At 66.5% G+C, this 57,671-nt stretch carries 48 protein-coding genes (2 of these 48 running past the window's edge); 24 read left to right on the top strand and 24 right to left on the bottom strand.

Annotated features, from left to right (window positions below):
• Nucleotides 1-335, bottom strand: the 5' portion of a protein-coding gene (locus N0B71_RS07920) for a DUF3301 domain-containing protein (RefSeq protein WP_442964670.1). It extends 130 nt beyond the left edge of the window; only the first 335 of its 465 coding nucleotides appear in the window; the start codon lies at nt 333-335; its stop codon lies beyond the left edge, outside the window.
• A 147-nt stretch (nt 336-482) separates the two neighbouring features.
• Between N0B71_RS07920 and pdxY the strand changes: the two genes are divergently transcribed.
• Nucleotides 483-1,352: a pyridoxal kinase PdxY gene (gene pdxY / locus N0B71_RS07915; RefSeq protein ID WP_259758204.1), complete on the top strand. Its 870-nt coding sequence runs from the start codon at nt 483-485 to the stop codon at nt 1,350-1,352.
• A gap of 299 nt (nt 1,353-1,651) precedes the next feature.
• Here the strand turns inward: pdxY and N0B71_RS07910 are convergent, their stop codons facing one another.
• From N0B71_RS07910 to N0B71_RS07885, 6 genes are all read right to left on the bottom strand, one after another.
• Nucleotides 1,652-2,236, bottom strand: a complete 585-nt coding sequence (locus tag N0B71_RS07910) for a YqaA family protein (protein WP_024766834.1) — start codon at nt 2,234-2,236, stop codon at nt 1,652-1,654.
• 4 nt (nt 2,237-2,240) lie between these two features.
• Nucleotides 2,241-3,944, bottom strand: coding sequence for a YbaL family putative K(+) efflux transporter (gene ybaL / locus N0B71_RS07905; RefSeq protein WP_259758203.1), 1,704 nt, complete (start codon nt 3,942-3,944; stop codon nt 2,241-2,243).
• A gap of 209 nt (nt 3,945-4,153) precedes the next feature.
• Nucleotides 4,154-4,633: an acyl-CoA thioesterase gene (locus N0B71_RS07900; RefSeq protein WP_017521492.1), complete on the bottom strand. Its 480-nt coding sequence runs from the start codon at nt 4,631-4,633 to the stop codon at nt 4,154-4,156.
• 204 nt (nt 4,634-4,837) lie between these two features.
• Complete coding sequence (locus N0B71_RS07895) at nt 4,838-5,596, bottom strand: SDR family NAD(P)-dependent oxidoreductase (RefSeq protein ID WP_259758201.1); 759 nt, start codon at nt 5,594-5,596, stop codon at nt 4,838-4,840.
• Nucleotides 5,597-5,945: 349 nt separating this feature from the next.
• On the bottom strand, nt 5,946-7,313 hold the full coding sequence (locus N0B71_RS07890; RefSeq protein ID WP_259758200.1) for a glutamine synthetase family protein: 1,368 nt from the start codon (nt 7,311-7,313) through the stop codon (nt 5,946-5,948).
• 147 nt (nt 7,314-7,460) lie between these two features.
• The gene (locus tag N0B71_RS07885) at nt 7,461-8,855 is read right to left on the bottom strand and encodes an aspartate aminotransferase family protein (RefSeq protein WP_259758199.1); all 1,395 of its coding nucleotides are present in this window, start codon (nt 8,853-8,855) and stop codon (nt 7,461-7,463) included.
• Nucleotides 8,856-8,982: 127 nt separating this feature from the next.
• Between N0B71_RS07885 and N0B71_RS07880 the strand changes: the two genes are divergently transcribed.
• From N0B71_RS07880 to lepB, 3 genes are all read left to right on the top strand, one after another.
• Nucleotides 8,983-9,771 (top strand): SDR family NAD(P)-dependent oxidoreductase, encoded by a 789-nt coding sequence (locus N0B71_RS07880; protein ID WP_259758198.1) that lies wholly within the window; start codon nt 8,983-8,985, stop codon nt 9,769-9,771.
• Nucleotides 9,772-9,845: 74 nt separating this feature from the next.
• Entirely contained in the window at nt 9,846-10,511 is a 666-nt protein-coding gene (locus tag N0B71_RS07875) for a GntR family transcriptional regulator (protein WP_311197215.1), read from the top strand.
• Nucleotides 10,512-10,630: 119 nt separating this feature from the next.
• Entirely contained in the window at nt 10,631-11,194 is a 564-nt protein-coding gene (lepB, locus tag N0B71_RS07870; protein ID WP_259758197.1) for a signal peptidase I, read from the top strand.
• 28 nt (nt 11,195-11,222) lie between these two features.
• Here lepB and N0B71_RS07865 read toward each other — a convergent pair whose 3' ends face one another.
• The 3 genes from N0B71_RS07865 to N0B71_RS07855 all read right to left on the bottom strand — a co-directional run bounded on the left by N0B71_RS07865 (nt 11,223) and on the right by N0B71_RS07855 (nt 13,016).
• Nucleotides 11,223-11,435, bottom strand: a complete 213-nt coding sequence (locus tag N0B71_RS07865) for a YgdI/YgdR family lipoprotein (protein WP_017521498.1) — start codon at nt 11,433-11,435, stop codon at nt 11,223-11,225.
• Nucleotides 11,436-11,538: 103 nt separating this feature from the next.
• Complete coding sequence (locus tag N0B71_RS07860) at nt 11,539-11,940, bottom strand: SMI1/KNR4 family protein (RefSeq protein ID WP_184595010.1); 402 nt, start codon at nt 11,938-11,940, stop codon at nt 11,539-11,541.
• Nucleotides 11,941-12,131: 191 nt separating this feature from the next.
• A complete protein-coding gene (locus N0B71_RS07855; protein WP_259758196.1) occupies nt 12,132-13,016 on the bottom strand; it encodes a Tim44 domain-containing protein in 885 nt (294 codons plus the stop codon).
• Between the two features lie 258 nt (nt 13,017-13,274).
• Between N0B71_RS07855 and N0B71_RS07850 the strand changes: the two genes are divergently transcribed.
• Nucleotides 13,275-15,032, top strand: coding sequence for a cation:proton antiporter (locus tag N0B71_RS07850; RefSeq protein WP_259758195.1), 1,758 nt, complete (start codon nt 13,275-13,277; stop codon nt 15,030-15,032).
• 11 nt (nt 15,033-15,043) lie between these two features.
• On the opposite strand, the gene N0B71_RS07845 is transcribed toward N0B71_RS07850, so the two are convergent.
• Both N0B71_RS07845 and N0B71_RS07840 read right to left on the bottom strand, forming a co-directional pair.
• A complete protein-coding gene (locus N0B71_RS07845) occupies nt 15,044-15,814 on the bottom strand; it encodes an ABC transporter ATP-binding protein (protein ID WP_259758194.1) in 771 nt (256 codons plus the stop codon).
• 8 nt (nt 15,815-15,822) lie between these two features.
• Nucleotides 15,823-16,578, bottom strand: a complete 756-nt coding sequence (locus N0B71_RS07840; protein ID WP_259758193.1) for an ABC transporter permease — start codon at nt 16,576-16,578, stop codon at nt 15,823-15,825.
• 121 nt (nt 16,579-16,699) lie between these two features.
• Here N0B71_RS07840 and N0B71_RS07835 point away from each other — a divergent pair, with 121 nt between their 5' ends.
• From N0B71_RS07835 to N0B71_RS07820, 4 genes are read left to right on the top strand one after another with little or no spacing between them, the layout of a single operon-like run.
• On the top strand, nt 16,700-17,437 hold the full coding sequence (locus N0B71_RS07835; RefSeq protein WP_259758192.1) for a sulfotransferase: 738 nt from the start codon (nt 16,700-16,702) through the stop codon (nt 17,435-17,437).
• Nucleotides 17,438-17,452: 15 nt separating this feature from the next.
• A complete protein-coding gene (locus N0B71_RS07830; RefSeq protein ID WP_259758191.1) occupies nt 17,453-18,376 on the top strand; it encodes a glycosyltransferase in 924 nt (307 codons plus the stop codon).
• Nucleotides 18,373-20,196 carry a class I SAM-dependent methyltransferase gene (locus N0B71_RS07825; RefSeq protein ID WP_259758190.1) on the top strand — a complete coding sequence of 608 codons (1,824 nt, stop codon included), beginning with the start codon at nt 18,373-18,375 and terminating at the stop codon, nt 20,194-20,196. Before N0B71_RS07830 ends, N0B71_RS07825 begins: the two co-directional genes overlap by 4 nt.
• A 3-nt stretch (nt 20,197-20,199) precedes the next feature.
• Nucleotides 20,200-21,357 carry an acyltransferase family protein gene (locus N0B71_RS07820; RefSeq protein ID WP_259758189.1) on the top strand — a complete coding sequence of 386 codons (1,158 nt, stop codon included), beginning with the start codon at nt 20,200-20,202 and terminating at the stop codon, nt 21,355-21,357.
• Between the two features lie 6 nt (nt 21,358-21,363).
• Here N0B71_RS07820 and N0B71_RS07815 read toward each other — a convergent pair whose 3' ends face one another.
• Nucleotides 21,364-22,155, bottom strand: a complete 792-nt coding sequence (locus tag N0B71_RS07815; protein WP_259758188.1) for a 2OG-Fe(II) oxygenase — start codon at nt 22,153-22,155, stop codon at nt 21,364-21,366.
• An 18-nt stretch (nt 22,156-22,173) separates the two neighbouring features.
• On the opposite strand from N0B71_RS07815, the gene N0B71_RS07810 reads away from it, so the two are divergent.
• A complete protein-coding gene (locus N0B71_RS07810; RefSeq protein ID WP_259758187.1) occupies nt 22,174-24,066 on the top strand; it encodes a sulfatase family protein in 1,893 nt (630 codons plus the stop codon).
• A 165-nt stretch (nt 24,067-24,231) separates the two neighbouring features.
• On the opposite strand, the gene uvrD is transcribed toward N0B71_RS07810, so the two are convergent.
• A complete protein-coding gene (gene uvrD / locus N0B71_RS07805; protein ID WP_259758186.1) occupies nt 24,232-26,412 on the bottom strand; it encodes a DNA helicase II in 2,181 nt (726 codons plus the stop codon).
• A gap of 177 nt (nt 26,413-26,589) precedes the next feature.
• Here uvrD and N0B71_RS07800 point away from each other — a divergent pair, with 177 nt between their 5' ends.
• Nucleotides 26,590-29,433, top strand: a complete 2,844-nt coding sequence (locus N0B71_RS07800) for an EAL domain-containing protein (RefSeq protein ID WP_259758185.1) — start codon at nt 26,590-26,592, stop codon at nt 29,431-29,433.
• Between the two features lie 35 nt (nt 29,434-29,468).
• Here N0B71_RS07800 and N0B71_RS07795 read toward each other — a convergent pair whose 3' ends face one another.
• Together N0B71_RS07795 and nirK are read right to left on the bottom strand one after the other, a co-directional pair.
• Nucleotides 29,469-30,281 (bottom strand): formylglycine-generating enzyme family protein, encoded by an 813-nt coding sequence (locus tag N0B71_RS07795; protein ID WP_259758184.1) that lies wholly within the window; start codon nt 30,279-30,281, stop codon nt 29,469-29,471.
• 59 nt (nt 30,282-30,340) lie between these two features.
• Nucleotides 30,341-31,396, bottom strand: coding sequence for a copper-containing nitrite reductase (gene nirK, locus N0B71_RS07790; RefSeq protein ID WP_259759505.1), 1,056 nt, complete (start codon nt 31,394-31,396; stop codon nt 30,341-30,343).
• Nucleotides 31,397-31,737: 341 nt separating this feature from the next.
• Between nirK and N0B71_RS07785 the strand changes: the two genes are divergently transcribed.
• A complete protein-coding gene (locus tag N0B71_RS07785) occupies nt 31,738-33,915 on the top strand; it encodes an outer membrane assembly lipoprotein YfiO (protein WP_259758183.1) in 2,178 nt (725 codons plus the stop codon).
• Between the two features lie 5 nt (nt 33,916-33,920).
• Complete coding sequence (locus N0B71_RS07780; RefSeq protein WP_259758182.1) at nt 33,921-34,628, top strand: DUF3142 domain-containing protein; 708 nt, start codon at nt 33,921-33,923, stop codon at nt 34,626-34,628.
• Nucleotides 34,629-34,932: 304 nt separating this feature from the next.
• Here the strand turns inward: N0B71_RS07780 and trhP are convergent, their stop codons facing one another.
• Both trhP and zwf read right to left on the bottom strand, forming a co-directional pair.
• Entirely contained in the window at nt 34,933-36,333 is a 1,401-nt protein-coding gene (trhP, locus tag N0B71_RS07775) for a prephenate-dependent tRNA uridine(34) hydroxylase TrhP (RefSeq protein WP_259758181.1), read from the bottom strand.
• A 229-nt stretch (nt 36,334-36,562) separates the two neighbouring features.
• Nucleotides 36,563-38,038: a glucose-6-phosphate dehydrogenase gene (zwf, locus tag N0B71_RS07770; RefSeq protein ID WP_259758180.1), complete on the bottom strand. Its 1,476-nt coding sequence runs from the start codon at nt 38,036-38,038 to the stop codon at nt 36,563-36,565.
• A gap of 90 nt (nt 38,039-38,128) precedes the next feature.
• Between zwf and hexR the strand changes: the two genes are divergently transcribed.
• Both hexR and N0B71_RS07760 read left to right on the top strand, forming a co-directional pair.
• Entirely contained in the window at nt 38,129-39,013 is an 885-nt protein-coding gene (gene hexR, locus N0B71_RS07765) for a transcriptional regulator HexR (RefSeq protein WP_259758179.1), read from the top strand.
• Between the two features lie 245 nt (nt 39,014-39,258).
• Nucleotides 39,259-39,474: a PA3496 family putative envelope integrity protein gene (locus N0B71_RS07760; protein WP_259758178.1), complete on the top strand. Its 216-nt coding sequence runs from the start codon at nt 39,259-39,261 to the stop codon at nt 39,472-39,474.
• On the opposite strand, the gene N0B71_RS07755 is transcribed toward N0B71_RS07760, so the two are convergent.
• Nucleotides 39,428-40,363: a LysR family transcriptional regulator gene (locus tag N0B71_RS07755; protein WP_259758177.1), complete on the bottom strand. Its 936-nt coding sequence runs from the start codon at nt 40,361-40,363 to the stop codon at nt 39,428-39,430. The two genes, N0B71_RS07760 and N0B71_RS07755, sit on opposite strands and share 47 nt — an antisense overlap.
• A 228-nt stretch (nt 40,364-40,591) precedes the next feature.
• On the opposite strand from N0B71_RS07755, the gene N0B71_RS07750 reads away from it, so the two are divergent.
• From N0B71_RS07750 to N0B71_RS07740, 3 genes are all read left to right on the top strand, one after another.
• On the top strand, nt 40,592-42,007 hold the full coding sequence (locus tag N0B71_RS07750; RefSeq protein ID WP_017521524.1) for an acetyl-CoA carboxylase biotin carboxylase subunit: 1,416 nt from the start codon (nt 40,592-40,594) through the stop codon (nt 42,005-42,007).
• A gap of 11 nt (nt 42,008-42,018) precedes the next feature.
• Entirely contained in the window at nt 42,019-43,833 is a 1,815-nt protein-coding gene (gene oadA, locus N0B71_RS07745) for a sodium-extruding oxaloacetate decarboxylase subunit alpha (protein WP_259758176.1), read from the top strand.
• A gap of 157 nt (nt 43,834-43,990) precedes the next feature.
• Nucleotides 43,991-44,614, top strand: coding sequence for a c-type cytochrome (locus tag N0B71_RS07740; protein ID WP_259758175.1), 624 nt, complete (start codon nt 43,991-43,993; stop codon nt 44,612-44,614).
• Between the two features lie 78 nt (nt 44,615-44,692).
• Here the strand turns inward: N0B71_RS07740 and N0B71_RS07735 are convergent, their stop codons facing one another.
• Nucleotides 44,693-44,980, bottom strand: coding sequence for a hypothetical protein (locus N0B71_RS07735; protein ID WP_259758173.1), 288 nt, complete (start codon nt 44,978-44,980; stop codon nt 44,693-44,695).
• 289 nt (nt 44,981-45,269) lie between these two features.
• Here N0B71_RS07735 and N0B71_RS07730 point away from each other — a divergent pair, with 289 nt between their 5' ends.
• Nucleotides 45,270-45,611 carry a zinc ribbon domain-containing protein YjdM gene (locus N0B71_RS07730; protein WP_138213617.1) on the top strand — a complete coding sequence of 114 codons (342 nt, stop codon included), beginning with the start codon at nt 45,270-45,272 and terminating at the stop codon, nt 45,609-45,611.
• 259 nt (nt 45,612-45,870) lie between these two features.
• Here the strand turns inward: N0B71_RS07730 and N0B71_RS07725 are convergent, their stop codons facing one another.
• From N0B71_RS07725 to N0B71_RS07715, 3 genes are all read right to left on the bottom strand, one after another.
• Nucleotides 45,871-46,710, bottom strand: a complete 840-nt coding sequence (locus tag N0B71_RS07725; protein WP_259758171.1) for an acyl-CoA thioesterase — start codon at nt 46,708-46,710, stop codon at nt 45,871-45,873.
• Between the two features lie 78 nt (nt 46,711-46,788).
• The gene (locus N0B71_RS07720; RefSeq protein ID WP_259758170.1) at nt 46,789-47,817 is read right to left on the bottom strand and encodes a DUF2914 domain-containing protein; all 1,029 of its coding nucleotides are present in this window, start codon (nt 47,815-47,817) and stop codon (nt 46,789-46,791) included.
• A gap of 363 nt (nt 47,818-48,180) precedes the next feature.
• The gene (locus N0B71_RS07715; protein ID WP_259758169.1) at nt 48,181-49,089 is read right to left on the bottom strand and encodes a LysR substrate-binding domain-containing protein; all 909 of its coding nucleotides are present in this window, start codon (nt 49,087-49,089) and stop codon (nt 48,181-48,183) included.
• 344 nt (nt 49,090-49,433) lie between these two features.
• On the opposite strand from N0B71_RS07715, the gene N0B71_RS07710 reads away from it, so the two are divergent.
• The 5 genes from N0B71_RS07710 to N0B71_RS07690 all read left to right on the top strand — a co-directional run bounded on the left by N0B71_RS07710 (nt 49,434) and on the right by N0B71_RS07690 (nt 56,295).
• Nucleotides 49,434-50,927 carry an aldehyde dehydrogenase gene (locus N0B71_RS07710; RefSeq protein ID WP_259758168.1) on the top strand — a complete coding sequence of 498 codons (1,494 nt, stop codon included), beginning with the start codon at nt 49,434-49,436 and terminating at the stop codon, nt 50,925-50,927.
• Nucleotides 50,928-51,099: 172 nt separating this feature from the next.
• Nucleotides 51,100-52,482 carry an aspartate aminotransferase family protein gene (locus tag N0B71_RS07705; RefSeq protein ID WP_259758167.1) on the top strand — a complete coding sequence of 461 codons (1,383 nt, stop codon included), beginning with the start codon at nt 51,100-51,102 and terminating at the stop codon, nt 52,480-52,482.
• A gap of 205 nt (nt 52,483-52,687) precedes the next feature.
• Nucleotides 52,688-53,728 carry an ABC transporter substrate-binding protein gene (locus N0B71_RS07700; protein ID WP_442964669.1) on the top strand — a complete coding sequence of 347 codons (1,041 nt, stop codon included), beginning with the start codon at nt 52,688-52,690 and terminating at the stop codon, nt 53,726-53,728.
• Between the two features lie 66 nt (nt 53,729-53,794).
• Nucleotides 53,795-55,186: a purine-cytosine permease family protein gene (locus tag N0B71_RS07695; RefSeq protein ID WP_259758165.1), complete on the top strand. Its 1,392-nt coding sequence runs from the start codon at nt 53,795-53,797 to the stop codon at nt 55,184-55,186.
• Complete coding sequence (locus N0B71_RS07690; RefSeq protein ID WP_259758164.1) at nt 55,183-56,295, top strand: class II histone deacetylase; 1,113 nt, start codon at nt 55,183-55,185, stop codon at nt 56,293-56,295. The genes N0B71_RS07695 and N0B71_RS07690 overlap by 4 nt, the downstream gene beginning before the upstream one ends.
• A gap of 429 nt (nt 56,296-56,724) precedes the next feature.
• Here N0B71_RS07690 and fdhA read toward each other — a convergent pair whose 3' ends face one another.
• Nucleotides 56,725-57,671 carry the 3' portion of a formaldehyde dehydrogenase, glutathione-independent gene (gene fdhA / locus N0B71_RS07685; protein ID WP_259758163.1) on the bottom strand. It continues 253 nt past the right edge of the window, so 947 of the gene's 1,200 nt are visible here — the last part of the coding sequence; the start codon falls outside the window, past its right edge; its stop codon occupies nt 56,725-56,727.

Genomic DNA, 57,671 nt, shown 5'->3' with positions numbered 1-57,671 from the left:
GCCGCCGGGTGGAAGGTGGCGACCGGCGATACCGGTGCGCGTGGCTCGGGCTCCATGCGGAAGGGCGCCAGCTCGATGCGGCCCAGGTGCTGGCCGAACATGGCGATGGTGCCGGCGTAGCGCTCCTGTCCGGTGGCGGTGAACTCAAAGGCGTATTCGCGGGCCAGGCGCAGGTGGCCCCGGCCGTCGCGCTGGAAGCGGAAACGCTGCAGGGCCATGGCGTCATCCAGCAGCTCCACGCCCTGGCGCGCGCAGTGCTGCTTGGCCAGCGCCAGCGCACGCTCGCGGATGCCATGGGCGCGCCACCACCAGGCGGCGCCCGCGACAACCAGCATGAAGATGAAAAGATTGCCCAGGTCCACGTCAGCTTCCTCGGAAACGGCGCACCAGCTTACTCACTCCGCCGCCGGGCGGCGAGGGCCGGATGTTCACAGCCTGTGAATTGCGCCCCATACTGCCCCATTCTGTAGCAGGACACCGTTATGCCGCGCACTCCCCACGTTCTCGCCATCCAGTCCCACGTCGTCTTCGGCCACGCCGGCAACAGCGCCGCCGAGTTTCCCATGCGCCGCGTCGGGGTGAACGTCTGGCCGCTGAACACCGTGCAGTTCTCCAACCATACCCAGTATGGCCACTGGACGGGCCAGGTGCTGCCGCCGGAACAGATTCCCGCCCTGGTGGATGGCATCGCCGCGATCGGCGAGCTGGGCAACTGCGATGCGGTGCTCTCGGGCTACCTGGGCAGCGCGGCGCAGGGCCGCTCGATCCTCGAGGTGGTGCGCCGCATCCGTGAGGTGAACCCGCGTGCCGTGTACCTGTGCGACCCGGTGATGGGGCACCCGGAGAAGGGCTGCATCGTCGCTCCGGAAGTCGGCGAGTTCCTGCTCCACGAAGCCGCCGCCGTGGCCGACTACCTGTGCCCGAACCAGTTGGAACTGGACAGCTTCTGCGACCGCCAGCCGACCTCCCTGGACGACTGCGCGCAGATGGCCCGTGGCCTGCTGGCGCGCGGCCCGAAGGCCATCCTGGTCAAGCACCTGAACTACCCGGGCAAGCCGGCGGACGCCTTCGAGATGCTGCTGGTGACCCAGGACGAAACCTGGCACCTGCGCCGACCGCTGCTGGCCTTCCCGCGCCAGCCGGTGGGCGTGGGCGACCTGACCTCCGGGCTGTTCCTCGCCCGCCTGCTGCTGGGCGACGACCTGCGCAGCGCCTTCGAGTTCTGCGCCGCCGCCGTGCACGAAGTGCTGCTGGAAACCCAGGCGTGCGGCAGCTACGAGCTGGAACTGGTGCGCGCCCAGGACCGCATCGCCCACCCGCGGGTGAAGTTCGAGGCGGTGAAGCTGGGGTGAGCTGAGCCGCGCGTTGGTGCTCCCTTTAAGGAGCGCGCCATGCGCGCGATCGCGGGCATGGCCCGCTCCTACAGGGGACAGTCCTGAGCTGCAGAACAGCCAGAAGCTCGCCGGCTGACTCTGTGGAGCTGCCTGACGCCAAACGACTCCCTCTCCCTTCAGGGAGAGGGCGGGGGAGAGGGCAAGCCCTTGCGCCGGAACCTGACCTGTAGGAGCGAGCTTGCTCGCGAACGGCCTAGCGCCAGAGCTGCCGGCTGATCTGTTCGCGAGCAAGCTCGCTCCTACGAAGAGCCCTTGGCTCAGAGCATGTACTTGCCCAGCAGCAATCCGCCCACCACCATCGCGGTGAGCAGGCCGAAGGCCAGGCCCAGGCGCTTCTCGATGGCCTCGCGCAGCGCCGGGCCCGCCCAGAACAGCAGGGCGCAGGTGGCGGCGAAGCGCAGGGTGCGCGCCACCACGCTTAGCGCGATGAACAGCACCAGGTCGAGCTGCGTCACGCCGCTGGTGAGGGTGATCAGCTTGTACGGCAACGGCGTGAACCCGCCCCCCAGCAGCACCATCAGCCAGCCCAGTTCGTTGTAGCGCTCGGCGACCTCGGCAAAGTTCTCCTGCAGGCCGTAGAAGGCCAGGATCGCCTGCCCCACCGTCTCGAACAGCAGCAGGCCGATGAAGTAGCCGGCGATGCCGCCCAGCACCGAGCTGACGATGCAGATCGCCGCATAGCGCCAGGCCTTGGCGCGGTTGGCCAGCACCATGGGCACCAGCAGCGCGTCCGGCGGGATGGGAAAGAACGAACTCTCGGCGAAGGTCACCCCGCCCAGCGCCAGCTCCGCCCGCGGATGCCCCGCCAGGCGCATGGTCCAGTCGTACAGCCGGCGCAGCATGGCGTCAGGCCGACTGCGGCAGGTGGTCGTCGCTGGCCGCCGGCGCGGCGTCCTGGCGCTCCACGCGCAGGGCCATGCCGCGGGCGATTTCCCGTTCGCCCATGATCACCAGGTTGGCGCCGTTCTGTTCCAGGTAGTCCACCTCGGCATCGAAGTGGGCGCGGGCGATGATGTCCAGGTTCGGGTTGATCGCCCGTGCGTGGCTGGCGATGGTCCCCGCCTCGAAGCCGTTGGGGATGGCGATCAGCAGCCAGCGCGCCGAGGTGATGTTGGCCTGGGCCAGCACCTCGGGATTGGCGGCGTTGCCCACCACCACGCAGAGGCCATGCTCGCGCAGTTCGGTGGCTTTTTCGCGCTTGTCCTCGATCACCACCAGCGGGACCTTGTCCTGGCGCAGGCGCTCGCTGACCAGCGCGCCGACGCGGCCGTGGCCGATGAGGATCGCGTGGTTCTCTTCCAGTACCGGCGGCGGCAGGTCCTGGGCTTCCACCTGGACCACGCCGGGCTCGCCCTCGGCCTTCTGCTCCTGGCGTGCCTGCAGGCGGTCGATGGCGATGAACAGCAGCGGGTTGACCAGGATCGACAGGATCGCCCCTGCCAGCACCAGGTCGCGGCCGGCTTCGGGCAGCAGGTTCAGGGTCACGCCCAGGCCGACCAGGATGAAGGAGAACTCGCCGATCTGCGCCAGGCTGGCGGCAATGGTCAGTGCGGTGCTGTTGGGATGGCCGAACATGCGCACGATGATGTACGCCGCCACCGACTTGCCGAAGACGATCACCAGGAAGGTCGCCAGCACCGGCAGCGGCTCGTGGATCAGGATGGCCGGGTTGAACAGCATGCCGACCGAGACGAAGAACAGCACGGCGAAGGCGTCGCGCAGCGGCAGCGAGTTCTCGGCGGCTTCGTGGCTGAGTTCGGACTCGTTGAGGATCATCCCGGCGAAGAATGCGCCCAGGGCGAAGGACACGCCGAAGACCACCGCCGAGCCGTAGGCGATGCCCAGGGCGATGGCCAGCACGGCCAGGGTGAACAGCTCACGCGAGCCGGTCTTGGCCACGCGCTCCAGGGCCCAGGGCACGATGCGCCGGCCGCCGAGGATCATCACCGCGACGAAGGCGGCGACCTTGCCCAGGGTCAGCAGGATCGGCATCAGCAGGCCGCCCTCATTGCCGTCGGAGGTGCCGCCCAGGGAGCCGGCCAGCGCCGGCAGCAGCACCAGGGTGAGGACCATGGCCAGGTCCTCGACGATCAGCCAGCCGATGGCGATGCGCCCGCGCTTGGTGTCGATCAGCTGGCGCTGCTCCAGCGCGCGCAGCAATACCACGGTGCTGGCCACCGACAGCGCGAGGCCGAACACCAGGCCGCCGCCGAAGTTCCAGCCCATCATCCAGGCCAGGCCCAGGCCGAGCAGGGTGGCGACGCCGATCTGCACCACCGCACCGGGGATGGCGATGGCTTTCACCGAGAGCAGGTCTTTAAGCGAGAAGTGCAGGCCGACGCCGAACATCAGCAGGATCACGCCCAGTTCGGCGATCTCCGTGGACAGCGCCTGGTCGGCGACGTAGCCGGGGGTGAAGGGGCCGGCCAGCACGCCGGCGAGCAGGTAGCCCACCAGTGGCGAGATACGCAGGCGGTTGGCCAGGGCGCCGAGGACGAAGGCCAGCACGAAGCCGACGGCGAGGGTGGTCAGTAGCGGGGTGTGATGCATGGTCTGGGCTCCGGGCACTCAGGGAGCGACCGGACTGCGCATCAGCACCGGGTCGCTCGACGGTGGGTCACGGGGGCAAACCCGCGTATGAAAAGTCTAGGCGTAGTAATGAATTCCTACCTTGCTTTCACGCAAGGGTAACCTGTTGACGCATTAGGAAATTTCCGCGACACGCGGGATTTCTTTTCAGGAAATGTCGTGAACGTCCGTCATTCGTGGCGAAGCTCGGCGTAGCGCTGTTCCAGCTCCTGGCGAATTTGCCGACGCTGCTGGGCCTGGGCGAAACGACGCTTCTCGTCCTTGGTCTGCGGCACCAGCTGCGGCACTTCGATCGGCTTGCGCTCGTCATCCAGCGCCACCATGGTGAAGAAGCAGCTGTTGGTGTGGCGCACGGATTTTTCCCGGATGTTCTCGGTGACCACCTTCACGCCGATCTCCATGGAGGTGCGGCCGGTGTAGTTCACCGAGGCGAGGAAGGTGACCAGCTCGCCGACATGGATCGGCTGGCGGAAGATCACCTGGTCCACCGACAGGGTCACCACGTAGTAGCCGGCGTAACGGCTGGCGCAGGCGTAGGCGACTTCGTCGAGGTACTTGAGCAGGGTGCCACCGTGGACATTGCCGGAGAAGTTGGCCATGTCGGGGGTCATCAGGACGGTCATGCTGAGCTGGTGGTTGCCAGGTTCCATGGAATTCTCTTCGGAATCATCTTGGGAAAAGGAAAGGGCCTTACTCTGGACAACCGGAGCGGGGCTGGCGACACAGTTTTTTCTATACCGCCGATTGGCGGCCGGCACCAGTGGGCCCTCCGCCAGCGGTCTATCCGCCGTGCGATCAACGCCCCGCAACGCAAACGGGCGACCCTGGGTCGCCCGTTTGCGTGGTTGGCCGGCTCAGCGCCCGGCGGAGAGGCCGAAGTCGATGGCCAGGTCCGCGCCGGTGATGGCTTCGGATTCCGGCTTGCACAGGTACCAGACCAGCTCGGCGACTTCCTCGGGGCGAATGAAGCGCGCCACCTTGCCCTGTGGATAATCTCTCAGCAGCGCCAGCTTGTAGGCCGCGGGGTTGCCCTGGCCGTAGCGCTCGGCCTGGTAGTCGAGCATCGGTGTGGCGATGTCCGCCGGGGAGATGGCGTTGACCCGCACGCCGGATTCGGCCAGCTCCAGCGCCAGGGTGCGGGTGAGCATGGTCAGCGCCGCCTTGCTCGCGCAGTAGGCCGCGGAGCCACGATAGGCCTGGCGGCCGGAATCGCTGGAGATGTTGACGATGCAGCCGTGGTTTTCCTTCAGGTAGGGCGTCGCCGCCTGGCACATGTAGAAGGCGGCCTTGAGGTTCACGCCCATGACCAGGTCGAAGTCGTCTTCGTTGAAGTCTTCCACCGGGCCTTCGCGCCAGACGCCGGCGGCGTTCACCAGGGCGTCGAGGCGGCCGGTGCGGGCGAGGATGTCGGAGATCAGGCTGTGGCAGTTGTCGGCGCGTCGCAGGTCGCCAACGGCGGTGGCATCCAGCGGCACCTGGGCGTTGAGCGCATGCAGGCCAGCTTTGTCCACGTCGGTTGCGGCGATGCGCCAGTGGCTTTGGGCGAAACGTTTGGCGATGGCTTTTCCGAGGCCACCGGCGGCGCCGGTGATCAGTACGACGGGAGTGCTCATTGTCTACGGGTTCTCCCTGCCTGAGAGAGCACGGCGGCCGGCAGGCAGTACCGGCGGCGCCGCGTTGATCACGAAGCGCGTCTGCGCCCCGTGCAATTACAGACCAAGAAAAGACCAGATTCTTCAGTCTGACAGGGTAAATTTTTCGTAAGGCTGTCGTGTGTCAGTGGGTGAGTTGAACAGGTCGAGTCAGCGGCAAGATCAAAAGCCCCTCACCCTAACCCTCTCCCGGAGGGAGAGGGGACTCAATGGCGCGTGATGAGACTGCGCTATCAGCCGGCACGGACGGCCCCCTCTCCCTGAGGGAGAGGGCTGGGGTGAGGGGGCAGCCCAGGCGCTGAGCCACCCATTACGCGTGATGCAGGTACCAGCGCCAGTCCTGCTCGCCCACTTCGCCCATGAACTGGCGGTACTCCTCCCACTTGATCGCCAGGAACACCTTGAGGAAGTCCTCGCCCAGCGCCTCGCGGGCCCAGCTGGAAGCCTCCAGCGCGCGCAGCGCGGTGAGCCAGTCGGTGGGGAGGAATTCGGTGGCCTGCTCGTAGCCGTTGCCGACGATGGGCGCGCCGGGGTCGATCTGCTCGCGGATGCCCTCGTGGATCGCCGCGAGGATCGCCGCCGCCGCCAGGTACGGGTTGGCGTCGGCGCCGCAGATGCGGTGCTCGATGTGCCGGCTTTTCGCCGGGCCGCCGGGTACGCGGAACGACACGGTGCGGTTGTTCACGCCCCAGCTCTTGGCCAGCGGTGCATAGCTGTTGGCCTGGAAGCGGCGGAAGGAGTTGGCGTTGGGGCAGAAGATCGCCAGGGAATCGAGCAACCGCGCCATCATGCCGCCGATGGAGTGGCGCAGCAGCGGAGTGCCGTGAATGTCTTCGCTGGCGTAGAGGTTGTTGCCCTGCGCATCGGCCAGGCTGACGTGCAGGTGCATGCCGGAGCCGGCGCGGTCGCCGAACGGCTTGGCCATGAAGCAGGCCTGCAGCCCGTGCTTGTTCGCCACGCCCTTCACCAGGCGCTTGTAGCGCACGCCTTCGTCGATGGCCTGCATCACGTCGAAGCGGTGCTCCAGGGTCAGCTCGACCTGGCCCGGCGCGTACTCGGAAATCGCCGTGCGCACCGGCAGGCCCTGGACTTCGCAGGCGGCGCAGAGATCGTCGAGGAACGGCTGCAATTGCTCCAGCTCGTAGACGCCATAGACCTGCGGCGCCTCCGGGCGGATGCCGTTCATCTGCAGCGCCGGCTGCGGGCGACCGTGGGCGTCGCGCTGCTTGTCCAGCAGGTAGAACTCCAGCTCCACCGCCATCACCGGGTGGAAGCCGTCGGCCTTGAGCCGGTCGACCACGCGCGACAGCGCCTGGCGCGGGTCGGCCGGCGTGGCGGGCAGGCCCTGGGTCGGGTGCATGCTCACCTGCAACTGGCCGGTGGGGCTGGCGCGCCAGGGCTGCAGGGTCAGGCTGCCGGGCAGCGGGTAGGTCCAGCAGTCGGCGTCGGCTACTTCCCAGACCAGCCCGGTGCCTTCGACGTCCTCGCCCTGCACGGTCAGCGCGAGGATCGAGCTGGGCAGCGGGCGACCATTGTCGTAGATCGCCAGCAGCTCGTCGCGGTGCAGCAGCTTGCCGCGCGGGATGCCGTTGGCGTCGATGATGAACAGTTCGATGCTGCGCACCTCCGGGTGCGCGGCGAGGAAGGCTTCGGCTTCCTTTCGATCGGCGAATTGCATGGTGGTCCTCGGTGGCGCGGTGCGCCGGAGTATGTGCTCTTCGTAGGAGCGAGCTTGCTCGCGAACCAGCTCCGCTGCGGACCCGCAGGAGAACGTTCGCGAGCAAGAACTGGGCGTCCCCCTCGCTCCTACAGGGTCAGGTGTCGATCAGGCCTCACGCGCGCCAGGAATCGCCAGCAGCTCTGTGATGCCGGCATCGAGGGTCTCGATCAGGCGGTCGACGTCGGCGGCGGTGGTGTCCGGGCAGCACAGGGTCATGTTGTGGAACGGTGTGATGAGGATGCCGCGGTTGATCAGGTACAGGTGCAGGGCCATCTGCAGCTCGTCGTGGAAGGCCGCTTCGGCCTCGGCGCCGGTGCGCGGCGAGACGGGGCAGAACTGGAACTCGCTGCGCGCGCCCAGCTCGGTCACCGACCACTTCAGCCCGTGCTTGGCGATCAGCCGGCGGAAGCCGTCGGCCAGGCGCTTGGCCAGCGGCAGCATGTGGTCGTAGGCCGCCTGGGTCATCACCTGCTCCAGGTTGGCGCGCATGCAGTGCATGGCCAGGGCGTTGGCCGAGAGCGTGGTGCCCATGCCGCTGTGGCCGTGGCCATGGCTGTCTTCCTGGGCGGTCTTGCGCGAGGCGGCCATGCGTTCGGCCATCTCCGCGCTGCAGCCGAAGATGCCGCAGGGCACGCCGCCGGCGATCGGCTTGCCGACCACGAAGAAGTCCGGGTCGAGGTTCCACAGCTTCGTGCAGCCGCCGATGTTGGTGGAGATGGTGTGGGTTTCATCGATGATCAGCAACGAGCCGTACTTGCGGGTCAGCTCGCGGCACTTCTGCATGAAGCCCGGATCGGGCAGAACCATGCCGATGTTGGTCATCGCCGGCTCGCACAGCAGGGCGCAGACGTCGCCCTGGGCCAGCGCGGCTTCCAGCGCGGCCACGTCGTTGAAGGGGATGGAGCGGCTGTGCTGGGTCAGGTCGTAGGCCTGGCCGACCAGGCCGGAGCGGTGCACGGTTTCGCCGTCGCGGTAGCGCACCATCACGTCGTCCACGGTGCCGTGGTAGCAGCCGTCGAATACCAGCAGCGTCTTGCGCCGGGTCACCGCGCGAGCCCAGCGCAGCACGTAGCGGTTGGAGTCGGTGGCGGTGGCGGTCACCTGCCAGTACGGCAGGCCGAAGCGCGCGGCGAGCAGTTCGCCGCAGACCACGGCGTCTTCGCCCGGCAGCATGGTGGTCAGGCCGCGCGCGCCCTGCTCGGCGAGGGCGCGGGCGATCGGCGCGGGGGAGTGGCCGAACATGCTGCCGGTGTCGCCCAGGCAGAAGTCCACGTAGTCATGGCCGTCGACGTCATAGAAGCGGGCGCCCTGGGCGCGCTCGACGAACAGCGGGCAGGGCGTGGACCAGTCGGCCATCCAGTGCATCGGCACGCCGGCGTACAGCGACTGGTGCGCACGCTTGGCGAGGGCGACGGATTTGGGGTTCTGTTCCAGGAAGCGCTGGCGCTCGCGGGCCGTGAAGAGATCCACGGCCTGTTGGGCGATTCCGCTGGCGGTCATGTTGCACACCTCGTGTGTTTTTTCGCACATCTTCCATTTGTGATCACAAAAAAGTCAATACAGGCTGTTAGCTGCCTGATAATCTGGATCACAGTGAATTCTGTGATCACAGAGTGTGAGCGAATCCATGAATGACATCACGAGCACCACTGCCTGGGCCGGCCAGGTCGCCCTGGTCAGCGGCGCCGGCAGCGAGTCCGGCATCGGTTTCGCCAGCGCTCGCCGCCTCGCCCGGCACGGCGCCAAGCTGCTGTTGACGGCCAGCAGCGAGCGCGTCCTGCAGCGGGCGCAGGCGCTGTGCGCCGAAGGCTACGAGGCGCGCGCGCTGCCGGCCGACCTCACCTGCGAAGCCGATGTGGCCACGCTGGCCGACTGGGCGCAGGCGCAATGGGGAAGGGTCGACGTGCTGGTGAACAACGCCGGCATGGCCATGCAGGGCAGCCCGGAACCCTTCGCCGAGCTGGCGGCGATGGACCTGGCGACCTGGAACCTGTCGCTGGCGCGTAACCTGACCAGCGCCTTCCTGCTGACCCGCGCGCTGTTGCCGGGCATGTTGGAGCGCGGCTACGGGCGCATCGTCAACGTCAGTTCCACCACCGGCGTGCGCGCCAGCAATCCGGGCGAGTCCGCCTACAGCGCGGCCAAGGCCGGGATGCTCGGCATGAGCATGGGCCTGGCGCTGGAAGTGGCGCGCCGCGGGGTGACGGTCAACAGCGTGGCGCCGGGCTGGATCGCCACCGGTTCCAGCAGCGAGGAAGAAATCCAGGCCGGCCGGCGTACGCCGCTCGGCCGATCCGGGCGACCGGAGGAGGTGGCCGCGGCCATCGCCTTCCTGGCCTCGCCCGACGCCAGCTACATCACCGGCGAAGTGCTGGTGGTGGACGGCGGCAACTGTCTGATCGAAAACAAGGGATAAGCACGATGCAACACGACTGCAGCCTCACCTTCGCCCAACTGCCGGCGCCGCCGGCCGGCCGGGAGTAATGCGCGATGGCCGACAACCTTCAGGAACAGCTGTACCAGAATCTGCGCCAGGCCCTCTTGAGCGGGCGCTTCCAGCCCGGCGAGCGGCTGAAGATCCGCGACCTGGCCGATGAATGGGGCACCAGCCCGATGCCCGTCCGCGCCGCCCTGCAACGGCTGGTGGCCGAGGGGGCGCTGGAAGGCGAGCCGCAGCGCTCGCTGCGGGTGCCGGTGATGACCCGCGAGCGCTATCTGCAGATCCTGCAGGTGCGGCAATCCCTGGAGGGACTGGCGGTGGAGGATGCGGCCCGGCACCTCAAGCCCGCCGACCTGGCGCTGCTGCGCGATTGCACCGAACGCATGGAAGCCGCCCTGAAGGCGCGGGATGTCCAGGGCTACCTGGAGGCCAACAGCCTGTTCCACTTGACCCTCTACCGCGCCTGCGGCAACCCCACGCTGCTGCGCATGATCGAGGCGCTCTGGTTGCAGGTCGGGCCGTTCTTCAACCGCCTGTTCACCGAGGCCGACCTCTCGCTGCGCCTGAACGACTTCCACGAAGACGCCCTGCAGGCGCTGGAACGCGGCGATGGCGCGGGCGCGCGCAAGGCCATCGAGCAGGACCTGGGCTACTGCGGCCAGTACCTGCTCAATCTGCTGGAGCTGGAAAGCGGCGGGCGGTTGGGCGTGCGCTGATCGCGGAACATCGACCGGCGGATTCGGAAACGTCGCATCCTTGCTTCGGATGCGTCTGATTGGAACACCGGTTGGGGCGCGCGAGATTCGTCGGCCCGTTCCTGTACCGAGATGCTCCCGTGAAAACCCCTTTCTGGCGGACCATGGCCGTTGCGGCCTGCCTGCTGGTCGGCCTGTACATCCTCAACCCGTTCGGCGTGCCGAGCCAGGACCCGCGTCTGCGGCTGCTGGGCGGTTCGACCTTCTCCATCAAGTCGTCGTCGATGACGCCCGGCCTGCAGCCGGGCGACTACATCCTGGTCAACTCGGCGACCTACGCCTTCGGCGAGCCGGCCGATGGCGAGGTGGTGGTGTTCCGCCCGCCGGACGACCCGGCGCAGATCTACATCAAGCGCATAGCCGGCCGCCCCGGTGATCGCGTGCGGATCACCGGCGGAAAGCTGTTCGTGAATGACCGGGAAGTGACCCAGCCCTACCTGGATGCGCGGCAGAACCAGCGCGAGGACTCACGCCAGGTTCCGGAGCGCGTCATCCCCGAGGGCCAGTACTTCATGCTCGGCGACAACCGCGACAACTCCCAGGACAGCCGCTACTTCGGCTACGTGCCCAGGGCGAACCTGATCGGCCGCGCCGCGTACGTCTGGTATGCCAGGGACTCGGGGCGCATCGGCCCGTTGCACTAAGGGCCAGGCGCGCCACGGCAGGCGCTCTTCACGGCGTCTTGATGAAGCGGACGTTGTCCTTCTTGATCAGGATCGTTTCGCCGTTGAGCTGCTCGAATTCGTAATAGTCATTGTATTTATCGTAGTCGGAGTGATCCTTCACCAGGATTTCGCTGCCGTCCTGCAGCGTCACCACGGCCTTGTCGGCGCATCCGGCGAGGCCGAGCAGCAACAGGCAGGTGAACAAGGCTTTCAACTTCATAGTTTCTCCACGGGGCATCGTACCCGCCCGGGCAGCAAGGGCTGGAGGTACGCTGGGTTGCCTGTGTGACCATGGAAGTTTCAGGAAATTCCGACACCCCCCCTCAAGTATCGAGCCATACGTCGCGTGCCCAGGTCCACACCGAGTCCCAGGTTTCCTCGGTGAGTTCGCCGTCGGCCCAGAGCACCACCTCGCCGTCCTCGGCGACCGCATAGTAGTCGTCACCATCGGCGCAGAGCGGGATCAGCTCGCGCGGCAGGCCGCTGGCCCAGGCCACGGCAGCCACTTCCGGCAGGTAGGTGTGGGACTGCGGATCGGTCACGGTGACCGGCTCCAGGCGGCCGTAGATCACATCGCTGACCTGCAGGAGAAACTCGCGGAATTCCGACGGAATGCCGATCAGCAGCTCTTCCTCGATCTCCACCAGCAGTTCTTCATCCGGTAGCTCCAGCGGCACGGGTACCGGCTCGTTCACTTCACGCAGCTTTTCGATCACATCTTCCACAGGCGGGGCCTCTCTACGTTCAACGACTGGCGCGCTTTATACAGTAGTAGCCGCCTCACCGCGCAAGACCACCACGCAGGTGCTGTCCGGACGAGCGGCGGGCCCGCGGGGATGCCTCGCTAGAGCGGCGGCGGGCCGCTGAAACGAAAAAGCCCGGCAATCGCCGGGCTTTTTCATGGTCACGCGCAGGCTCAGTTCTGACGGATGCCCGCCACCAGCCAGGGCTGGTTCTCGCCCTGGGCGCGCTCCATGCGCCAGCTTTCGCTGAAGGGCTCGCCCTGGTCGAAGCGCGAGGACTTCGACACGCCGCTGAAGGTCAGGGTGGCGATGGTCTTCTCGGCCTGGTCGTCCACGCCCTCGAGCTGCACGTCGAGGTTGTCGATGTAGGTGGACTGGTAGCCGTCGCCCAGGTCGGCGCGTTCCTGCTTGAGGAACTGCAGCATCTGCGGGGTGACGAACTCGGCGATCTTGTCCATCTCGTTGGCATCCCAGTGCTGCTGCAGGGACATGAAGTGCTCGCGGGCGGCGCCGACGAAACGGGTCTCGTCGAACCAGCTCGGCGCGTTGATCACCGGGCGGCTGTCCATCACGGGGCGCGAGGCGCCACCGAAGATCGACGGCGGGGCGGCGGGCATTTCACGCTGCATCGGCGCATGTCCGCCTGCCATGGCGGGCTGATGGCCCTGCTGCTGGCGACGACGGGAGGCGATGAAGCGGAAGGCGATGAACGCGATCAGCGCGATGATCAGGATGTCGAGGAACTGCATGCCCTGGAAGCCGTCGCCCATGAACATCGAGGCGAGCAGGCCACCGGCGGCGAGGCCGGCCAGCGGGCCGAGCCAGCGCGAGGCGCCGCTCTTGGCAGCGGCACCGGCGGCGCCTGCGGCAGCACCGGTCGCGGCCGGGCCGGCAGCGCTGGGGGAGTTCGGTGCGGCGCTGGGTTGCGCCTGGCGGATCTGGTGGCTCGGCGCCGAGCCCATGCTCTTGCCACCACCGAAACGCTTGGCGGCGTTGACATCGAGGCTGAGCGTCACGGCGACACAGAAGGCCATGGCAAGGCTGAGAAAGCGCTTCATGGTTGTCATTCTCTTGGTTGGTATACGACGCACGTCATGTTGCCGACCGGTGCCCGGGAGGGCCAGTCGGATTTTGTTTCGTGCTGTTGCCCTGTCAGGGCGCAACCGGGATATGGGGGCGGATGAATCCCTTTCCAAATCAGTCTGTTACTGATTCTTTCAGAACCGCCTGTCGGAAGTCTCGGATGGTAGGCTTCGCTGAGCGAGGCCGTCAGCCGCGCGATCCCCCTGACCATCCCGCCGCGAGGACCGCCGACCATGCATGCCATCGACTTCATCCAGGACCTCGCGGTGATCATGCTGATCGCCGGCTTCGTCACCATTCTCTGCCACCGCTTCAAGCAGCCGGTGGTGCTGGGCTACATCATCGCCGGGGTGATCATCGGCCCGCACACCCCGCCGTTCGCCCTGGTGCACGACGAGGAAACGATCAAGACCCTCGCCGAGCTGGGGGTGATCTTCCTGATGTTCTGCCTGGGGCTGGAATTCTCCCTGCGCAAGCTGTTCCAGGTCGGCGCCACGGCGTTCATCGCCGCGTTCCTGGAAATCACCCTGATGATCTGGGCCGGCTTCGAGATCGGCCGCCTGTTCGACTGGAGCACCATGGATTCGCTGTTCCTCGGCGCGATCCTGGCGATGTCCTCCACCACCATCATCATCAAGGTCCTGGGCGACCTGAAGATGAAGAACGAGCGCTTCGCCCAGCTGATCTTCGGCGTGCTGATCATCGAGGACATCCTCGGCATCGGCATCATCGCGCTGTTCTCCGGCATCGCCGTGAGCGGCACGGTAGAGGCTGACCAGGTGTTCTCCACGGTCGGCAAGCTCAGCCTGTTCATGGTCGTCGCACTGGTCGTCGGCATCCTGCTGGTGCCGCGCCTGCTGGCCTACGTGGCGAAGTTCGAGAGCAACGAGATGCTGCTGGTGACGGTGCTCGGCCTGTGCTTCGGCTTCTGCCTGCTGGTGGTGAAGCTGGAGTACAGCATGATCCTGGGCGCCTTCCTGATCGGCGCGATCATGGCCGAGTCGCGCCAGCTGATCCAGATCGAGCGCCTGATGGAGCCGGTGCGCGACATGTTCAGCGCGATCTTCTTCGTCGCCATCGGCCTGACCATCGACCCCAAGGTGCTGGTGGACTATGCCGCGCCGATCCTGGTGATCACCCTGGTGGTGGTGGCCGGCAAACTGGTGTCGTGCGGCGCCGGCGCCTTCATCGCCGGCAATGACGGGCGCACCTCGATGCGCGTGGGCATGGGGCTTTCGCAGATCGGCGAGTTCTCCTTCATCATCGCCGCGCTGGGCATGAGCCTGGGCGTGACCAGCGACTTCCTCTACCCGGTGGTGGTCGGCGTTTCGGCCATCACCACCTTGCTGACGCCCTACCTGATCCGCTCGGCCGACCCGCTGGCGCTTTACCTGGGCCGCAGCCTGCCGTCGCCCATGGTGCGGGTGTTCAGCCTGTACGGCGAGTGGCTGCGCAGCATCAAGCCGCGCGGCGACAAGGCGATTCTCGCCGGAATGATCCGCCGCATCCTGTTGCAGGTCGGGGTCAACCTGACGCTGGTGATCGCGATCTTCTTCGGCCTTGCATTCTCCGCCGGGCAGGTCGGCCAGTGGCTGGCGCAGTTCGTCGAACAGGAAGCGCTGCACAAAGCGCTGATCTGGGGCGCCGCGCTGCTGCTGTCGCTGCCGTTCCTGATCGCCGCCTACCGCAAGCTCAAGGCGCTGGCGATGCTGCTGGCGGAAATGGGCGTCAAGGCAGAAAGCGCCGGGCGCCACACGGCCCGCGTGCGCCGGGTAATTTCCGAGCTGATCCCGCTGCTGTCGCTGGGCGGCATGATGCTGCTGCTGGCGGCGCTGAGTTCGAGCATCCTGCCGCCGGGCGAGCTGCTGGTGGTGGTGGCCCTGATCGCCGCCCTGGTGATCGCGGTGTTCTGGCGCTGGTTCATCCGCGTGCACTCGCGGATGCAGGTGGCGCTGATCGAGACCTTCGAGCAGAACGGCGGGCATCACTGAGCCCGCCGGTTTCACCCCTGCATTTCGAGCGTGCGCTGGGCGGCCTTGCGCTCCCGCTCGGCCTTGTGCATTTCACGCACCGCGAGGCGAACGGTTTCGTGGTAGCCGTTGATCACGGTTTCAGTGTCGCTGCAGATGATTGACTTGCCGCGCTCGATCCACAGTACCCGATGGCACAGTTCGCGGATGGCCTCCATGCTGTGCGACACCAGGATCACGGTCTTGCCCTGCTTGATCTTGGTGCGCATGGCGGCATGGGATTTCTCGCGGAAGGTCTGGTCGCCGACGCCCAGGACTTCGTCGATCAGCAGGATGTCCGGGTCTGCATGGATGGCCACGGCGAAGCCGAGCCGAGCGCGCATGCCGGTGGAGTAGGTGCCCACGGGCCGGTCGAAGAAGTCACCCAGTTCGCTGAACTCGCGGATGTCATCCATCTGCCGGCGGATGTTGGCGAGCTTCATGCCCAGCAGCAGGCCGCTGATGAAAACGTTATCGCGCCCGGACAGTTCGGGTTTGAAGCCGACGTTCAGCGCCAGCAGGCTGGCGTTGAGCAGCTTCTTGCGCCGCAGCGTGCCACGGTCGGGATCGACGATGCCGGCAATCATGCGCAGCAACGTACTCTTTCCGGCCCCGTTGTTGCCGATCACGCCGAGGGTCTCGCCTTCGTAGAGATCGAAGCTGACGTCCTGCAATGCCCAGAACGACTCGTAACGCAGCATGCCGACCCGCTGCCGATAGGACAGGCCGAGGTGTTCGGCCTGGAGAATCAGGTCACCCGACATGCATCACCTCAGAACAGCAGTTTGGGGTATTTGCGCTCGTTGCGGTGCATGATCCACAGCGCCGCGAGCAGGAACGGGACCGCGACCGAGAGCACGTAGAGCTGTTCTCCCCAGGCTGGCCACTGGTTGTGCAGCAGTACGTCGCGAAAGGCGGTGATCATCACCGTCATCGGATTGAGGTTGAGCAGCGGCGCCATGGACGCGGGAATCTCGTGGATGCTGAAGAAGACGCCGGACATGAACATCATCAGCATCAAAAAATTATCCACCACCTGGCGTAAGTCGGGTACGAACGGCAGCACCGCAGCGAGCAGGAAGCCAAAGCCGATGATGAACAACAATTGATTGAGGATCAGCACGGGAAGCGCCAGCCACTCGAGGGACGGCCGGTAGCCGGCGATCAGCAGCGACAGGATCAGCAGCGTCAGGATGATCAGGAACTTGAAGGTGTTGCTCAGCACCGGGATCAGCGCGAACACGTACTTGGGGACGTGGATCTGCTGGATCAGCCCGGCGTTCGCCTGGATCGCGTTGCTGGCCTGGCGAACCGAGCCGTCGAACCACTTCCAGGCGACCATGCCGCTGAGCAGCAGCGGCACATAGCCGGGTCGGCTGTGGCCCAGTGCCAGGCCGAAGACGATATAGAACGCGCCCATGTACATCACGGGCTCGAGAATCCACCAGAGGAATCCGAGGAAACGCCGCGCCACTTCGGTGCGCAGGTCGCTATAGACGCCGTAAAGAATGATGTCCCTGTGCTTCATGTCGTTCTTGTTGGATTGAAAAGGGTGGGGTATTTAAACACAATGCGTGGCAGCAAGCCTGCGTGCCGATTGCGGCGCAATCTGTGCGGATCATCGCCCAAACATAAGAAAAAGAGCTGGTATGCGCCTATTTGATGTCTTGTTCGGATCCTCCCGCAAAGCCCCCCAGCCTGCTGATGACCTCGTCCTCATGGTGGTCGGCATGCACCGCAGCGGCACGAGTTTCCTCACCGGCTCCCTTCAGGAAGCCGGACTGGAGCTGGGCAAACACAGCACCTGGAACCCTCATAACCTCAAGGGCAATCGGGAGAACGGCGATATCGTCGCGTTCCACGATGAGCTGCTCGCGGCCCGCGGCCATGCGTGGGACAACCCGCCCGGCGAGGCACCGGTGTGGACGCAAGCCGAGTACGCCGCCGCCCGTGAGCTCATCAGGGGGTACGAGGGCGTGAAGCGCTGGGGCTTCAAGGACCCGCGCGCACTCCTGGCCGTGGAGGGTTGGCAGGAGCTCATTCCGCAGCTGCGTTTCGTCGGCATCTTCCGCCACCCGTCGGCGGTCGCTGACTCCCTCCAGGCGCGTGGCGGCATGCCGCGCGAACAGGCCCTGGGCTTGTGGAAGGCCTACAACGCGCGCCTGCTCGAACTGCATGGCCGGGTGAAATTCCCGGTGCTCTGTTTCGATCAGGACGAGGACCGCCTGCACCGGCAGCTTGACGACGTGTTGCGCCGGTTCGGCCTGCAGCCCCCGACAACCGAGCGCTTCTTCAGCTCCGAACTCAAACATCACCGGCACGGCGACGAGCAACTCGCGCCAGAGCTGGATGCCATGTACCAGGCTCTCAAAGCCATCGCTGAATGATCCGGGGGTCGAGTCATGCCCATCTTTCGTCGCGCGCCGCGCCTGAGCATCGTCGTCATCGTCTACAAGATGCCGGAGCAGGCGGACAAGACGCTGCAGTCGCTCAGCCCGGCCTACCAGCACGGCGTGAACGAGCGCGACTATGAAGTCATAGTCGTTGAGAACCATTCCGACCGTCTGCTGGGCCGCGAGCGCGCCACCCGGCACGCCGGCAACGTGCGTTATTTCCACCGTGACGAGAAGGAACGTACGCCGGTTCATGCGATCAATTTCGGTGCCGCCCAGGCCCGTGGCAGCCACGTCGCGATCATGATCGACGGCGCGCGCATGCTCTCGCCAGGTGTTCTGCGCCACGCCCTGGATGCCTTCCGCCTCGATCCGGAGGCAGCGGTCTCGGTGCCGGGCTACCACATCGGCCATAAGCTGCAGCAGGTGGCCGTGAACGAGGGCTACAACGAAGACGCCGAGCAAGTGCTGTTGCAAAGCATCGAGTGGCCAAGTAACGGTTACCGCCTGTTCGATATCGCGGTGCTCAGTGGCTCCTGCCAGGGCGGATTCTTCCAGGCCAATTACGAAAGCAATTTCATCGGCATGTCGATGCGCAAGTGGAAGGCGCTGGGCGGGGTCAACCCACGCTACAACGATTTTGGTGGAGGCAACGCCAATCTGGACCTCTACAAGCGCTTGCTGGAATACCCCAACACGCCGTTCTACCTGCTCTATAGCGAGGGGTCGTTCCATCAGTTCCACGGTGGCGTGACCACCGGCACGCTGCGAGAAGAGCGCGAGCGGGTGTACAAGCTGCTCGATGAACAGGACAAGCAGATCCGCGGGGAGAACCGCAACCCGCCCAGCGTGCGACCTATCCTGCTGGGCACCGCGCATCCGCACATCTTCCGCTTCCTCAACCATTCGCTGAGCCGGGTGCAGGCTGTATGAGCGCAATTCACGAAAAGCGCCCGCTGCTGTCCATCATCGTTATCGCCTACGACATGCCGCGCCAGGCTCTCAATACGCTGGTCAGCCTGGCGCCGGACTACCAGCAGGGCGTCGATGCTGACGACTACGAAGTCATCGTGGTGGAGAATCGCTCGCAGCGGAACATGGATGCAGAGGCCATTGCCCGCTTGCCCGGCAACTTCCGCTACTACCTGCGAGACGAGGAGGGCGTATCCCCGGCCCCCGCGATCAATTTCGGCTTCGCCCGCGCCCGCGGTCGCTTTATCGGCCTGATGATCGATGGCGCGCGGCTGGTCACGCCGGGCGTGGTGAAGTACGCGCTGATGGCCTTCCGCATGACACCGGACGCCATGGTGGTGGTGCCCGGCTATCACCTGGGTGAAAACGAGCAGCAGTTTCACCTGACCCATGGCTATTCCGAAGAGGCCGAGCAGCAGTTGCTTGCCGACGTGGGTTGGCCGCACCCGTCCAGTGGTTACCGGCTGTTCGACATTTCCTGCTGGAGCGGCGCCAACCCGAACGGCTATTTCCATCCGTTCATGGAAAGCAACTGCCTGTTCATCAATGCGCAGGTGTTCCGCGATATCGGCCGCGCCGACGAGCGATTCGACATGCCCGGCGGCGGCGCACTGAACCTGTATCTGTATCGCAAGGCGGCGATGCATCCGAGCACCCAATCCGTGATGCTGATAGGTGAGGGGTCCTTCCATCAATTGCACGGAGGTGTAACGACGTCCGAGGTGGAAGGTCGCGAAGAGTTGCTCAAGCGTCAGAGCGACCAGCTCTGCGAACTGCTCGGCGAGCCCTTCCGCTCCCCGACGGTGGAACCCATCCTGCTTGGCCAGGCCAAAGCGCCCAGCCTGCGTTACCTCGAGCGCTCCGTGCAACGAGGCATGGACCGCGTAAAACGCTGCGCCGGGCGCCAGGAAGACCCCTTTGCCGACCAGGCACTCAAACCCGAATTCCGCCTCGCGCCAGTGCAGACGCCGGTGCGAATCATCGCTCCCCGACCATTCGTTTCCGGAGAAGCCCAGATCATGAAGACCCTCTACATGCCTCCGTCGATCAAGCATTTCGAGCCGCTGCACATGGTCTTCAGCACCTGGGTCGACCACCTGCCGTTCGGCTACGACCTGGTCACCGCGTTACGTCCCAAGTTGCTGGTCGAGTTGGGCACGCATAAGGGACTGTCCTACTTCACCTTCTGCCAGGCAATGAAGGAGAACGATATCGATGGCGTCTGCTACGCGGTGGACACCTTCGAGGGCGACGCGCACACCGACAAATATGACGAGTCGGTATTCAACGCGGTGAACAACCACAATCGCCAGCACTACCACGGCTTCTCCTACCTGATGCGGATGTTCTTCGAGGATGCGCTCAAGCACTTCGACGACGACAGTATCGAGTTGCTGCACATCGACGGTTTCCACACGTACGAGGCGGTCAGCGCCGACTTCGCCAACTGGTATCCGAAAGTGAAGCCAGGCGGCATCATCCTGTTCCATGACGTTATGGCTCGCCTGCAGGACTTCGGTGCCTGGAAGTTCTGGGACGAGACCCGTGGCCAGCATGAGACCTTCACGTTCAACCACGGCTTCGGCCTGGGCGTGCTGCGCAAGCCCGGCGGCGACCGCAGCAGCGACCATCCGCTGCTCAAGCTGCTGTTCGAGGACGCCAAGGCCGATGACGGCGCCGGCCTGCGCTCCTTCTACGTGCACGCCAGCAAGCACCTGGAGAACACCCGCAAGCTCAAGCGCCTGACCCAGGGCCAGCCGCAACAGCAGCCGGCCAGCTGAGTCTTGAGCGACGCCACCGACATCCGAGCGGGGCTGCGCCAACCGGCCAGCTACTTGCCCGAACTGGAGTCGCTGCGCGGCTGGGCGATTTTGCTGGTGGTGGGCTTTCATTATTTCGGCATCCTCGCCCTCGCCGAGCGTGTGGATAACCCGGTGTGGGTAACCCTACTCGGCGGCGGCAATACCGGCGTCACGCTGTTCTTCGTGCTCAGCGGTTTCCTGTTGTCGCGCCCCTTCCTGCAAGGGCTGCGCGACGGCCAACAGGTGAGCATCCGACGCTTTTACACCGCACGTTTCTTCCGCATCTTGCCGCTCTATTACGCGGCAGTGCTGCTGGCCTGGTTCATGACGCAGAAGGTCGCGGCGCTCAAGGCGCTGCTATTCATGCCGATCGGCTTCCAGGCGTTCCCGTTCAGCGTGCCTTGGTGGTCGCTGTGCACCGAAGTCCAGTTCTACCTGCTGCTGCCCTGGGCGATGTGGCTGCTGCGCTACCGTGCCGGCCGCTGGTTGGTGGCGGGCGCACTGCTGGCATGGGTCGTGGCCCATGTCTGGCTGTTCCACTTGCCGGGCTGGCTGTCGCCGACCAACGTCTGGGAGAACTCGCTGTTCGGTCGCGCCGGGGCGTTTCTCGTGGGCGCAGCATGCGCTGGTATCAGTCTGGGACGAGGTTACGAGTGGTTGCGCGCGCGGGCACTGGTCTGCGCCATGCTGCTGGCTGGCTGCCTGCTGGGGTTGGGGCGCTTGTGGGTGTGGTTCTCCCTGAGTGGCGAGCGTAATGCCCTGCAGGCGCTGCCGATGTACCACAACCTCGAGTCGCTGCTCTGGGGCGGGGCAATGCTGGGGTTGCTCGCGCTGAGCTGGCGGATCAAGGTGCTGCTGGCCAATCCGCTGCTGGATCACTTCGGCCGGATCTCCTACTCGCTCTACCTGATTCATGTCCCGGTACAGTTCTACTGCATCTATCCGTTGAAGGCGTCCGGTATGACGCTGGATAGCAACCTCAATGCCTACCTGCTGCGCATCGCGTTCAGTCTGGTGCTTTCCTGGACGCTGGCGTGGTTAAGTTATCGACTGCTGGAAATACCCTTCCTGCGCCTGAAATCGCACCTGGCGACCTACTCCGGGCGGGCCCCCTGGGCGCGCCGTGCCGCCGACGCCTGAGTAAGGTCAGGTCGGGACGTCGCGCCAGTGGGTGGCAAAGCCGGGTTGCGCCTCGCCTTCGGGACGGCCGTTGGTGTAGTAGTACAGCGCCAGGGAGCGGCGGTAGACGCCATCCGGGCAGGTGAGGGGATGCGGGTGTCCGTGGAACGAGCTGGCGGTGGTGCTGAACACCACGCAACGGTTGGCGATCGGCAGCACGCGGCGGGGCGGCCCGGCCATTTCCGGGTCCCACAGTTCGAGGTGGCCGCCATAGCTCTCGGGCCACGCCTCGTTGAGGTAGATCAGCACGTTGATCCGACGGTCTAGCCCGAAGTCGCGATGAGTAGCGAAGTCGGTATGCACCTTGAGGAAGCCGCCGCGGGAAATCTGGTGGATTCCCGCGCCACGCAGGTTGGGGTCGGGGATCAGGTTGGGGATGCCGGTCAGTTGTGCCAGGTAGTCGAGGAATGCGTGGGAGTTGAGCTCCCAGAACAATTGGCGATAGGTCGGCGGCATGCGCAGAGGGTCGCGGATGTTGCGCTTGTCCTTCTGCACATACTCGCCGCTGGCCTTGTCGGTATGGGTCGCATTGTTCCACAGGGGATCGCTCTGATCGTGTGGATATTCCTGCAGGAGCCGGGCAAAGGTCGCAGAAGGCAGAAAATTGTCGATGACGATATGCGGGAATGGGGCATTGCCGGCATAGTGCGGTGCCTGTTCGGCCGCCTTTGCCATCAGGGCAGGATAGTCCAGCAGTAGTCCATGGGACGGAGCGCTGGCATCGCCGCTGCTCTTTGGGGTGAAAAGATTCTTAAGCATTTTTCGGGAATTCACTGAATGTTGTTCTTTTCCACGCGAGCGGCAGCTGCGCTCACGACCCGACTAGCCATTGCCTGGCTGATTCTGCTTGCCGTGGTTCCTGTGAGCAATGCTCAGGATCAAACCACGAGACCCAACATCCTGTTCATCCTTGCCGATGACCTGGGCAACAACGATATCGCCTCCTGGGGCGATGGGCAGGCGCCGACGCCAACCCTCGACCAACTGAGCCGCCAGTCGCTGCGTTTTCGACAGCACTATACCGACAGCACCTGTTCGGTCAGCCGCGCAGCGCTGATGACCGGCCGCGATCCGGTCAGTATTGGTTTCGAGCCCGACGGCCTGGGGCTTTCGCCCGATCTGGAAACCTTGCCCAAGTCGTTGAGGGAGTTGGGCTACAGCACTCATCACCTGGGAAAATGGCACGTTGGCGAGGGACTGGAGTATCTGCAGATCCGTCCTAACCACCAGGGTTTCGACGACTGGTTCGGCATGCTCAACCACTTCGTACTCCAGGGACCGGATGTCCAGGGGCAACTGATCCGTCGCAAGCCCACCTTCAACGACCCCTGGCTGGAGCGCGACGATGGCCCGCCGATCCAATACAAGGGGCATCTGGACGATCTGCTGACCGACCGGGCCATTTCGCTGATCGATCAGGGGCGAGTGGCGGGCAAGCCCTGGTTCATCAATCTCTGGCTGCTATCGCCGCACCATCCGTTCGAGCCGTCGCAAACCTATCGCCAGCAATTCCCTGATACCGAGGCAGGGCGTTACCTCGCAGTCCTCAAGCAGCTCGACCACAATGTTGCCCGACTACTCGACGCGCTCAAGGCCAGCGGCCAGCTGGACAACACACTGATCGTCTTCACAAGTGATAATGGCAGTCCGAACATTGCGCGTGACAGCAACTACCCGCTGACCGGCACCAAGGCGACCTACTTCGAAGGCGGTGTACGCGCCCCGCTGATGATGCTCTGGCCAGGGCATGCCAATGATCGCGATGTGGTCGGCATCTCGCGCATCACCGATCTTTATCCGACGCTGATCGGAATGGTCGACGGCAAGCCGCCGGCAGGCCTGACTGGTCGCGATCTATCCCCGCAGTTGGCATCCGGCAAGCCGTTGCCCAAGGTTGACGAGCTTTACTGGGCGGCCGATTTGATGAAATGGGGCATGACTTACGGTGGGCATATACCTGGTCGCGGGTTGTTCTATCGCAACCTTTTCTCACAGTTGGAGAGTCGTCCGGTATCCGGTCCTGTGGTCGGCGCGAAAACCGTCCTGTCGGCGCTCACACCCTTCAGCAAGGAGGAGGCGTCCAGCCTGATTCGCCGCTGGGAGCTGCATGCACGACCAATTCCCCTGCAATGGCATCCTGCCAAGGGCACGACATCTGCCTACCTGAGCGGTCGCGACTACCAGCGCTCCCCTGTGTTCGGCGGCTACAGCCTTGGGCTGGGGGCAATGCGCACTGTCGGCATGGGACGCCAGGTACTGGTCGAGCAGCCTGGCCTGTGGACCCTGGCTCTGGAGCGGGGCCGCCTGGTGGTGACTCGCGGCGGTAGTCGTTTCGAGGGTGAGCCGGTGCACTGGCGAGAAGGCTGCAACGCCGTGGTCACCGCCTTCAACATCAAACCGGTCTCGACCTACCCGTTTCCGGGCAAGGAAGAAGGACAGCTGGTGGTCTACGTCAATGGCAAGGCTGCGCTGACCGCAGATCAACCCATGCCCCGTGTTGCGACGGTCGAGGCGATGGCGCAACCAACATATATCGGCGCATCGTCCTCCGGGAAGGATCGCTATGCCGGAAGGATTGGCCGCCCGTTGCTGGTCGGCAAATTCCTGATGCCGCAACAGGATGGCTACGCCCTTGGCGATATGGACCAAGCTGTCTGCCCTGGCCGATGATCGCACCTCTCTCGGGCCGATGAAGCCCTGTGAGCATCGCGGAATCGGCCGGCCGAGCGGCTGAAAATGGCGTGTAGGAGCGAGCTTGCTCGCGAACAGCCTCCGCAGCGGGGCTGGTTCGCGAGCAAGCTCGCTCCTACGAAGAGCAGAACCCGCCCTGGCGGGTCAGATCGCTTCTAGCTTGGCATACCCCATCATCAGCCACTTGCTGCCCTCGCTGTCGAAGTTCACCTGCACCCGTGCCTGGGCGCCGGAGCCTTCGAAGTTGAGGATGACGCCGTCGCCGAACAGCGGGTGGCGGACGGACTGGCCGAGGCTGAAGGGAGTTTCCGGGACGCTGGCGCCGCTGAACAGGTTGCCGCTGCGCTGGTTGCCCGACAGCGGGCGGCTCACCGAGTTGGACAGGCGCACTTCCTGGATCAGGCTCGGGGGGATTTCGCGGACGAAGCGCGACACCTTGTTGTAGGTCTCGCTGCCGTACAGGCGGCGGGTCTCCGCGTAGGTCATGACCAGGCGCTGCATGGCGCGGGTGATGCCGACATACGCCAGGCGGCGTTCCTCTTCCAGGCGGCCGGGTTCTTCCAGACTCATCTTGTGCGGGAACAGGCCTTCCTCCATGCCGGCGAGGAACACCAGCGGGAATTCCAGGCCCTTGGCGCTGTGCAGCGTCATCAGTTGCACGCTGTCCTCGAAGGCGTCGGCCTGGGTGTCGCCGGACTCCAGCGCGGTGTGGTCGAGGAAGGCCACCAGCGGCGGGGTGTCCTCGTCGTCCGGATTCTCGAAGGCGCGGGCGGCGCTGACCAGTTCTTCCAGGTTTTCCACCCGGGCCTGGCCTTTCTCGCCCTTTTCTTCCTTGTGGTAGGTGATCAGGCCGGACTGCTCGATGACGATCTGGGTCATCTGGTGCAGCGGCAGGCCCTCGACCTTCACCGCCAGCAGGTCGACGGTCTCCAGGAAGCCGTTCAGCGCGCTGGCGGCGCGGCCGGCCACGGCCTTGGCGGCGATCACGTCGTTGATCGCGCGCCACATGGAGGTGCCGTTGTGGCGCGCGGCGTGGCGGATCGCCTCGACGGTCTTCTCGCCGATGCCGCGTGGCGGCACGTTGATCACCCGCTCCAGCGCGGCGTCGTCGTCGCGCAGGCGGATCAGGCGCAGGTAGGCGAGGGCGTTCTTGATCTCGGCGCGCTCGAAGAAGCGCTGGCCGCCGTAGATGCGGTAGGGAATCTTCTCGCGCAGCAACGCTTCTTCCAGCACGCGGGACTGGGCGTTGGAGCGATAGAGAATGGCGATTTCGCTGCGCTTCAAGCCGTCCTTGCGCAGGGCGTCCTCGATGGTCTCGACGATGTAGCGCGCCTCGTCGTGCTCGTTGAATCCCGCGTACAGGGTGATCGGGTCGCCGTCGACGCCGTCGGTCCACAGCTCCTTGCCCAGGCGCCCGCTGTTGTTGGCGATCAGCGCGTTGGCGGCCTTGAGGATGGTGGCGGTGGAGCGGTAGTTCTGCTCCAGGCGGATGTCCTCGGTGCCGGCGAAGTCGTCACCGAACTGCTGGATGTTCTCGATCTTCGCGCCGCGCCAGCCGTAGATCGACTGGTCGTCGTCGCCCACCACCATCAGGCTCTCGCCGCCCTTGCCGAGGAAGCGCAGCCAGGCGTACTGCACGGCGTTGGTGTCCTGGAACTCGTCCACCAGGATGTGGCGGAAGCGCCGCTGGTAGTGCTCCAGCAGGCTGGGGCGGTCGCGCCAGAGGTCCAGCGAGCGCAGCAGCAGTTCGGCGAAGTCCACCACGCCGGCACGGGCGCAGGCTTCTTCGTAGGCCTGGTAGACGCTGACCATGGTCGACAGGTAGAGGTCGCCGCCGGCCTGGATGTTCTGCGGGCGGTTGCCCTCGTCCTTCTGGCCGTTGATGAACCACTGCGCCTGGCGCGGCGGCCAGCGCTGCTCGTCGAGGCCCAGCTCGCGCACCACGCGCTTGACCAGGCGCAGCTGGTCGTCGCTGTCGAGGATCTGGAAGTTCTCCGGCAACCCGGCTTCCTGCCAGTGCGCGCGCAGCAGGCGGTGCGCCAGGCCGTGGAAGGTGCCGACCCACATGCCGGCCGGGTTGATGCCCAGCAGCTGCTCGATCCGCGCGCGCATCTCGGCGGCGGCCTTGTTGGTGAAGGTCACGGCCAGGATGCTGTGGGGCGAGGCGTTCTCGACCTGGATCAGCCAGGCGATACGGTGCACCAGCACGCGGGTCTTGCCGGACCCGGCGCCGGCGAGCACGCGCTGGCGCCCCAGCGGCGCGGCCACGGCCTGGCGCTGCGGGTCATTGAGGGAGTTGAGCAGGTAGGAGATGTCATCGTTCATGGGGTGGCATTCTACCGACGGGCGGTTTTCCCCGGCAAACCGGCCCGCCGTCCGGCGTCTTCCCGACGAAAGTTGGGCAGGCGGGCGGCCAATTGCCATCTGTGATGCTTGGGTGGGGCAATCTCCTCGGGTATGCTCCGCCGACGCCTAGGCCTGACACCTACAAGAAAAACGCCTATGACCGCTTATGTAGAGCCGTCGGCGATCCCGGTGAGCCATGCCGAGATCCGCCAGCAGTACGCTCACGAAATTGCCGTCGAACGCACACGCCTGCTGTACCAGGGCTCGCGGGTGCCGACCCTGCTCATGCTGCTCGATGGCCTGGCCTGCGCCGGGCTGCTGTGGGACTACGTGAAGCCGGGGCTGCTCGCCGGCTGGCTGATCTCGCTGGTGCTGCTGGCCGTGCTGCGGCTGATCCAGGTGTCCGCCTTCAATGCCGCCTCCGCCGAGCGCCAGGCCAGCCCGCACTGGCAGCGCACCTTCCTGTTCGGCGCCGGGGCCTCGGGCTTGACCCTGGCCTTCGCCGCCATCGCCCTGGTGCCGCCGGACGCCTTCCTCCAGCAGTCCCTGGTGTTCGGCCTTATCGCCGCGGCGATCCTCTCCGCCAGCGTCGCCTACGCGGTCAGCCTGCCGGCCTTCCTGACCTTCGCCTTGCCCTGCCTGTTCCCCTCCATTGCCTATTTATTGATCAGCGACAACCCGCTGCAGCAGGGCTGGGGTGTGCTCGGGGTGATCCTGCTGGCGGCGCTGCTGGTGGTGGCCTGGCAGATTCACCGGGTGGTCCATGTCGGCCTGCTGCGGCGTTTCCAGGCCCAGGCGCTGGTGGCGCACCTGGAGCGCGCGAAGGCGCAGACCGAGGCGCTGAACCAGGACCTGGAGCGCGAGGTGGAGCAGCGTCGCCGTGCAGAGCGCGAGCTGTGCCGCGCCCGCGACGCCCTGCAGGAACGGGTCGAGGCCGGCAGCGCCCAGCTCAGCCACACCGAAGCGCGCCTGGCCCTGGCACTGGAGGCCAGCGAACTGGGGCTGTGGGACTGGAACCTGCTGACCGACGAAGTGCACCACTCGCACCTGGAGGAAATCTTCGGGATCACCCAGGACGCGGTGAAGAGCGTGCGCAACGACCTGCGCCCGCGCCTGCACCCCGACGACCTGCCGCTGCTGCGCCGGGCGCTGGTCGAGCACCTCAAGGGCCGCACCGACGGCTACCGCATCGAGTACCGTGTGCGCCACGCCGACGGCCACTGGGTGTGGGTGGAAGACCGCGGCCGGGTGATGGAGCGCGACAGCCGCGGGCAGGTGACGCGGATGGTCGGCACCCGCGCGGACATCTCGCCGCGCAAGCTGCGCGAGGAAGAGCAGCGCCTGGCCGCCACGGTGTTCGAGGCAGCCAGCGAAGGCATCATCATCCTCGACCCGGACTACCGGCTGATCGCCCTCAACGAGGCATTCACCCGCCTGACCGGTTACCGCCGCGAGGACGTGCTCGGGCACAACGTCGCGCGCCTGATGGGCTCCTCCGAAGCGCTGCGCCGCTACCAGTCGATCCGTGCCGAGCTGGAGCGCCAGGGCACCTGGCAGGGCGAGCTGATCGAGACGCGCAAGAACGGCGAGCTGTACCCGCAATGGCTGCAACTGAACGTGGTGCGCGACGGCCGCGGGCAGGTCGCCCATGTGGTCGGCTTCTTCGCCGACCTCACCGCCCGCCGCGACGCCGAGGAGCGGCTGCGCTACCTGTCGCACTACGACGAGCTCACGGGCCTGGCCAACCGCACGCTGTTCAAGGAGCGCCTGCACGAGGCCAGCCAGCGCGCCCGCCAGGAAGGCCGCACGGCGGCGCTGCTGCTGATCGACCTGGACCGCTTCAAGCTGCTCAATGACAGCCTTGGCCACGAGGTCGCCGACCAGTTGCTGCGGCAGATGTCCCGGCGCATGACCCAGACGGTGCCCGAGGCCGACACCATCGCCCGGCTGTCCGGAGACGAGTTCGCCGTGCTGATCGACTCCTACGCCAGCCTCGCCGCGCTGGCGCGGCTGTCCAGCCGGCTGCTGGCCAAGCTGCGCACGCCGATGACCGTGGGGGGCCATGAACTGATGGTCAGCGCCTCGGTGGGCATCAGTCTGCTGCCGGACAACGCCTGGGAAATCTCCGCGCTGATGAGCCAGGCGAACATGGCCATGCAGCACGCCAAGCACCTGGGCGGCAACACCTTCCAGTTCTTCACCGACAACCTGCAGGCCTGCACGCTGGAGCGCCTGCAACTGGAAACCCGCCTGCGCAAGGCCATCGACGAAGGCCAGCTGGACGTGCATTACCAGCCCAAGCTGAACCTCGCCAACGAGCGCCTGGACAGCGCCGAGGCGCTGGTGCGATGGCGCCACCCGGAGATGGGCATGGTGCCGCCCAGCGACTTCATCGGCCTCGCCGAGGAGACCGGGCTGATCGGCGCCATCGGTGAGTTCGTCCTGCGCCGTGCCTGCCAGCAGGCCCGCGCCTGGCAGCTCAAGGGACGCGAGCTGCGGGTATCGGTGAACCTCTCGGTGCACCAGTTGCGCACCGGCAACCTGGTCGACTTGGTGCGTACCGTGCTTGAGGACACCGGCCTGCCGCCGCACCTGCTGGAGCTGGAACTGACCGAAAGCCAGTTGCTGGACAACGTCGAGAGTGTCACCGCGACCTTCCGCCAGCTACGCGAGATGGGCGTGAAGCTGGCCATCGACGATTTCGGCACCGGTTATTCCTCGCTCAGCTATTTGAAGCGCTTCCCGGTGGATTACGTGAAGATCGACCAGACCTTCATCCGCGACCTCTCCGAGCGCGGCGAGGACGCGGCCATCACCCGGGCGATCATCGCCATGGCGCACAGCCTGGAGCTGAAGGTGGTGGCCGAAGGCGTCGAACACGCCGAGCAACTGCGCTTCCTGCGCGCCCACGGTTGCGACGAGATCCAGGGCTACCTGATCAGCCAGCCGGTGCCGGCCGACGCCTGCCTGGCCCTGCTGGAGCGCAGCGAGCGGCGCTAGCTTGGCTACAGGGCCAGTGCGCCGCCGGCGGTTGCTCACGGCATGTCCCGGACCAGGCGGAAGCCGAGGTTGTCCGGCGGTTGCCCGGCGCTGCAGCCACCGCCGCGGGCATCGCGAACGAAATCGTTGATCGCGGCGCGATGGCGGCCTTCGGCGATGCGGATCGAGCAATACTCGGCGCGTTCTGTCGCGGCGGCCCGGGCATCCAGGTTGACCCGCTGGTGGCAGCTTTGGGTCCACTCCCAGACGTTGCCGCCCAGGTCCGCCACCCCGTATTCGTTCAGCCCGTGGCTGCCGCGCGGCAAGGGTAGCGCCGAGACGCTGGTGCGGGTTTGCGCTTCCAGGCGATAGCGCGCCAGCCAGCGGCGTGCGGGGTTGCTGCCATCGTCATCGTCGAGGCGCAGGGCATCGTCGGCCCAGCGCGAGCCGGCGAAGAAGGCCCATTCGCGGTCGGTGGGCAGGCGCCAGCGCTGGCCGGTGCGGCGGGACAGCCAGTCGGCGTAACGCTGCGCATCCAGCAGGCTGGCGCCGGTGCGCGGCAGGTCGTCGCTGGCGGCGCCGTGGTCCAGCGCCAGGCAGGCGCCCTCGGCCACGCAGCGGGCGTATTCGCCCTGGCTGACCTGGAATTTCATCACCTCGAAGCGCGGCGCGAGGTATTCGCGCTGCGACGGAGCATCCACCGCCTGCGTTGCCCGCCAGTAGTCGCCCGCCGGGCGGAAGTCGAACGCGCGGGGTTCGAGCCGTACGGTTGGCGGCGCAAGCTCTGGCTGGTAGGGCGGCCGCAGGAAGAGCAAAGCCCCGCCCAGCAGCAGCGCGGCGCAAATGCCGATTAGCAGGGTCGTACGCATGTGCTGCCCAGTCCGTCGGGGGAGGAAATGGCCGACCCACTCCGGGCCGGCCGTGGGGCTCACTTGATCGCCGTCGGCGGCTGGACCTGGCTCATCAGGTCGTGGTCCCACTGGCCCTCGACCTGGATGTGCGCCGCGGCGCCCAGCAGCACGGCCTCGATGAGGTTGTGGTTGAGGTAGGTGTACAGGCCCGGCTGGCGGAAGGTATAGAGCGCCGCACCCGCCGCGCCGCCGGGGATGAACCAGGTTTCCAGGTCCTGCTCCGGCGGGTTGTTGAACTTGCCGGTGGCCCAGACATGGTCGCCGTGGCCGCCGATCAGGTGGGGGCGGGTGTCGCGGTTGGCCTGGGAATGGACGATCAGCAGGGTCTCGCCGACGCTCGCCTTGAGCGCGTTCTCGCCGGTCAGCGCGCCGACCTTGCCGTTGAACACGATGTGGCTGGGGACCAGCCCCTTCATGAGCTGCAGCGTGTCGCCGTAGCTTTCTATCGGCGTGGCGTAGCGCTTGTACTTGCCGTCCTTGTCGCGCGGCACGTAGTAGTCCTGCTCGCCGATGTAGACCACCTTGTCGTAGGTGAGCGGCTTGCCGTCGCGGTCCTTCAGGCCATCGCGTGGCAGCACCATGATCGCCCCGTTCATGCCCGACACCACGTGCCACGGGATCATCGCCCCGCCCGGTGCGCAGTGGTAGACGAACACGCCGGGGCGGGTTGCCTTGAAGCGCAGCGTCACTTCCTCGCCGGGCTGGATGAGGGTCAGCGCGCCGCCACCCAGGGCGCCGGTGGAGGCGTGGAAGTCGATGTTGTGGGTGAGGGTGTTGCTCGCCGGGTTGACCAGGGTGAGTTCCAGGTAGTCGTCCTGGTGCACCACCATCAGCGGGCCGGGCACCGAGCCGTTGAAGGTCATGGCGTGGATCTGCGTACCTTCGCCGTCGATGACCAGCGTCTTCTCCTGGATCACCATGCGGAACTGCACGACCCTGGGCTGGCCCGTGGCGCGCTGCTCGTGGGCATGCACGAAGGGCGGCGCGACCAGCTCGACCTGCACATGCTCCAGCTTCGACAGGTCCGCGGCGGGCCCCGCGTTCTGCGGCGCTGCCTTTGCGTCGTCCGCCATCGTCCTGCCGCTGGTGAGCAGGCTGCCGCTGACGCCCAGGACCACGGCGCCGGCCAGCAGGGTGCGGCGGGACAGCGAAATCTCTTCCTGATCAAGCATGGTAACTCTCCGTTTTCGACGAACTGTCGTCAGGCAAGGAGATACCCGGTAGGCAAATGCCTTCCTTGAGCCAAAACAAAGAAGCTTTCAGCTGGACAACGTGTCGCAGGCTCTGCTGTGCGGTAGATCGCGTTTACAGTCTTGTGCCCATGCAAGCGGGCAAGACCGGGCGCGGCGAGGTAAGATTCTTCCTGCTTTGATTTCCGGCCCGGCGTGCGGGCTCCAAAGGACAAGGATCATTCATGCGTCTGTACGGTCTGACCCTGCTGGCTCTGATCACCGGTTGCCTCGGCGTGCAGGAAGCGCGCGCGAGCAGCGACGACTCCTGCTACCCGAGCTGGAACCTCAAGCGCGACACGCTGGATGTGTGCAACAGCCTGCCGTTCCTCAGCCCCGGCAACGACAGCCGGGTCAACCTGCAGCTGCTGCTGGCCGACGCCGGCCAGGCCAGCATCCCCAACCGCGCGCTGAGCGACGACGAACAGCAACTGGGCTACGGCCAGGTGCCGTTCCCCCTGGCGCGCTGGCTCGATGGCGCAGCGCCGGGTGATGCGGGCGACAGCGCCGGCCCTTCGAGCGCCGCCCCGCTGGCCGATCTCGCCACGCGCATCGGCCTGCCGGCGGATGCCGTGCCGTCGTCCGCCGACAGCTTCGCCAGCGGCGAAGGCAGCCGCTGCCGCAGCAACAACCCGGCCACCGCCCAGGACTTCCTCAGCCAGCTGCTGCTGGCCGACAGCCTGCCCGCCGGCGAACGCCAGGGCCTGGCCCGCGCACGGCTGACCCTGCTGGGCGCCTGCCAGTGGGACGAAACCCAGCTCAGCGTGCTGCTGCCGGCGGACCTGCAGAGCGCGCAGGCCTTGGCCTATCGCACCTACCTCAAGGGCGCCGCGGACTTCTACAGCGGTCGCTTCGCCGACGCGCTGAAGTCCTTCCGCGCCCTGCAGGACAGCGACCAGGCCTGGCTCAAGGAAACGTCGCGCTACATGGTCGCCCGCGCCCTGCTCAACCAGGCGCAGCAGAATGCCTTCGACGAGATGGGCTACCCGGACCTGCGCAAGGTCGACAAGAAGATCCTCGCCCAGGCGGAAACCGCCCTGGGCGACTACCTCAAGGCCTATGCCCAGGGCCGCTACAGCGCGTCGGCCAAGGGCCTGACGCGCCGCGTCTACTGGCTGATGAGCGACGAAGGCCGGCTGGCGGGCGAGTACGCCGAACTGTTCGCCCGCGAGGACGCCGACGATCTTGCCCAACTGGTGCAGGAAGTCGACAACAAGCTGCTGGTCACCGCGCACCCGGCCGACGTGCGCGACGCGCGCCTGCTGGCGGTGCTCGACCTGATGCAGATGCGTCACCACGAGCCCAACGAGCCCCGCGCCCTCGACGCCGCCGGCCTGGCGGCGCAGAAGGACCTCTTCGCCAAGATACCCGGCCTGCACGATTACCTGACGGCGGCGTACCAGCTGTACGTCGAGGAGCAACCCGCCCAGGCGCTGAAGTCCCTGCCGGAGGAGCTGCCGGCGAAACTCGACTACCTCGCCTTCAGCCAGCAGACCCTGCGCGGTTTCGCCCTGGAAGCGAGCAACGACTGGATTGCCGCCGAGAAGCTCTGGCTGCGGCTGCTGCCGCTGGCCGAGCAGCCCTTGCAGCGCGAGCAGCTGGAGCTAGCGCTGGCCTTCAACTACGAGCGCAGCGACCGGCTGGTGAAGGTCTTCGCCGAAGGATCGCCCGTGCACACGCCGATCATCCGCGAGATTCTCCTGCGCCATGTCGCCGGCCCCGACCTGCTGCGCCAGCAGGCGAAGTCCACCGGCGTCTCGGTGGAGGAGCGCGATACCGCGCTGTTCGCCCTGCTCTACAAGGACCTGCTGCACGGCCAGTACCAGGCGTACATCGACGATCTCGCGCTGCTGCCCACCGACGGCAGCGGCAAGCCGCTGGGCGCCAGCATCGGCTACCTCTACGGCAGCATGCCGCTGTCGCTGTTCCAGTGGCCCGGCGGCAAGAACGACACCGGCTACGAATGCCCGGCCATCGTCGACGTCGCCCGCGACCTGCTGCAGAGCCCGCCGCCGCCCAAGGCGCTGAACTGCCTGGGCGAGTTCATCCTGCGCAACGGCCTGGACGGCTTCCCGCTCGACACCCAGCCCAGCGAGCGCGAGCTGGGCGGCGGCGAATCGCTGTTCCCCGGCACGCCATACTCACGCATGGACGGGTACCTCAAGGTCATCGCCGACAAGCAGGCGGTGGAAGAGGATCGCGCCTATGCGTTGTTCCGCGCCATCAACTGCTTCGCGCCCAGCGGTTACAACGGCTGCGGCAGCCAGGACATCGCGCCGTCGCAGCGCAAGCAGTGGTTCCGCACCCTCAAGGGCCAGTACGCCGCCACGCCCTGGGCGAAATCGCTGAAGTACTACTGGTAAGCCCCGTGCGGCGCGTCGTGGCCCTGGTGCTGGCGTTGCTCGCAGGCAACGCCACGGCGGGCGGCGTGGACGCCGCGGAGCACGACGCCTTCTGGCTGTGGAGCGGGGTGTCGCCCCAGCCGGTACTGGCCCAGGCCCGCACCCTGTACGTGCTGCAGGGGCAGGTCAGCGCGCCGCGCTACCGCGATGGCCGCGCCCGGCTGATCGCCCAGGGCATCGCCATTCCGCGCCTGAAGCAGGGCGAGGTGTGGGTGGTCTACCGTGCCCATACCCTGCGCTGGAACGAGGACATCTACCGCACGCTGCTGTCCCAGCTGCGCCGCTGGCGCGCCGCCGGCAATCCGGTGGTGGGCGTGCAGATCGACTTCGATGCACGCACGCGCTACCTGGACGAGTACGTCGACTTCCTCCAGGACTTGCGTACGCGCCTGCCCGAGGGCTGCAAGCTGAGCATCACCGGGCTGATGGACTGGGGCAGCAACGCCGCGCCCGAGACCCTCAATCGCCTGGCCGGCGTGGTGGACGAGGTGGTGGTGCAGACCTACCAGGGACGCCAGACCATCCCCAACTACCAGGCCTACCTGCCGCGGGTGGCGCGGCTGCAGCTGCCGTTTCGCATCGGGCTGGCGCAGTACGGCCAGTGGCAGGCGCCGGACTACCTGGCGAAGAGCCGGTGGTTCCGGGGGTATGTGGTGTTCTTGCAGAACCCGTGAGTTCGCAGCGGATGGCGGGCCGATCGCGGACGGAGTCCGCTCCTGCGCGGAGTTGAACGTCGGGTAGGAGCACTGTCTTCATCTGAAAATCCGTGCGTGTATTTCCCTCTCCCTAACCCTGGCTACGCGCCCCGCTCCGAAGGGAGAGGGGACTGATCGGCATCAAGCGAAGCACCGAGTTGGCCGACGGCGTTGGACGACTCCCTCTCCCTTCAGGGAGCGGGCGGGGGAGAGGGCATGTCCTAGCGCGATACTTCAGGTAGGAGCGGACTCCGTCCGCGATAGCTTTCCGCCTGCAGAGGACTCAGCCGCCACACCCGCCCTTGCCGCAACCGCCTCCGCAACCGCCGGCTGCCGCTGCCTCCCGCGCATCCCGCGTGGTCCCGCCCTTCAGGTTGCGCATCAGCAGGGCGTATTGCAGGTCCAGTTCCTCGGGCAGCGGCAGGTAGACCACATGCCCATCGCCGGGCGCAACGCCGATGGCTTCGCCGCGGTGGTTCTCCAGCGCCTGCAGGCGGAAGGTGCGGTTGCCCGCCGGGGTCATCAGCTCGACGCTGTCGCCCACCTCGAAGCGGTTCTTCACCCGCACCTCGGCCAGGCCGTGGCGGCGCTCGCCGGTGAATTCGCCGACGAACTGCTGGCGCTCGGACAGCGAGTGTCCGTACTGGTAGTTCTGGTACTCGTCGTGCACGTGGCGGCGCAGGAAGCCTTCGGTGTAGCCGCGGTGGGCGAGGGACTCCAGGGTGTCCATCAGGCTGCGGTCGAAGGCGCGCCCGGCGACCGCGTCGTCGATAGCCTGGCGGTAGGCCTGGGCGGTGCGCGCGACGTAGTAGTGGGACTTGGTCCGGCCCTCGATCTTCAGCGAATGCACGCCCATCTGCGTTAAACGCTGCACGTGCTGGATGGCGCGCAGGTCCTTGGAGTTCATGATGTAGGTGCCGTGCTCGTCCTCGAACGCCTCCATCAGCTCGCCGGGGCGGTTGCCTTCTTCGAGCAGGACGATTTCCTTCGTCGGCGCGCCGATGCCCAGGGTGGGTTCGACGTTGCGCACCGCGTGCCCCAGTTCGTCCTCATGGGCGGCGTGGGTCTGGTATTCCCAACGACAGGCGTTGGTGCAGGTGCCCTGGTTGGGGTCGCGGCGATTGATGTAGCCCGACAGAAGGCAGCGCCCGGAATAGGCCATGCACAGCGCGCCGTGGACGAAGACTTCCAGCTCCATGCCCGGTACGCGCTCGCGAATCTCGCCAATCTCATCGAGCGACAGCTCGCGGGACAGGATCACCCGCTTGAGCCCCTGCTGGCGCCAGAACTCCACGCTGGCCCAGTTCACCGCGTTGGCCTGCACCGAGAGGTGGATATCGACGTCGGGGAAATGCTGGCGAACCAGCATGATCAGGCCGGGATCAGACATGATCAGCGCATCCGGGCCGAGGGCGATCACCGACTCGACATCCTGCAGGAAGGTTTTCAGCTTGGCGTTGTGCGGCGCGATGTTGACCACCACGTACAGGCGTTTGCCCAGGGCGTGCGCCTCCTGGATGCCGGTGGCGAGGTTGGCGTGGTCGAATTCGTTGTTGCGCACCCGCAGGCTGTAGCGCGGCTGGCCGGCGTAGACGGCTTCGGCGCCGTAGGCGAAGGCGTGGCGCAGGCTTTTCAGCGAGCCGGCGGGGCAGAGCAGTTCGGGGGAAAACGGGATGTGGGACATGACGGCGCAGCGGAGTGTGGGAAAAAGGCCGCCACTCTAGGAAATCCGCGGGCTGCGCGTGCTGAGCGAGGTCAACGGATGCGCTATCCGCTCCGCCATGCCCGTCCTGCTCTTAGTAGGATGGCGTGGAGCGAAGCGATACCCATCAATACCTCGCGCCGTCAGCATGGGTATCGCTGCGCTCCACCCATCCTACAGGGTGTTTATCCGGCGAGATCGGCGCGGCGCATCACTCCAGCCAGCGCCGCCCCTGCAGCTCCAGCAGCGTCTGCGCCTGCTCCGGCCCGTTGCTGCCGGCGGGGTAGGGGCGCGGGCTCAGGTAGTGCTCGTGCCAGCCGGTGATGATCGGGTCGATCCAGCGCCAGGCGGCTTCCACTTCGTCGCGGCGCATGAACAGCGTCGAATCGCCCTCGATTACGTCCAGCAGCAGGCGCTCGTAGGCATCCCAGCGGCGTTTATTGGCGTTGAAGGCCTGGGCCAGGTTGAGGTCCAGCTCCACCGGCTCCAGCTGCATGCCCTTGCCGGGCGCCTTGGCCATCAGCTGCACGCTGATGCGCTCCTCGGGCTGCAGTCGTATCCACAGGCGATTGGCCGCGCCGGCGCCGCTGCCGATCAGGCTGTTGGGCACCGGCTTGAACTGGATGACGATCTCCGAGCACTTCTTCGCCATGCGCTTGCCGGTGCGCAGGTAGAACGGCACGCCGGCCCAGCGCCAGTTGTCGATCTCCGCCTGAACGGCGACGAAGGTCTCGGTATCGCTGTCGTTGTCGACATTTTTCTCGAACCAGTAGGCCGGCACTTCCTGCCCGCCGATGTGCCCGGCGGTGTACTGGCCTCGCACGGTCTTGTCCTGCACGTCCTGCCCGGAAATCGGCTTGAGCGCCTGGAGGATCTTCACCTTCTCGTTGCGCACCGCCTCGGCATCGAAGCGCACCGGCGCCTCCATGGTCACCAGGCAGAGCAGTTGCAGCAGGTGGTTCTGCACCATGTCGCGCATGGCGCCGGCGTGGTCGTAGTAGCCGCCGCGGTTCTCCACGCCCAGGGTTTCGCTGACGGTGATCTGCACGTGATCGATGTGCCCGGTGCGCCACACCGGCTCGAAGAGCGTGTTGGCGAAGCGCAGCGCCATGAGGTTCTGCACCGTTTCCTTGCCCAGGTAGTGGTCGATGCGGAACACCCGCGACTCGTCGAACACCTCGCCGATGGCCTGGTTGATCGCCACCGCCGAGTCCAGCGAATGGCCCAGCGGCTTCTCCAGCACGATGCGCGCCAGCGGGCCGGCGAGGCCGGCGATCTTCAGGTTCAGCGCAATGGGCGCGAACAGGCTCGGCGCGGTGGCCAGGTAGTGCACCAGCACGCGGCCTTCGCTGCGCTTGAGAGCCTTGGCGACGCGGCCGAAGTCGGCGCTCTGGGAGGCGTCCATCGCCACGTATTCCAGGCGCTGGGCGAAGCTGCGCCAGGCCTCGGCGGAAAAATCGCTGCGCGCCACCTGGGCGCGGCAGTTGCGTTCGGCCAGGGCCAGGTAGGCGGCGTTGTCGCGCTGGCTGCGGGCGAGGGCGAAGATGCGGGTGTCCGCCGGCAGGCGATTCTCCCGGTGCAGGTGGTAGAGCGCCGGCAGCAGCTTGTGCAGCGCCAGGTCACCGCTACCGCCGAACACCAGGATGTCGCAGGAGCCGGGAAGACTAAGGCTGGCGGGCGTATTCAAGACTTATTCCCTGGGCGTGGCGAGTCGATTTGTAGTATAACTACAACAAGACTACAGAATTCTCAGACAACTATCACCGAGCCTAACCCTGTGAACCTTTTGCAGCACATTGCCCAGTCGCGTCATCTGCTCCGCAAGTCGGAGCTCAAGGTTGCCGATCACGTGATGCAGGACCCTGCATCGGTCATGCACAGCTCCATGGCGGACCTCGCCCATGGCGTCGGCGTCAGCGAGCCGACCATCGTGCGCTTCTGCCGCGCCATCGGTTGCACCGGCTTCCAGGACCTCAAGCTCAAACTGGCGCAGAGCCTCGCCGCGGGTGCCAGTTTCGGCCAGTTCTCGATCAACGAGAGCGACTCGGTGGCGGACTTCAGCCTGAAGATCTTCGACACCACCCTGCATTCACTGATGGAGGTGCGCGAGCACCTCGACACCCACGCGCTGGAGCGCGCCATCGCGGCCATCGCCCATGCCCAGCGCGTCGAGTTCTACGGTTTCGGCGCGTCCGGCGCGGTGGCGGCGGACGCCCAGCACAAGTTCTTCCGCCTGCTGCTGTCGGCGGCGGCCTACTCCGACCCGCACATGCAGGCGATGTCGGCGGTGACCCTCAAACCCTCGGACGTGGCGATCTGCATCTCCCAGTCCGGCCGCTCCAAGGACCTGCTGGTGACCGCCAACCTGGTGCGCGAGGCTGGCGCCACGCTGATCACCCTGTGCCCCAGCCAGACCCCGCTGGCGGACCTGGCCACGGTGAACCTGGCGGTGGACGTGCACGAGGACACCGATATCTACACCCCGCTGACCTCGCGGATCGCTCACCTGGTGGTGATCGACGTGCTGGCGATGGGCGTGGCCATGGCCCGCGGGCCGGACCTGGTGAATCACCTCAAGAGCGTGAAGCGCAGCCTGCGCAGCCTGCGCCTGTCGCCGAAAGTGGTGAAGAACCACGAGGAACGCCCGGAAGAAGCGTCCTAAGCACTTTGGTGTAGGAGCGAGCTTGCTCGCGAACCGCCCAGCCACCGAGTCGCCGGTTGAATCCGTTCGCGAGCAAGGACTAGGCGTCCCCCTCGGTCCTACGAAGAGCAAAGGCGCCTCGGGTTATCCAAGGCGCGCCGCCAACCGCTCGTCGCGGTCATCGGCGCTTCACCTCGGCGTCGTCAAACGGTCATCCGTCGTCAGCATGCTGGCGTCTCCAGCCCTTCGGCCTTGGGAGATGCGAGATGCCCCGCCATATCGACGACACCCAGCTCCAAGTGGACAGCAAGACCCGCCGCAAGCTTGAAGACCAGCGACGCATGCAGTTCCGCCGCGCCATCGAGGACCGCCTGGAAGCCCAGCGCCTCGCCCTGGAAACCTCCGACTACCCCGACCTGATCGCCGCCGCCTACCTCACTTCGGCGAAGGCGGGCCGGCGAAGCGTTCGGCCAGCTGGCTGATCAGCGCCCGCTCTTCACGGATGAAGGCGACGAACGCCTGAGCCACCGGGCTCAGGCGCTTGCCGCGGGCGTGCACCAGACACCAGCTGCGGTAGAGCGGCAGCTCCTCCACCGGCAGTTCGTGCAGCAGCCCGGATTGCAGTTCGCGGCTCACCGCGTGGCGCGGCAGCAGGGCCAGCCCAAGCCCTGCCAGCACCCCCTCCCGTGAACCCTCCAGCGAGGCGAATTCCAGCGTCTGCGGGAAGTGCGCGCGCTTCTGCTGGAAGTGTTCCTCGCAGGCCTTGCGCGTGCCCGAGCCGGGCTCGCGGATCAGCAGCGGGTAAGGCTCCAGGTCCTTCAGCGAAAGCTTCGCGGCGTTGCACAGCGGGTGGCCCGGCGGCGCCACGGCGACGATCGGGTTGTTCAGGAAGGGCAGGAATTCCAGCGCCATGTCCTGCGGCACCAGGGACATGATCACCAGGTCGTCGCGGTTGTCCGACAGGCGCTTGATCACCTGGGCGCGGTTGACCACCGTGAGGTTCAGGCTGACGTCCGGGTGCTGCGCGTGGAAGGCGGCGAACAGGTGCGGGGTGATGTACTTGGCGCTGGATTCCACCGCCAGGCGCAGCTGGCCCTGCAGCGAGCCCTTGAGGTCGGAGAGGTTCATGTCCAGCACTTCCAGGCGCTGGAAGATGTCGTTGGTGGCGCGCAGCAGGGCGTCGGCGGCATCGGTCTGGTAGAGCTTCTTGCCGATGTACTCGAACAGCGGCTGGCCGACCAGTTCCTCGAGCTGACGGATCTGCAGGCTGACCGCCGGCTGGGTCAGGGCCATTTCCTCCGCGGCGCGGCTGTAGGAACGGCTTTCGCACACCGCGCGGAAAACCTGCAGCTGGCGAAGGGTCATACGCATCAATGACTTACGCATAGAACTCGGCCTGATCGGGGCATTTCCCCGCAACTATAAATCATTCTTTATGGCTACCCCAATAATTATTGATTTTGGTTAATCCTCCCTCCCGCGCTAGGGTAAAAACACGCCGGAACCCGCTCCGGTCGAGAACAGCCAGCCGCCGTGATCGGCGCTGCCGATGGGTTTTTACGCCGGGGTCCACCAGGCCCGGGCCGAGGGAAAGCCGCAGTGATCAAGAAAATCCTGATCGCCAACCGTGGGGAGATCGCTGTCCGGATCGTGCGCGCCTGCGCCGAGATGGGCATCCGTTCGGTGGCCGTCTATTCCGATGCCGACCGGCACGCCCTGCACGTCAAGCGCGCCGACGAAGCCCACAGCCTGGGCGCCGATCCGCTGGCGGGTTACCTCAACCCCCGCGCCCTGGTGAACCTGGCGGTGGAAACCGGTTGCGACGCCCTGCACCCGGGCTACGGCTTCCTCTCCGAGAACGCGGAGCTCGCCGATATCTGCGCCGAGCGCGGGATCAAGTTCATCGGCCCGTCGGCGGAAGTCATCCGCCGCATGGGCGACAAGACCGAAGCGCGCCGCAGCATGATCGCCGCCGGCGTGCCCTGCACCCCCGGCACCGAAGGCAACGTCGCCGACCTCGCCGAGGCCATCTCCGAAGCCGAGCGCATCGGCTACCCGGTGATGCTCAAGGCCACTTCCGGCGGTGGCGGCCGCGGTATCCGCCGCTGCAACAGCCGCGAAGAGCTGGAGCAGAATTTCCCGCGGGTCATCTCCGAAGCCACCAAGGCCTTCGGCAGCGCGGAAGTCTTCCTCGAGAAGTGCATCGTCAACCCCAAGCACATCGAAGCCCAGGTGCTGGCCGACTCCTTCGGCAACACCGTGCACCTGTTCGAGCGCGACTGCTCGATCCAGCGCCGCAACCAGAAGCTCATCGAGATCGCCCCCAGCCCGCAGCTCACCCCCGAGCAGCGCGCCTACATCGGTGACCTCTCGGTGCGCGCGGCCAAGGCCGTGGGCTACGAGAATGCCGGCACCGTGGAGTTCCTGCTCGCCGATGGCGAGGTGTACTTCATGGAGATGAATACCCGCGTGCAGGTGGAACACACCATCACCGAGGAAATCACCGGCATCGACATCGTCCGCGAGCAGATCCGCATCGCCTCCGGCCTGCCGCTCTCGGTCAAGCAGGAAGACATCATCCACCGTGGCTTCGCCCTGCAGTTCCGGATCAACGCCGAGGACCCGAAGAACAACTTCCTGCCGTCCTTCGGCAAGATCACCCGCTACTACGCGCCCGGCGGCCCGGGCGTGCGCACCGACACGGCGATCTACACCGGCTACACCATCCCGCCGTACTACGACTCGATGTGCCTGAAGCTGGTGGTCTGGGCGCTGACCTGGGAAGAGGCGCTGGACCGCGGCCTGCGCGCACTGGACGACATGCGCGTGCAGGGCGTGAAGACCACGGCCGCCTACTACCAGGAAATCCTCAAGAACCCGGAATTCCGTAACGGCCAGTTCAACACCAGCTTCGTCGAAAGCCACCCGGAACTGACCCAGTACTCCATCAAGCGCACCCCGTCGCACCTGGCCATCGCCATCGCTACTGCCATTGCCGCCCACGCTGGCCTGTGAGGAATTCGTCCATGACCGTTTCCAAGAAAGTCACCGTCACCGATACCATCCTGCGCGACGCCCACCAGTCGCTGCTGGCGACCCGGATGCGCACCGAAGACATGCTGCCGATCTGCGACAAGCTCGACCAGGTCGGCTACTGGTCGCTGGAAGTCTGGGGCGGCGCCACCTTCGACGCCTGCGTGCGCTTCCTCAAGGAAGACCCGTGGGAGCGCCTGCGCAAGCTCAAGGCCGCGCTGCCCAACACCCGCCTGCAGATGCTCCTGCGCGGGCAGAACCTGCTGGGCTACCGCCACTACAGCGACGACGTGGTCCGCGCCTTCGTCGCCAAGGCGGCAGTCAACGGCATCGACGTGTTCCGCATCTTCGACGCGATGAACGACGTGCGTAACCTGCGCGTGTCCATCGAGGCGGTGAAGGCCGCCGGCAAGCACGCCCAGGGCACCATCGCCTACACCACCAGCCCGGTGCACACCATCGATGCCTTCGTGGCCCAGGGCAAGGCCATGGCCGACATGGGCGTGGATTCCATCGCCATCAAGGACATGGCCGGCCTGCTGACCCCCTACGCCACCGGCGAACTGGTCAAGGCGCTGAAGGAGGCGCTGCCGCTGGACGTGGTCGTGCACTCCCACGACACCGCCGGCGTCGCCAGCATGTGCCAGCTCAAGGCCGTGGAAAACGGCGCCGACCGCATCGACACGGCCATCTCCAGCATGGCCTGGGGCACCAGTCACCCGGGCACCGAATCCATGGTCGCCGCCCTGCGCGGCACCCCGTTCGACACCGGCCTGGACCTGGAGCTGCTGCAGGAAATCGGCATGTACTTCCACGCCGTGCGCAAGAAGTACCACCAGTTCGAGAGCGAGTTCACCGGCGTGGACACCCGCGTGCAGGTCAACCAGGTGCCGGGCGGGATGATTTCCAACCTGGCCAACCAGCTCAAGGAACAGGGCGCGCTGAACCGCATGCCGGAAGTGCTGGCCGAGATTCCGCGGGTTCGCGAAGACCTCGGCTTCCCGCCCCTGGTCACCCCGACCTCGCAGATCGTCGGCACCCAGGCGTTCTTCAACGTGCTCGCCGGCGAGCGCTACAAGACCATCACCAACGAGGTGAAGCTCTACCTGCAGGGTCGTTACGGCAAGGCGCCGGGCACCATCAACGAAGCGCTGCGCCGCCAGGCCATCGGCAACGAGGAAGTGATCGACGTGCGCCCGGCCGACCTGCTCAAGCCGGAGCTGAACAAGCTGCGCGAGGAGATCGGCAGCCTGGCCAAGTCCGAGGAAGACGTGCTGACCTTCGCCATGTTCCCGGACATCGGCCGCAAGTTCCTCGAGGAGCGTGCCGCCGGCACCCTGAAACCCGAAGAGCTGCTGCCGATCCCCAATGGCAAGGGCGTCGCCGCCGCCGGTGGCGAGGGCGTGCCGACCGAGTTCGTGGTGGACGTGCACGGCGAGAGCTACCGCGTGGACATCACCGGCGTCGGCGTGAAGACCGACGGCAAGCGCCACTTCTACCTGTCGGTGGATGGCATGCCCGAAGAGGTGGTCTTCGAGCCGCTCAACGAGTTCGTCGCCGGTGGCGGCAGCAAGCGCAAGCAGGCCAGCGAGCCGGGCCATGTCAGCACCACCATGCCGGGCAACATCGTCGATGTGCTGGTGAAGGAAGGCGACACTGTGAAGGCCGGCCAGGCCGTGCTGATCACCGAAGCCATGAAGATGGAGACCGAAGTGCAGGCGGGCATCGCCGGCACCGTGAAGGCCATTCACGTGGCCAAGGGCGACCGGGTCAACCCCGGTGAGATCCTGGTAGAAATTGAAGGCTGACCAAGGACAGACGGGTCTTTAAGGTTCAGTCCCCGGGGGAGCACGATGCTCCCCTTTTTTTTGCCCGCTGGATTCGCCCCGTTGCTTGATCTGCGTCGGAAATTTCCTTCAGAAAGCCATTAGCGTCGAGGCTGGGAAAACGGACCAGGGCGCGGCAATGGGAAGAGTCGTTCTGTTGTGGATGCTGCTGTGCGCCAGTGCGCAGGCATCGGAGCTGATGGAGCGGCTCGCCGCCCTGGAGCAGGACCCGGCCAGGCGCGAGCAGGCCTATGCTGCCGCCCAGGAGCGCATCCTGCTGTGCAGCAAGTGCCACGGCAAGGACGGCAACAGCACGCGCGAGCATATTCCCAACCTGGCCGGGCAGAACCCGCAGTACCTCTTCGATGCCTTCGAGCAGTACGTCGACGGCCAGCGCACCGACTTCGTGATGAACCAGGCGGCCCGGCTGCTGACCCTCAACGAGCGGGTGAACATCGCCTATTACTTCAGCCAGCAGAAGGTGCTGCCACGAACCGAAGCGGCGCCGGACAAGGCGCTGGTGGAGCGAGGCGCCCAGCGTTTCGCCAGTGTGTGCGCCACCTGCCACGGCGCCAATGCCCTGGGCCACGACGGCTTCCCGCGCATCGCCGGGCAGTCGCGGGTCTACCTGACCCACGCCTTGCAGCGCTACAGGAACAAGGACCCCAGCCGCGCGGGCTCGCCGATGCTGGCGGTGGCGGCGCTGCTCGATGAGGACGATATCGCTGCCCTGAGCGCCTACCTCAGCCAACTGCAGCCCTGACAGCAACCAGCCGCCCGGAGGCGGCTGGCTGGAGCGCTTCGCCGGCGCGCTGGGGTGCGCCGGGCAGCGGGAGGACGCTTACTGCTGCTTGTCGTCCGCCGGCTTGGCGTCGTCGGCGGCCGGCGTGGCCGGCGCTGCCGGGGTGGCAGCCTGCTCGGCGGGAGCGGCCGGTTCTGCTGCAGCTGCCGGCGCTGCCGGGGCAGCGGCCTGCTCTACCGGAGCGGCCTGTTCAGCCGGCTTGGCGGCCGGTTGGGCTTCCTGCTGGGTGGCTGCAGCGGGGGCAGCGGTCGTGGTGGTCGACTCGTCTTTCTTGTCACAGGCGGCGAGAACGGCGCAGGCGGCGAACAGGATGCAAAGCTTTTTCATGGAGTGCTCACTCATCGAGGATGGTCTGGTGCCGGTCAGCTGACCGGGGCGGCAAGCTTTGCCGCCGCCGCGCGGAGAGACCATGACCCGGGCTCCGAGATGCGGCGCGAAATTTCCGAATCTCCCGCACCCAACCTGCCTCTGAAAGTCCCGGCGGGTATCCGTCGTTTTCGCGTTTCGCCTAGGTTCGGCGGCGCGGGCGGCCGGTTGCCGTCCGCGGGCCGGGCGGGAAAGCGAGAAACCTTATATACTCTGCGGTCTTTTTACCGTTTCGATTGTGAGAACCGCCGTGAGCCAGCTGCCGCCCTGCCCCAAATGCAACTCCGAATACACCTACGAAGACGGCGCCCAGCTGGTCTGCCCCGAATGCGCCCACGAGTGGTCCGCTGACGGCTCGGGAGAGGCCGACGGCGACGCCCGCGTGATCAAGGACTCGGTCGGCAACCTGCTGCAGGACGGCGACACCGTCACCGTGATCAAGGACCTCAAGGTCAAGGGCTCGTCCCTGGTGGTGAAGGTCGGCACCAAGGTGAAGAACATACGCCTGGTGGACGGCGACCACGACATCGACTGCAAGATCGATGGCATCGGCGCAATGAAGCTGAAGTCGGAATTCGTGAAGAAGGTCTGAGCCTTCTCGCTGCCCATGAAAAAGCCCGGCCATGTGCCGGGCTTTTTCATGCTCTGCGTCCGTGAACCTGATCGCTGATGCTTCAGGCTGTGTTGCTTGCTTCTCCAGATGTGGCTGGACATCGCCACCTGTAGGAGCGGGCCATGCCCGCGATCGCGCGCATGGCGCGCTCCTGCAGGTCGAGGTCATTCTTCATGGGCCGGTCGCGAGATTGATGGGTATCGCTGCGCTCAACGCCATCCTACGGTGGAGCGATGGCTCACTCCTTGTAGTACACCACCTGGTTGCTGGTCGCCAGCAGCGCGCCGGTCTCGCTCCACAGCTGGGCGCTCTGGTCGAAGAAACCGTTGCGGAACTCCTGGGCGCGGGCGTCGCCCAGCAGGTAGCCCGCGCCGACGTCGGCCATCTGCGCGGCGTCGGTGTGGAAGTAGGTGGTGATCGACACCGTGCCCGCCGGCACCGGGGTGGCGCGGCGCAGCCAGATGCGCGGGTAGAAGATGTCGCTCATCGCGGCCAGGGAGAGGAAGTCCAGCGGCCGCTCCTGGGCGTCGCGCAGCCACAGCTGGCTGCGGCTGGTCTCGCCGCTGCCGTCCCACTGGGTCGGGAAGGCGCCGGAGACCGGGCGCATCTCGTACTGTTTCGGCCAGGCCACGCCCTTGGCGGTGGGGCTCATCGCCTCGAAGTCGGCGGGCGGGGCCACGTTCGGCAGGGGCAGGTCGGTCAGGCTCCAGGTCTCGCGGCGCAGCGCGGTGACCAGGGTGGCGGTGGTGGTGACCTGCTGCTCGCCGGCCTCATCGGCCTGGGTCAGTTGCAGCAGCCAGTGCTGGGTGGAGCGATTGGTGCGCACCGGCACGGCCTCGACGCGGAAGGCGCCGGCCACCACGGCTGCGGCGTAGTTCACCGTCAGCGACAAGGGGCTGCCCAGCAACTGCGGATGGCGCAGCGCGCCCTGCAGCAGGACCGCCGCGGTAACGCCACCGAAGGGGCCGACCATGTTCCAGTAGTCCTGGCTGGTGTGGCCCTCGTAGAGGTTGGGCTCGCCGGCCACGGGTTGCAGGGCCACGGCGCGGTCGAACGGGTGCAAGGCGGTATCGGTCATGACTCTCTCGGCGCTTTTTGTTCTCGGAAGAGGCTCTTGTAGGGGAAAGCGCCGAGGCCGGTCAAGGATACCGAGTGGTCAGGGCGTGACCTCGAACCTCAATGTGCCGATCACCTGGCCCGCTTCCGTGAGCACCTGTACCTGCCAGTCGCCGCTGGGGTCGCTGGGGAAGTTCTGCTTGTGCGTCCAGGCGCGGTAGCCGGCTTCGCGGCCGCCCTTGATGTCGAGGGCGATGCGGTCGACTTCCTGGCCGTTCAGGCGCCAGGCGTGGTAGATGCGCTCGTTCAGCCCGCGCGGCGCGTTGATCGCGGTGTAGGCGTAGAGGCCCTGGCTCTTGATCTGCGCGACGCTGACTGTCGCCAGGCTGTCGCCGGGGGTGCGCTGGGCGTTGTCGAAGCTCTCGGTCACCGCCATCTCGGTCATCCACAGGGTCGACGGCGGCACCCAGGCGCGGGCGAACCAGCCCACCGCGCCGATGGACAGGGTCAGGCCGACGAGGGCGAACCAGCGCCACCATTTGTGGATCTTCACCGTCACCGCCAGGCTGGGGAAGGACAGCAGCACGGCAATGGCCAGCGCCGCCTGGTAGCTCTGCGGGGTGCTCAGGTGGAGGATGATCGGCAGCGCGGTGAGCAGCACCGCGAACAGCGTCAGGGTGTGGTAGCCGAGGAAGGTCCAGCGCCGCACCGACAGCCATTTGTAGTAGATCGGGTCGGTGATCGCCGCCAGCCCCGCCAGCGTCAGCACGCCGGTGAACAGCGCCTGGCCGCTGTTCCAGGTGGTGGTGACGAAGAAGAACGGCAGGCAGAAGAACAGGCTTTCCTGGTGGATCAGCTGGGTTCCGTAGCGCAGCAGGCCCGGCGGCACTTCCCAGCCGAAGCGGCTCTTGAAGCGCTGGGTGAGCAGGTTCTCCAGCATCAGCCAGATCCAGCTGATCAGCATGACGATGGCCATGGCGCGGGCGAAGCCGGCGCGGTGGCGGTCCACCATGATGAAGCTGAATACCCCGGAGCAGAAACCGAACAGGGCGATGACGCGCGGGTACTTCTGCAGCAGGCCGACGACGAGAGTGATGAGGCGCTGCACGCGCTCTTTCCAGATGAGCATGGGGCGGGGAGGCATTGCGGTTGGGGGTGGGATTGTAACCCCGGATGTCGGGTTGGGGGTGGGGGAGTGACGGGAGGGCTCGGTGTTTGGGCTTTTCCCTCACCCCAGCCCTCTCCCGGGGGGAGAGGGGGCCGTTTGCAGTGTTGGCTTGATTACGGAGTCAGCCGGCTAGCGCCGAGCTTTCAGAGCCTGCCGGACAGTCCCCTCTCCCTTCAGGGAGAGGGTTAGGGAGAGGGCAACCGCCGCGCAGGAGGACGGGTTCGCGAGCAAGCTCGCTCCTACAAAAAGCCAAAAGCCAAAAGCCAAAAGCCAAAAGCCAAAAGCCAAAAGCCAAAAGCCAAAAGCCAAAAGCCAAAAGCGCCCTCAGTGCTTCCCGCTCAACTCCTCCCGCGCAAAGTCGACGAACAGCTGCGCCGGCTTGGTCAGCTGGGCGCGCTTGAGCCAGGCGGCGACCAGGCCGGAGGTGCTGACCTCCTCGGCGACATCCACCGTCACCACCTTCTTGCCGTCGTAGGTGCACTCCGAGTGCGGGCGGGTGACCAGCAGGGAGAAGCCGAAGCCCTGGCCGACCATGCCGCGCACCATTTCGATCGACGGCGAGCTGAAGGCGATGTGCGGGTTCAGCCCCAGTTCCTCGAAGATGCGCACGAAGTAGGTACGGCTGGGCTGCACATCCAGCAGGATCATCGGCTCCAGCACCAGGTCGCGCAGGGACACCTTGTCCTGCTTGGCGAAGCGGTGGTTCTCCGGCAGCAGCGCATAGGGGCGCTGGGCCGGCATCAGCGGGTCGGTGGCGATGGTGGCGTCGAGGTCGTGTTCGTAGAGCAGCGCCAGGTCGAAGCGGCCGGCGGTGAGGCCCTGCACCAGCTCCTGCTGTTCGCCGTCGCTGATGCGGATCTCCACGCCGGGGTAGCGCTCGCGGAAGCCCGAGATCAGCCGCGGCAGGTAGAGCGGAGCGACCGTCTCGAAGCAGCCGATGTCGATCTGCCCGGCCACCACGTCGTTGTCGGCCAGGGCGTTCTGCTCGAACTCGTGGGCCATGCGCAGCAGCTCCTGCGCCTTGCGGTAGAAGCGCGCACCGCTGGGGGTGAGCGACACGCCCTGGGCGTGGTGGCGGATGAACAACTGCACGCCGAAGCTCTCTTCCAGCCCCTTGATCGCCGTGGAAATGGACGGCTGCGCGATGTACAGCTTGCGCGACGCCTCGGCCACGCTGCCGCATTCCACGGTGGTCACGAAATACTTCAATTGCCGCAAGGTATAGGAAGCCACTGCACGCCTCGTTGCTGCTTTTTTATACAAGATACCGCGTTGGGCCGGCCGGCGGGGGCGGCCCATGGCGAAGATTTTCCTCGCCGGGGACCACATTTTTCATGGCCTTGGCTGCCTGCCGCGTCCCTCCGGGCGCGGGCGCAGAGCCACGCGGGTGCCTGCCTGCCGGCGCGCCCCGCGGTGGCGCACAAGGCGCCGCTGTGGTGCGTGGCTGCCCAGCTTTTTCATATACCCCGAAGACAAATTTAATAATTTTCCTGGGCAGGGCCTTGGGCGACCATCCCCTCCACATTCGAACAACAACGTCCCTCGAGGGCGAGCGAAGCAGAAGCAGGAGTGCCCTGGTGTACGAGCTCAACGATTGGCGGCAGCGTGCTGCCCGGCAGACCTTCATCGACAGCGCGCTGATCGGCGGCCGCCGCGTGGCCGCGCAGGATGGCGCCACGTTCGCGTCCATCGACCCGGCGACCAATCGCCTGCTGGCCCAAGTCGCCGCCTGTGGCGCCGCCGAGATCGACGCCGCCGTGCAAGTCGCCCGCCAGGCCTTCGAGAGCGGCCCCTGGGCGCGCATGGCCCCGCGTGAGCGCAAGGCCGTGCTGCAGAAGCTCGCCGAGCTGATGATGGCCCATCGCGACGAACTGGCCCTGCTCGACACCCTGAACATGGGCAAGCCGGTGATGGACGCCTGGAACATCGACGTGCCGGGCGCCGCCGGCGTGTTCTCCTGGTACGCCGAAAGCCTCGACAAGCTCTACGACCAGGTCGCGCCGACCGCGCAGAACGCCCTGGCCACCATCACCCGCGCGCCGCTGGGGGTGATCGGCGCCGTGGTGCCGTGGAACTTCCCCCTCGACATGGCCGCCTGGAAGCTGGCGCCCGCGCTGGCCGCCGGCAACTCCGTGGTGCTCAAGCCCGCCGAGCAGTCGCCGTTCTCCGCCCTGCGCCTGGCCGAGCTGGCGCTGGAAGCCGGCCTCCCCGAAGGCGTGCTGAACGTCGTACCGGGCCTGGGCGAAGCCGCCGGCAAGGCGCTGGGCCTGCACCCGGACGTGGACGCCCTGGTCTTCACCGGTTCGACCCAGGTCGGCAAGTACTTCATGCAGTATTCCGCCCAGTCCAACCTCAAGCAGGTCTGGCTGGAGTGCGGCGGCAAGAGCCCGAACCTGGTGTTCGCCGACTGCCGCGACCTCGACCTCGCCGCCGATAAGGCCGCCTTCGGCATCTTCTTCAACCAGGGCGAAGTCTGCTCGGCCAACTCGCGCCTGCTGGTGGAGCGTTCCATCCACGACGAGTTCGTCGAACGCCTGATCGCCAAGGCCCGCGACTGGACCCCCGGCGACCCGCTGGACCCGGCCAGCCGCGCCGGCGCCATCGTCGACAACAAGCAGACCGCCGGCATCATGGCCTGCATCGAGCGCGCCCGGGGCGACGGCGCGACCCTCGCCTGCGGCGGCCGCCAGCTGAGCTTCAATGGCTCGGACAACTTCATCGAGCCGACCATCTTCACCGGCGTGCGCCCGCAGCAGTCCCTGGCCCGCGACGAAGTGTTCGGCCCGGTGCTTGCAGTCATCCCCTTCGACAGCGAAGAGGAAGCCGTGCGCCTGGCCAACGACAGCATCTACGGCCTCGCCGCGTCCCTGTGGAGCGACGACCTGCACCGTGCCCACCGCGTCGCGCGCAAGCTGAACGCCGGCACCGTGTCGGTGAACACCGTGGACGCGCTGGACCCGGCGATTCCGTTCGGTGGCGGCAAGCAGTCGGGCTTCGGCCGCGACCTCTCGCTGCATTCCTTCGATAAATACACGCAGCTGAAAACCACCTGGTTCCAGCTGCGCGACTGATACAAGACAGGCCGCCGGGCTCGCGCCCGGCGACTGAGCAATACCCGAATTCCTAACCGAACCGTTCGAGACGGCCGGTGAGACTGCCCAGGTAAGTCCGTCGCCCTCGATCCCCTGAAGACCCCTCAGGCCGGCTGCCGGAGCACCGCCGAGGGATAGAGGAGAAAAGTCGATGACCGACAACACCCGCGCGCCCCGCGACACCCGTGACTACCAGAAAGCGGACGCGGCGCACCACATCCATGCCTTCCTCGACCAGAAGGCGCTGAACGCCGAAGGCCCGCGCGTGATGGTGCGCGGCGAAGGCCTGCACCTGTGGGACAACGACGGCAACCGCTACCTGGACGGCATGTCCGGCCTGTGGTGCACCAACCTTGGCTATGGCCGCAAGGACCTGACCGCCGCCGCCACCGCCCAGCTGGACGAACTGCCGTACTACAACATGTTCTTCCACACCACCCACCCGGCGGTGATCGAGCTCTCCGAGACGCTCTTCAGCCTGCTGCCGGACCACTACAGCCACGCGATCTACACCAACTCCGGCTCCGAGGCCAACGAGGTGCTGATCCGTACCGTGCGCCGCTTCTGGCAGATCGAAGGCAAGCCGCAGAAGAAGATCATGATCGGCCGCTGGAACGGCTATCACGGCTCCACCCTGGCAGCCACCGCGCTGGGCGGCATGAAGTTCATGCACGAGATGGGCGGCCTGATCCCGGACATCGCGCACATCGACGAACCCTACTTCTTCGCCGCCGGCGGCGACCTGACCCCGGCCGAGTTCGGCCGTCGCTGCGCGCTGCAGCTGGAAGAGAAGATCCTCGAGCTGGGCGCCGACAACGTCGCCGGCTTCATCGCCGAGCCGTTCCAGGGCGCCGGCGGCATGATCTTCCCGCCGGAAAGCTACTGGCCGGAAATCCAGCGCATCTGCCGCCAGTACGACGTGCTGCTGTGCGCCGACGAAGTGATCGGCGGCTTCGGCCGCACCGGCGAATGGTTCGCCCACCAGCACTTCGGCTTCCAGCCCGACACGCTGTCCATCGCCAAGGGCCTGACCAGCGGCTACATCCCCATGGGCGGCCTGGTATTGAGCAAGCGCATCGCCCAGGCGCTGGTGGAAGAGGGCGGCGTGTTCGCCCACGGCCTGACCTACTCCGGCCACCCGGTGGCGGCCGCGGTGGCGGTGGCCAACCTGCGCGCGCTGCGTGACGAGGGCTGGGTGAAGGCGGTGAAGAACGACACCGGCCCGTACCTGCAGCAGTGCCTGCGCGAAGTCTTCGGCAACCACCCGCTGGTGGGGGACATCCAGGGCGCCGGCTTCGTGGCCGCGCTGCAGTTCGTCCAGGACAAGGCCACCCGCAAGCGCTTCGACAACGAGAACGACATCGCCTGGCGCTGCCGCACCATCGGCTTCGAGGAGGGCGTGATCATCCGCTCCACCCTCGGCCGCATGATCATGGCCCCGGCGCTGGTCGCCGGCCGTGCCGAGATCGACGAACTGGTCGACAAGACCCGCCGCGCGGTGGACCGCACGGCCCAGGAAATCGGCGTGCTGTAAGCCGTCTTTCCCTGTAGGAGCGGGCCATGCCCGCGACCCATGAGCGGTCGCGGGCATGGCCCGCTCCTACACCGCTCAAGCTCCACAACAACGCCGCGAGCGCGAAGACGCCCGCGCGATGGAACCCTTTTGCCCGGCTTCTGGCCGGGGGTACTGCCCAGCAACACAACAACGCCAATCCGGCTGTGGGAGTCGTTCCATGAAAGTGTCCTTGCTCACGCGCATCTCCATCACCTGTGCCCTGGCCGCCGCTGTCGGCAGCGCGAATGCACAGTCCCAAAGCATCACCGTCATCTCCTTCGGCGGCGCCACCAAGGCGGCCCAGGAGCAGGCCTACTTCAAGCCCTTCGAGGCCAGCGGCGCCGGCAAGATCGTCGCCGGCGAATACAACGGCGAAATGGCCAAGGTGAAGGCCATGGTCGACGTCGGCAAGGTCACCTGGGACGTGGTCGAGGTGGAAAGCCCCGAGCTGCTGCGCGGCTGCGAGGAAGGTCTGTTCGAGCGCATCGACCCGGCGGCCATCGGCGAGGAGAAGAACTTCGTCCCCGGCACCCTCAGCGAGTGCGGCGTGGCCACCTATGTCTGGTCCATGGTCATGGCCTACAACGGCGCCAAGGTCGCCAAGGCCCCGCAGTCCTGGGCCGACTTCTGGAACACCGCCGAATACCCGGGCAAGCGCGGGCTGCGCAAGGGCGCCAAGTACACCCTGGAAATCGCCCTGCTGGCCGACGGCGTGAAGCCCGCCGACCTCTACACGGTGCTGGGTACGAAGGAGGGCGTCGACCGCGCCTTCGCCAAGCTCGACCAGCTCAAGGCCAACATCCAGTGGTGGGAAGCCGGCGCGCAGCCGCCGCAGTGGCTGGCCGCCGGCGACGTGGTGATGAGCGCCGCCTACAACGGCCGCATTGCCGCCGCGCAGAAGGAAGGCGTGAAGCTGGGCATCGTCTGGCCGGGCAGCCTGTACGACCCGGAATACTGGGCCGTGGTGAAAGGCACGCCGAACAAGGCGCTGGCCGAGAAGTTCATCGCCTTCGCCAGCCAGCCGCAAACCCAGAAGACCTTCTCCGAGAACATCCCCTACGGCCCGGTGCACAAGGGCACGCTGGAGCTGCTGCCGGCGGACGTGCGCGACGCGCTGCCCACCGCGCCGGCCAACCTCGACGGCGCCCGCTCGGTGGACGCGGCCTTCTGGGTCGACCACGGCGAAGAGCTCGAGCAGCGCTTCAACGCCTGGGCCGCCCGCTGATCCGCTTCTGATCCACGCCCGGCGTTCGCGCCGGGCCTGCCTTGCCAACGACGCGTGAGAAACACAATGACAACGACGCAAAACCAGGCGGCGACGCTGGAGCTGAGCACCATCCAGCCCATCGCTGCGCACGAACGACACGGCCGCGCCCGCGACCTCTTCACCATCTGGTTCGGCAGCAACATCATGCTGCTGACCGTGGTCACCGGCGCCCTGGCGGTCACCGTGTTCAAGCTGCCGTTCTTCGCCGCCGTGCTGGCGCTGGTGCTCGGCAACCTGGTGGGTGGCGTGTTCATGGCCCTGCACTCGGCCCAGGGCCCGCAACTGGGCGTACCGCAGATGGTGCAGACCCGCGGCCAGTTCGGCTCCTTCGGCTCCCTGCTGGTGGTCGCCCTGGTGGTGATCATGTACCTGGGCTTCTTCGCCTCCAACCTGGTGCTCGGCGGCCAGGCGCTGCACGCGCGCTTCGAGGCGATCGGCACCAACACCGGCATCCTGCTGGTGGGCGCCATCAGCGTGATCGCCACGGTGTTCGGCTACCGCCTGATCCACGGCTACACCCGCCTCATGTCCTGGCTCTCCGGCGCGGTGCTGCTGGTCAGCTTCGTCTGGCTGGTGTTCGTCCACGGCCTGCCGGCGGACCTGCTGCAGCGCAACGAGAACAACATCCCCGGCTTCCTCGGCGCGCTGTCGATCGCCGCGCTCTGGCAGCTGGCGTACGCGCCCTACGTTTCCGACTACTCGCGCTACATGCCGCAGGGCACCGGCGCGCGCACGGCGTTCTGGTCGAGCTACTGGGGCTGCTGCCTGGGCTCGATCCTGCCGATGCTGCTGGGTGTGCTGGTCGGCCTGTCGGTGGGCGAGGGCGACGTCATCGCCGGCCTGATCGAGATGACCGGCGGCTTCAGCGCCATCATGGTCGCGGTGTTCTCCATCGGTATCGCCGCCACCAACTCGATGAACCTGTACTGCGGCACCCTGTCGGCCATCACCGTGGGCCAGACGCTGATCCCGGCGTGGTCGGCCAAGGCCGGCTGGCGCGCCGTGATCGCCCTGGTGCTGTTCGGCGGTTCGCTGGCCATCGCGCTGCTCGGCCAGGATAACTTCATGGCCAACTACACCAACTTCATCCTGCTGCTGCTCTACGTGCTGGTGCCCTGGAGCGCGATCAACCTGGTCGACTACTACCTGGTGGCCCACGGCGAGTACGACGTGCTGTCGTTCTTCCGCCGCGACGGCGGCATCTACGGCACCTTCAACTGGACCGCAGTGAACTGCTACATCCTCGGTATCCTGGTGCAGGTGCCGTTCATGTCCACCGCGCTCTACACCGGCGCCGCCGCGCAGGCCATGAACGGCGCGGACATCTCCTGGGTCGTCGGCCTGGGCGTGGTCTCGCCGATCTACTGGCTGTTCAGCCGCAACCGCCAGCGCAGCCTGAAGGCGGCCCGCGCATGAGCCGCCGTACCGGGTTCTTCTTCGACGAACGCTGCTTCTGGCACGCGACCGGGCTGCACGCGCTGATCCTGCCCGTCGGTGGCTGGCTGCAGCCGCCGGTGGGCGCGGGCCACGCCGAGTCGCCGGAGAGCAAGCGCCGGCTGAAAAGCCTGATGGACGTCTCCGGCCTGAGCAGCCGGCTGCGCCTCTCCAGCGCGCCGCTGGCCAGCGAGGAAGACCTGCGGCGGGTACACCCGGCCAGCTACCTGGAGCGCTTCAAGGCCTACAGCGAAGCGGGCCACGGCGACATGGGCGAGGAGACCATGGTCAGCCATGGCACCTACGACATCGCCCGGCAGTCCGCCGGCCTGACCATCGCCGCGGTGGAGGCGGTGCTGCGCGGCGAGCTGGACAACGCCTACGCGCTGTCCCGCCCGCCGGGCCACCATTGCCTGCCGGATCGCGGCATGGGCTTCTGCTACCTGGCGAACATCGCCGTGGCGGTGGAGACGGCCAAGGCGCGCCACGGCATCCGGCGCGTCGCGGTGCTGGACTGGGACGTGCACCACGGCAACGGCACCGAGGCGATCTTCTACGGCCGCGACGACGTGCTGACCCTGTCGATCCACCAGGCCGACTGCTACCCCACCGGCACCGGTGCGGTGCACGACATCGGCGAGGGCGCGGGCAAGGGCTACAACCTCAACGTGCCGCTCTATCCGGGCAGCGGCGACGACGCCTACCGCGTGGCCATGGAGACCATCATCGTGCCGGCGCTGGAGCGCTTTGGCCCCGAGCTGATCGTGGTCGCCAGCGGCTTCGACGCCAACGGCGTGGACCCGCTGGCGCGCATGCTCGCCCACAGCGAGACCTTCCGCTTCATGACCGCCGCCGTGCGCGATGCCGCCGAACGCCTGTGCGACGGTCGGCTGGTGGTGGTGCACGAGGGCGGTTACGCCGAAGCCTACGTGCCGTTCTGCGGCCACGCGGTGATCGAGGAAATGGCCGGCGTGCGCACCGACGTGGTCGACCCCTTCCTGCCGATGCTCGAAGGCCAGCAGCCCGACGCGGACTTCCGCGCCTTCCAGCGCCAGGCACTGGCGCGGATGGCGGAGAAGCTGCTGGGCTGAATCCCGCCAAGTCACGGCGGTTTCCGCCCTACGGGCTGATTGCATTTGTAGGATGGCGTGGAGCGAAGCGATACCCATCAATCCTCGGCACCTCCGCATGGGTATCGCTGCGCTCCACCCATCCTACGAACTGATCTCGGTGCGAACCCTTGGGCGTCGTCCCCGGAGGGCGCGGCTCTCGTAGGAGCGGACCTTGTCCGCGAATCTTCGCCATTGCTCAGTCGTTGCCGGATGAATATTTTCAGGACGGGCGCAGCGCCTGGCGACCCCCTGCAGAGAGAGACTCCGCCGCGATGGATTTCGCGGACAAGGTCCGCTCCTACGGGGGTAGGCCGTGCCAATTGGCGGGGCAGAAAAAAAGGGAGCCTTGCGGCTCCCCTGGAGAGACGGCCGCGGAAGTGGAGCCGCGGCCGGGGGGCGGGTGCGCCGTCAGGCGGCGCGGAACAGGTTGTGCGGGTCGATGACGAATTTCTTCGGCACGCCGGCATCGAACTCGCCATAGCCCTTGGGCGCGTCGTCCAGGGTGATGACTTCCACCCCGACCACGTCGGCGATCTTGATGCGATCCCACATGATGGCCTGCATCAGCTGGCGGTTGTACTTCATCACCGGGGTCTGGCCGGTGTGGAAGCTGTGCGACTTGGCCCAGCCCAGGCCGAAGCGGATGCTCAGCGAGCCCTGCTTGGCGGCCGCGTCCACCGCGCCCGGGTCCTCGGTGACGTACAGGCCCGGGATGCCGATCTTGCCGGCGACCCGCACCACGCCCATCAGCGAGTTCAGCACGGTGGCCGGCGCCTCGTGCTGCGACCCCGAGTGGCCGTGGCCACGGGCCTCGAAGCCCACCGCGTCCACCGCGCAGTCCACTTCCGGCTCGCCCAGCAGATCGGCGATCTGCTCGTGCAGCGGGGTGTCCTTGGACAGGTCGGCGATCTCGAAGCCCTGGGCCTTGGCGTGGGCCAGGCGGGTCGGGTTGACGTCACCGACGATCACCACGGCGGCGCCCAGCAGGCGGGCCGAGGCGGCAGCGGCGAGGCCGACGGGACCGGCGCCGGCGATGTAGACGGTGCTGCCCGGGCCAACGCCCGCGGTGACGGCGCCGTGGTAGCCGGTGGGCAGGATGTCGGAAAGGCAGGTCAGGTCGCGGATCTTCTCCATCGCCAGTTCGCGGTTGGGCAGCTTCAGCAGGTTGAAGTCGGCGTAGGGGACCATCACGTACTCGGCCTGGCCGCCGACCCAGCCGCCCATGTCGACATAGCCGTAGGCGCCGCCGGCGCGCGCCGGGTTGACCGTCAGGCAGACGCCGGTGTGCTGCTCCTTGCAGGTGCGGCAGTGGCCGCAGGCGACGTTGAACGGCACCGAGACCAGGTCGCCGATCT

The organism is Pseudomonas sp. GCEP-101, assembly GCF_025133575.1.
GTDB classification, from domain to species: domain Bacteria; phylum Pseudomonadota; class Gammaproteobacteria; order Pseudomonadales; family Pseudomonadaceae; genus Pseudomonas; species Pseudomonas nitroreducens_B.
Note: the sequence above shows the minus strand (reverse complement) of the source record. Positions and strands in the feature narration are given on the sequence as shown.

Coding starts and splice junctions, on each gene's coding strand:
- N0B71_RS07890 (WP_259758200.1), bottom strand. CDS start 7,313: ATGCAATTCGCCGATCGAAAGGAAGCCGAAGCCTTCCTCGCCGCGCAC.
- N0B71_RS07720 (WP_259758170.1), bottom strand. CDS start 47,817: ATGCTCATCTGGAAAGAGCGCGTGCAGCGCCTCATCACTCTCGTCGTC.
- N0B71_RS07705 (WP_259758167.1), top strand. CDS start 51,100: ATGACCGACAACACCCGCGCGCCCCGCGACACCCGTGACTACCAGAAA.
- N0B71_RS07900 (WP_017521492.1), bottom strand. CDS start 4,633: ATGGAACCTGGCAACCACCAGCTCAGCATGACCGTCCTGATGACCCCC.
- trhP (WP_259758181.1), bottom strand. CDS start 36,333: ATGTCCCACATCCCGTTTTCCCCCGAACTGCTCTGCCCCGCCGGCTCG.
- pdxY (WP_259758204.1), top strand. CDS start 483: ATGCCGCGCACTCCCCACGTTCTCGCCATCCAGTCCCACGTCGTCTTC.
- ybaL (WP_259758203.1), bottom strand. CDS start 3,944: ATGCATCACACCCCGCTACTGACCACCCTCGCCGTCGGCTTCGTGCTG.
- N0B71_RS07880 (WP_259758198.1), top strand. CDS start 8,983: ATGAATGACATCACGAGCACCACTGCCTGGGCCGGCCAGGTCGCCCTG.
- N0B71_RS07740 (WP_259758175.1), top strand. CDS start 43,991: ATGGGAAGAGTCGTTCTGTTGTGGATGCTGCTGTGCGCCAGTGCGCAG.
- N0B71_RS07835 (WP_259758192.1), top strand. CDS start 16,700: ATGCGCCTATTTGATGTCTTGTTCGGATCCTCCCGCAAAGCCCCCCAG.
- N0B71_RS07785 (WP_259758183.1), top strand. CDS start 31,738: ATGCGTCTGTACGGTCTGACCCTGCTGGCTCTGATCACCGGTTGCCTC.
- N0B71_RS07810 (WP_259758187.1), top strand. CDS start 22,174: ATGTTGTTCTTTTCCACGCGAGCGGCAGCTGCGCTCACGACCCGACTA.
- N0B71_RS07695 (WP_259758165.1), top strand. CDS start 53,795: ATGACAACGACGCAAAACCAGGCGGCGACGCTGGAGCTGAGCACCATC.
- N0B71_RS07865 (WP_017521498.1), bottom strand. CDS start 11,435: ATGAAGTTGAAAGCCTTGTTCACCTGCCTGTTGCTGCTCGGCCTCGCC.
- N0B71_RS07725 (WP_259758171.1), bottom strand. CDS start 46,710: ATGACCGATACCGCCTTGCACCCGTTCGACCGCGCCGTGGCCCTGCAA.
- N0B71_RS07815 (WP_259758188.1), bottom strand. CDS start 22,155: ATGCTTAAGAATCTTTTCACCCCAAAGAGCAGCGGCGATGCCAGCGCT.
- N0B71_RS07825 (WP_259758190.1), top strand. CDS start 18,373: ATGAGCGCAATTCACGAAAAGCGCCCGCTGCTGTCCATCATCGTTATC.
- N0B71_RS07800 (WP_259758185.1), top strand. CDS start 26,590: ATGACCGCTTATGTAGAGCCGTCGGCGATCCCGGTGAGCCATGCCGAG.
- uvrD (WP_259758186.1), bottom strand. CDS start 26,412: ATGAACGATGACATCTCCTACCTGCTCAACTCCCTCAATGACCCGCAG.
- N0B71_RS07850 (WP_259758195.1), top strand. CDS start 13,275: ATGCATGCCATCGACTTCATCCAGGACCTCGCGGTGATCATGCTGATC.
- nirK (WP_259759505.1), bottom strand. CDS start 31,396: ATGGCGGACGACGCAAAGGCAGCGCCGCAGAACGCGGGGCCCGCCGCG.
- N0B71_RS07910 (WP_024766834.1), bottom strand. CDS start 2,236: ATGCTGCGCCGGCTGTACGACTGGACCATGCGCCTGGCGGGGCATCCG.
- N0B71_RS07830 (WP_259758191.1), top strand. CDS start 17,453: ATGCCCATCTTTCGTCGCGCGCCGCGCCTGAGCATCGTCGTCATCGTC.
- oadA (WP_259758176.1), top strand. CDS start 42,019: ATGACCGTTTCCAAGAAAGTCACCGTCACCGATACCATCCTGCGCGAC.
- N0B71_RS07885 (WP_259758199.1), bottom strand. CDS start 8,855: ATGACCGCCAGCGGAATCGCCCAACAGGCCGTGGATCTCTTCACGGCC.
- N0B71_RS07760 (WP_259758178.1), top strand. CDS start 39,259: ATGCCCCGCCATATCGACGACACCCAGCTCCAAGTGGACAGCAAGACC.
- N0B71_RS07875 (WP_311197215.1), top strand. CDS start 9,846: ATGGCCGACAACCTTCAGGAACAGCTGTACCAGAATCTGCGCCAGGCC.
- N0B71_RS07840 (WP_259758193.1), bottom strand. CDS start 16,578: ATGAAGCACAGGGACATCATTCTTTACGGCGTCTATAGCGACCTGCGC.
- N0B71_RS07755 (WP_259758177.1), bottom strand. CDS start 40,363: ATGCGTATGACCCTTCGCCAGCTGCAGGTTTTCCGCGCGGTGTGCGAA.
- N0B71_RS07855 (WP_259758196.1), bottom strand. CDS start 13,016: ATGAAGCGCTTTCTCAGCCTTGCCATGGCCTTCTGTGTCGCCGTGACG.
- N0B71_RS07690 (WP_259758164.1), top strand. CDS start 55,183: ATGAGCCGCCGTACCGGGTTCTTCTTCGACGAACGCTGCTTCTGGCAC.
- N0B71_RS07795 (WP_259758184.1), bottom strand. CDS start 30,281: ATGCGTACGACCCTGCTAATCGGCATTTGCGCCGCGCTGCTGCTGGGC.
- N0B71_RS07895 (WP_259758201.1), bottom strand. CDS start 5,596: ATGAGCACTCCCGTCGTACTGATCACCGGCGCCGCCGGTGGCCTCGGA.
- N0B71_RS07735 (WP_259758173.1), bottom strand. CDS start 44,980: ATGAAAAAGCTTTGCATCCTGTTCGCCGCCTGCGCCGTTCTCGCCGCC.
- N0B71_RS07845 (WP_259758194.1), bottom strand. CDS start 15,814: ATGTCGGGTGACCTGATTCTCCAGGCCGAACACCTCGGCCTGTCCTAT.